We start from the raw sequence: 57,671 nt of genomic DNA, 5'->3' as shown, positions 1-57,671 counted from the left end.
AACAATAATGCGCTAACAGGTTGTCATTGTGATGCTAAAGGTAAAACCTGGAGTATCTTCTATGCAATTAACTGGCAGGATAAAATTCACTTAATTACCCACCTGTCGGGGTTAACTGGCTCATTTGAGGCATTCAGGAAGTTCGCCGTTTTCTCTAAAGTAGATATTGAAAACAATAGCGCCGAATACGGATTAATAGGCGGAAGTGGTGATATTTTTGCCTCCCATATTGAACAGTTTTTTGGTGAAATTCCCTCTCAACATTTGGCCACAGTCGCCAATCATGAAGCGGTCGTTATTTGCATTGAAGGTAACGAAAAACGTTGGCTGGTGATGATTAATAAAGACGCTGAAAAGCGTTTTATCAACCAGTCCCCTGATGAGCACTCCCATTGGCAGGTTCTGGATATTCAGAACGGAATCGCACATATAGAAGCAGCCAACTGTAATGAATTTGTACCACAAATGCTAAATATGCAGGCTTTAGGTGCAATAAGCTTCACCAAAGGCTGTTACATGGGTCAGGAAGTGGTAGCGCGTACCAAATATTTAGGCAAAAACAAACGGGCAGCCTTCATCCTGCATTCTCAGCAAAACATTGAGCTTGAAGCAGGTGAAACACTGGAGCTGTCCATCGAGGAAAACTGGCGTCGTGGTGGAACTGTGTTAAGCTGTGCCACGTTAGAAAATCAAACATGGCTGTTGGCAGTATTAGCCAACGACACACAAACCGGGGCGGTATTACGCAGTAAGGCACATCCCGAGTATCAGTTTACCGTACTTCCCCTTCCATACAGCCTTGAACTTTAAAAGGAAAATAATGAAAATTTCAAACAACAGCGTCGTTACCATGCATTTTACCGTTAGCTCTGCCGATGGTGTGCAAATTGACTCATCCCGCAATGGCGAACCTATGCAATATATTCACGGCACCGGCTATTTAATTCAGGGGCTGGAAGATGCCATGATTGGTAAACAAGCAGGTGACGCAATGCAATTGGATGTTGAACCGGAAAAAGCCTATGGCGAACGTCATGACCAACTGGTTCAGGCTGTGCCTAAAAACATGTTTGAAGGAATGGAAGTCGAGGTTGGAATGCAATTTCGCGCTGGCACCGATGAAGGTGAGCAGTCTGTGACCGTCATTGATGTAACAGAAGACGAAGTGGTGGTGGATGGCAACCATCCTTTGGCGGGTATCCCGCTATCCTTTGATGTCGAAATTCTGGAAGTACGTGAAGCCACTGCAGATGAGCTGGCTCACGGCCATGTTCATTCAGCAGGTGGTTGTGGACATCAGCACTAAACTGGTTTAATCAAACATAAAAAAGGCCCTTAACCGGGCTTTTTTTATGCCTTTTGTATTTGCTCCACTTAAACCTTATTTTTTGTAAAAAACACTTTACCTAAACTTAACTTAAGGTTTTATGCTTCTGCCATCAGTTAATACAAGGAGCATAAAAATGACCAATCACACAAAACCCTCATCCATCATGCGTAAATGGAAAACACTTTTTAATTCAACCATGCAATATAAGTAGGAGCATTATATGTATCTGGAGCACGTTAATTTAGTAGTAAGCAATATTGACGACATGTTGAGCTTTTACCGCGCTGCGTTTCCACACTGGAAGATTCGCGATCAGGGTAAAGGCGACTGGTACGGTAAACCACGAACCTGGCTGCACTTTGGTGACGACTATCACTACATCGCATTAAGTGATCACGGTGAAGGACAAAACAGAGAACTTGAAGGTCACAGCGTCGGCTTTGCTCACTTTGCCTATGTAACCCAAAATCTGGATGCGGTAATAAAACGGTTAAATGACGCAGGATTTGAAATTGCAAAGCCCGGTGGCACAAATCCCTATCGTCGCAATATCTATTTTATCGATCCTGCTGGCTTTGAAGTTGAATTTGTTGAGTATCTCAGTGATGTTCCACTGGAGCGCAACTCAACTTATGACTAAGACGAACGTAAACCAGATGCAAAAACACCGGCATAAGCCGGTGTTTTATTAAACTTCCTGCGTTTGCGCCTGAGGTCGCATGTGTGGGAACAAAATCACATCTTTAATGGTTGGGCTATCGGTAAATAACATCACCAATCGGTCGATACCGATACCTTCACCTGCAGTTGGCGGTAAGCCATATTCCAACGCACGAATGTAGTCATCATCATAGTGCATGGCTTCTTCGTCACCGGCATCTTTTTCTTCAACCTGTTTACGGAAACGGGCCGCCTGATCTTCGGCATCATTTAACTCCGAGAAACCGTTGGCCAGCTCACGACCACCCACAAAGAATTCAAAACGGTCGGTAATGAATGGATTTTCATCATTACGGCGTGCCAGTGGTGATACTTCCCACGGATAAGCGGTAATAAAAGTCGGTTGATCCAGTTTTTCTTCCGCAGTGGCTTCAAAGATTTCACACAGATACTTACCTGGTCCCCAGATACCATCGACTTCCGGCTCTTTAATATGCAACTCTTTCGCCATCGCTTTTAATTCATCCAGATGATTTTCCGGGTCGTTAATCGCAGCTTCATTTGCACCTTTCCAGTATTTCAGAATGGCTTCGCTCATGGTTAAGCGGGTGAAAGGCTGGCCAAAGTCGTAGTGCTTTTCTTCGGTGACGTTGCCTTCGGCATCTTTAACGGTATTTTTAATCACTGTGCTGCCCATTACATCCAGTGCCAGCGTGCGCAGCATATCTTCGGTTAAATCCATCAAATCTTCGTAATTGGCATAAGCCTGATAGAACTCAATCATAGTGAATTCAGGGTTGTGACGGGTGGATAAACCTTCGTTGCGGAAGTTACGGTTAATCTCGAATACACGCTCAAAACCACCAACAACCAGACGCTTCAGGTACAGCTCCGGTGCGATACGTAAATACATATCGATATCCAGCGCATTGTGGTGCGTCACAAACGGTGCCGCAGTGGCGCCGCCTGGGATCACCTGCAACATGGGTGTTTCCACTTCCATAAAGTTGCGGTTGCTCAGGTATTGACGAATACCTTCAACAATTTTGCTGCGAATACGGAAGGTTTCGCGGGTTTGCTGATTAATGATCAAATCAACATAGCGCTGGCGATATTTGGTTTCCTGATCCGATAAACCATGGAACTTTTCTGGTAATGGACGCAGTGATTTGGTCAGTAGTTTAAACTCGGCCATATTCACGTAAAGATCGCCTTTACCCGATTTATGCAACTCACCGGTAACACCGATAATGTCACCAATATCCAGGCTGCCGTACAACTCTTTAATTTGCTTTTGTGCATCTTTAGACGCGTAAGACTGAATGCGACCCGACATGTCCTGTAAAACTAAAAATGGACCACGTTTTGCCAATATACGGCCAGCAACGCTCACCACTTTCGCCATGCTTTCCAGTTCGTCTTTTTCACGCTCACCAAAGGCTTTTTGCAAGTCAGCAGCATAATGTTCACGCTCAAAATCATTTGGGTGACCATTGGCTTTGCAGTCTTTTCTGATGTGCTCAAGTTTGGCGCGACGCTCGGCAATTAATTTATTTTCGTCTTGTTGAATTTCGCTCATGGCTAATAGTTCCGATTACAGTCCAGACTTAAGGCTGGCTTCAATAAACTTGTCTAACCCACCGTCCAATACGGCCTGGGTATTACGGGTTTCCACTCCGGTGCGCAGATCTTTTATCCGGGAATCATCCAGTACATAAGAACGGATTTGACTGCCCCAACCAATTTCAGATTTAGAATCCTCCATTGCTTGTTTTTCTTCGTTCTGCTTTTGGATTTCCAGCTCATACAGTTTAGCTTTGAGCTGTTTCATTGCCTGATCTTTATTTTTATGTTGTGACCTGTCATTTTGGCATTGAACGACCACACCAGACGGAACGTGTGTAATACGTACCGCAGAGTCGGTCCGGTTTACGTGCTGACCACCCGCGCCCGAGGCACGGTAGGTATCAATACGTAAATCTGCAGGGTTAATATCAATATCAATGTCATCATCTACTTCTGGATATACAAACGCAGAGGCAAATGAGGTGTGGCGACGATTGCCAGAATCGAATGGTGACTTACGTACTAAGCGATGTACTCCGGTTTCGGTACGTAACCAGCCAAAGGCATATTCGCCACCAAAGCGAATAGTGGCACTTTTAATGCCGGCAACATCACCGTCTGACACTTCAATCAGTTCGGTTTTAAAGCCATGTTCTTCCCCCCAGCGCAGATACATGCGCAGCAACATGCTGGCCCAGTCTTGCGCTTCGGTACCACCAGAGCCTGACTGAATATCCAGATAACAATCGCTGGCATCATGTGGGCCGGCAAACATGCGGCGGAATTCTAAATCTTCCAGTTGTTTGATTAATTCAGCCATTTCACTGTTGGCTTCATCAAAGGTTTCCTGATCTTCCACTTCAACCGCAAGTTCTAATAACCCTTCAACATCATCTACCCCTTTATCCAGGTTAATGATGGTTTCCACTACCGCTTCCAGCGCTACTTTTTCTTTGCCCAAAGCCTGAGCCCTCTCGGGTTCGTTCCAGACATCAGGACTTTCGAGTTCACGGTTAACTTCTTCTAATCGTTCCTGCTTCAGATCGAAGTCAAAGATACCCCCGAAGAACCTGGGTTCTGTGTTTCACATCTTTTATAGCGTTTTGTAGTGGGTTGATTTCAAACATAAAAATTTATGGACATTGATAAAATGAAAAGAGGCGGATTTTAGCTGATTTCGCAGCAAATTCATACTGTCAGGCAAGTAAAAGCAAAAGCATATTTACGCAACAAAGTGACCAGGGCTAAAACGACTATTTTCAACTCTGGTTTAGATTTTTATACCGAATAATCATGCAATTAAGGCTTCTGGTATTACCAATATCAAAAATCTGTACATATCAATAAATTATAAAGCCAGTTAAAAGATAGAAAATCCATTTACATCCGTTGAGATTAAAGGATTTTTTAGAACATTGCCCACCTTTATACATTTGCCTGACCAATATAGGTATAATATTAAATACCCATATATAATTTTGTATCACTATAAAAAGCTATACCCATGTATAGTGCGCGTCCACTGGTTGACCTGTCGCAAATATGTACAGAGACATCAGGAAGGCTGGATTATCTTCATCATGGACAAAGGAAAAAGAGATGTACTTCTTTATTGCTCGGCAGCCCATATTCGATAGCAATATGAGTGTAGTGGCATATGAATTATTATTCAGGAATAGTGAAAAAAACATCTTTCCAGCGATAGATCCCAACATCGCTACCAGTCGTATGATCGATGGTATTACCTCAGTTGATGACTGGAACAGTATCCTTCAACACAAAACCGCCTATATTAACTTTACCGCAGAAGCCGTTATCCAGGAGCTTCCGCTTACGCTGCCGCGCAAAAAAATCGTGGTAGAGTTATTAGAAAGTGCAGAGCCCACCCCCGAACTCTTAAAAGCCGTCATTAAATTGCATAATCAAGGCTATAAGGTCGCGCTTGATGATTACGAACATAACCCGGCATGGGAGCCATTTTTACCTTATATACACAGTGTAAAAATCGAAACCCCATTAATCGCACCGCAAAAGCTATTACAAATTTGTAATCGTCTGCAGCACTTTTCCCATTTGATATTACTGGCAGAAAAAATAGAAACCCAGCAAGATTATTTACAAGCTAAAAGCTTAGGATTTGAACATTTTCAGGGATATTTTTTCTGCAAGCCAGAAATGTTTAAATCACGTTTTCTCGGACACTCTCATGCGGCACTACTCAAAGTGATAAAGGAAATTAATCAGGATGAAATCAGCGCAGATAAGGTAGTACAAGCCTGCGAAGGCGATTTGAGATTATCTGTCAAACTTTTACGTTATGTAAATTCTGCGCTGTTTACCCGCACTGTTCCGATTAACTCGATAAAACATGCTGTGAGTTTTTTGGGTAAACGTGAACTACAACGCTTTGTTTATTTAACACTGACTACCTACGCAACATCTGAACGATTATTCGAGGTCATTAAAATATCACTTACCCGTGCACGTTTCTCCGAACTATGGGCCCAGCAAGCTTATAGAGCGGAGTTAAGTGATAAAGCGTTTTTGGGCGGCATGTTATCGGTTGTTGATGCCGTTTTAGGCACTGATATGGAAACCATTATTGAAAGTATAAGCTTGTCTGAGCCACTCAAAAACATTTTACTCAAACGTGATGGTCCCATCGGTTTATGTCTGGTTTTACTGGAAAAAATTGAGCGAGCCGAGTGGCAGCAAGTCGATACACTGTTACCCCAATTAAATATTGGCGCTGAATTAACATCCAAATTATATAATGAAGCAAGTCTGTGGGCTGAAGCGCGCTTAATGATTCTACAAGATAAAGAGGTTGTATAAGTCTTGATCGGGTCTGATTAACTAACCAAAACGCCACTCATTGAGTGGCGTTTTGGTATCTAAATAAGGCCTATGCAGCGGTTACATTTGCTCCATGGTTTCAATACCTAACAAATCCAAACCGGTTTTTAATGTACGGCCGGTCAGGGCTGCCAGGGTTAAACGGCTGTTTTTCACCGACTCATCAATGCCCTCTTTTAAAATTGGGCACGCTTCATAGAAGCTCATAAACAGACTGGCTACATCGTACAAGTAACTACATAACACATGTGGTGTAGCGTCTGCGGTAAGTTGCTTTATTGCCTCAGATAGCTGCAACAACTTAACTGCCAACTGATGCTCCTGAGCTTCCTGTAATGCAATCGGTTCTGCAATCTGACTACCGTCAATTTGAGCTTTACGGAATATGCTTTGCACCCGGGTATATGCATATTGCAGATATGGCGCGGTATTACCCTCAAAACTCAGCATCGTATCCCAGTTGAACATATAATCGGTGGTACGGTTTTTACTTAAATCAGCATATTTCACTGCACCAATACCCACTTTACGCGCAATTTCAGCACGTTGGGCGTCGGATAAATCCGATTCACGTTTTGCCAATAAAACGGTTGAACGCTCAACAGCCTCATCCAGCAACTCAACCAGTTTTACGGTGCCACCGCTACGGGTTTTAAATGGTTTTCCATCACTACCTAACATCATGCCAAACGGGCAGTGTTCATAAGTTTGTCCAGCACCGATAAAGCCGGCTTTACGACCAACAATTTCAGTCTGTTTGAAATGCAGTGCCTGACGCGCATCGGTTAATATCAGAGTACGATCTGCATTGAGTTTCGTGGAACGATAACGCATTGCAGCCAGGTCGGTTGTGGCATACAAATAACCCCCACCGGTTTTTTGCACTATATATACCGCTGGATTACCTTCTTTATCCGCCAGCTCTTCCAGGAAAACGACCTGAGCGCCCTGATCTTCAACCGCAATGCCCTGCTCTTTTAATTCATGCACAACATTGGCTAAATCGTCGTTATAGGCACTTTCGCCCATAATATCGTCACGCGTAAGCGACACATTTAGTTTTTGATAAACCTCTTCACTATGAGTGATAGAAACATCAATGAACTGCTGCCATAACGCCATGCAATTTGCATCACCACCTTGTAGTTTAACCACATAATCACGGGCACGGTCGGCAAATCCCTGTTCTTCATCAAAACGCACTTTGGCTTCGCGGTAAAACACCTCCAGATCAGATAATGCCGTTTCTGCAACCTGATCAGACTCAAGCTTGTCACTCAAATGAGCCAGTAACATTCCAAACTGTGTTCCCCAGTCTCCCATGTGATTCTGACGAATCACTTTGTGCCCCATAAACTCCAGTGTTTTGACCACAGCATCGCCGATAATAGTGGTACGCAGGTGACCTACGTGCATTTCTTTAGCCAGATTCGGTGAAGAGTAATCAACAACAACGGTTTGTTGTTTTTCGGTTTCTATGCCCAAACGGCTGGAATCAGCAGCGTGCTGCAATTGCGACGCTAGCCAGTTGTCATCCAGATGCACATTAATAAAACCTGGACCCGCAATTTCAAGTTTGCTGGCGATACCATCCAGTTGCACTGCTTCAACAATTTTTTCAGCAATATCCCGTGGTTTTTGTTGCAGTTGCTTAGATAGCGCCATGGCACCATTAAACTGATATTCACCAAATTCAGGGCGTGTACTGCGGCTCACAGGAACCGGGGAATCTTTTGGGGCACCAATCGCCACTATTGCTTGCTGAAATTTTTGCTGTAACAGTTGATATATATTCATATTCTCGTTTCGTTAGATTATGTGAGTCAGTCGCAGGATTAATGTTCGCGTGTGGTTCTAAACACAATATCAGGATAACGCTCCTGCGCGAGGGAAAGATTCACCATGGTTGGGGCGATATAAGTCAGATTATCCCCTCCATCCAATGCTAAATTCTGATCGGCTTTACGGCGGAATTCATCAAGTTTACGTTCATTGTCACAATCCACCCAGCGAGCAGTGGCCACGTTAACATGCTCATACAAGGCATCCACATTGTATTCAGCCTTTAAACGTGCAACCACCACGTCAAACTGCAGCACACCCACCGCCCCAACAATCAGGTCGTTGTTAATAAGTGGACGAAATACCTGAACGGCACCTTCTTCCGACAACTGGATAAGGCCTTTTTGCAACTGTTTCTGTTTCAACGGGTCTTTTAAGCGAATTCGTTTAAACAATTCAGGCGCAAAGTTAGGAATACCGCTAAAGCGGAACTTTTCGCCTTCGGTAAACGTATCACCAATTTGTATCGATCCATGATTATGCAGACCAATAATGTCTCCTGCATACGCTGTATCCAGCACTTCACGATCGCCGGCTAAAAAGGTTAACGCGTCGGAAATACGTACGTCTTTTCCAATGCGCGGCTGGTGTAATTTCATGCCTTTTTCGTATTTACCGGACACAATACGGCAAAAAGCGATACGGTCACGGTGTTTTGGATCCATATTGGCCTGAATTTTAAAGACAAAACCACTGAACTTTTCTTCGCTGGCTTCCACTTTACGTTCAGAGGTTTCCCGTCCCTGTGGCGCGGGCGCCCAACTCACAAGGCCATCCAGCATATGATCGACACCAAAGTTTCCTAATGCAGTACCAAAGAACACCGGGGTTAGAGAGCCATCAATAAAAGCCTCGTGGTCAAACTCATTGGATGCGCCTAACACCAATTCAAGTTCATCACGTAATTGCGCCGCTAAGTCGGAACCCACTTTTTCATCCAGCTCAGGATTATCCAAACCTTTAATAACACGCAATTCCTGAATGGTATGACCCTGACCGGTCTGATACAAAATCGTTTCATCACGATGAATATGGTAAACCCCTTTAAACTCTTTCCCACAACCAATTGGCCATGTGATAGGAGCACACAGAATATCCAGTTCCGTTTCTACTTCATCAAGCAATTCCATTGGGTCGCGAATATCACGGTCCAGTTTATTCATAAAGGTGATAATAGGCGTATCGCGTAATCGCGTAACTTCCATCAACTTACGGGTTCTGTCCTCAACCCCTTTAGCCGCATCAATAACCATTAAACAGGAATCGACCGCGGTAAGTGTACGGTAGGTATCTTCCGAAAAATCTTCGTGGCCTGGGGTATCCAGTAAATTAACTAAACTACCGGCATAGGGAAACTGCATCACAGATGTTGTTACCGAGATCCCCCGTTCTTTTTCCATTTCCATCCAGTCTGATTTAGCATGTTGACCGGACTTTTTACCTTTCACCGTCCCGGCTTTTTGTAATGCGTTGCCAAACAACAACACTTTTTCTGTAATGGTGGTTTTACCCGCATCCGGGTGTGAGATAATGGCGAAGGTACGGCGTTTGGCCACTTCAGTTGTTACGGCAGATTTGGACATCTATATAGAATCTTCTGTGCGATAAATACATTGCCACCCGGATAACTATGTATCAGTAGCAAAAATATGAGTTAAAAGGTTATAGGCGCTTATTTTGGCTGAAATTGCCATTTTTAACAATCTGAATGCCCTTTATAAGCTAAATTTATCTGTAATTAACATCAAAACTCCCTTCGCAAAGCCAGATGCAATAGCTCGATTTGTTTTAACTACCAAACGACACGTTTATTAATGTTTTCGTTAACTTTTACGTAAAATTACTGCCCTTCAAGGAAGGCAACTGAAGAGCATCCAGAACGATTAGAGTGTGTATTTCCTACTTAATCAAAACTGATAAATATATTTAAAATCAATACGTTAACTTGAAGCCAGTCATCTCCTTAATAAAAAGAATCGTATAAAATCTCTGCTATACGAAACAATATGTTTTAAAAAAATTGAGCTATATTAATTGTCTGACTACTAAGTAATTTACCCTGTTTTAGTAACAGTAAAATATGCAAAAGTCAGAAGATCAGTGCCAGACTGAATTAAAAGCAGCAGTAGTTAATTCATCAAACCAGTGTTGAATGGATGTGACTAGTACCACGTTAGCACAAGGATTCTATAACCCATGCGATCTCAGCAATTTGTAAACGCTGTTAAAGCACTTTTTTACGGTAATACACATAATTCACTTTTAGTGTGGTGTCTGCCAATCCTTGTTTTGCTCACAGGTTTAATCTTTGGCAAAGGAATAGAAACACAATATACCCAACAAAATAATGAGGAGATTTATCAAAAGCTTCAGGAAAAAGTGGTTGAAATCAGTCAGCAGGTAAAAGAAAAAGTCACGCTTTATCAATATGGTTTGCGTGGATTTCGCGGGGCATTAGTCAGTAATGAAAATTACTTCGACTATCAGGAAATGTTGCGGTACACGCGCAGTCGTGACTATCACAAAGAATTCCCGGGTTCGCGGGGATTTGGATTTATCCGTCGCATTCAGCCCGAGCAGCGCGAAGCATTTGAGCAACAAATGCGTGAAGACAGAGGCAAGCCATTCAAAATCACTCAGCTTAATCAGCATGACGATGAATTATTCGTTATTCAGTATATTGAGCCAGAAAGTAATAACAAAGAAGCCATTGGACTGGATATTGGTTCGGAGAGTAATCGCCGTCAGACTGCAATTGATGCAGCCATCAATAATGAACTTAGACTGACAGGCCCAATTACATTAGTGCAGGCGAAAAAACTAAGTCATCACGGATTTTTGTTATTAATGCCAGTTTATGAGGATAGCGTCCCCCCCAATCCGACACAACGACTGCGGCATACAATTGGCTGGACCTATACTCCACTGTTAATAGGAGAAATACTGGATAATATTGCCAGTATATCAAACGACACTGCTATCCAGATAACCGATATGGATGAACAGCATCCCGTCGCATTTTTTTCCCAAACAAGTCAGTCAAAAGTAAACAATAACTATAAGGCGGAATATCAGTTAGATGTATATGGCCGCAAATGGCTGATTGAAATCACAGCCAGTGATCAATTTATTCAATCATTGCCGCTACAAAACCCACACATCTGGTTCCGGCTAATACTGTTTTTCAGTGCCTTGCTCGCCATTATTGTATGGGTTGTGCAACAAAACTTAATGCGCCGCGCACTGGTACAAAAACAACAGGCTGAACTTGCTGCAATTGTCACCAATGCAAACGAAGCGATAATAGGTAAAGACAATAAAGGAATAATTACCAGCTGGAATCCAGCAGCAGAACAAATGTTTCATTATTCTGAATCGGAAGCACTTGGCACTCCGGTAACACAGCTCATTATTCCTCAACACAAATTAGCCGAGGAACAGCGAATTATCGCTACCATGCAAAGTGGGGACAAAATACGTTCGCTGGATACTGTACGTAAAACACGGGATGGAATTGAAATACCGGTATCCATCAATGTAACCCCAATACTGGATGAACATGGCAAAGTAACTGGTTCAGCCGTCACCATGGTAGATATTTCACATATCAAAAAGGCAGAACAAGCTTTACTCAACGCTAACGAACATTTAGAACAGCAAATAAAATTGCGTACAGCAGAAATTGCTAAAGTATCAGCCTTGCAACAATCTATTTTAGAAAGCTCAGGATACGGCATTATCGCCACTGACTTACACGGTATCGTCACCCTGTTTAACCCCGCAGCAGAAAAAATACTTGGATACAGTGCCAGAGAAGCCGTGGGAAATTTAACCCTGACTGATTTTCACGATATTGAGGAATTACAGCAATTTGCATTAAAACTGGAAGCTCAGCTTGGACGCAAAATTAATCATGACATAGAGGTACTGTTCGCACTAGCAAGCGATAGCGCCAGTAAAAACACCGAATGGTCTTACGTACGAAAAGATCTCACAACATGTCAGATAAACCTGAGTATCAGACCATTACGTAATGAGCATGAGGTTACAAATGGCTATTTGGCGATCCTGTTTGATATGACAGAACACAAAAAACTCGAATTCGAGCTGGATTTAGCCAAACTCTCAACAGAACATACGTCAGATATAGGGTTATGGCTCAATAGTGAAGGGAAAATAATTAAAGCCAACCGCGCAGCTTGCATTCAGCTTGAACAGACTCAAAAAGCCCTGATAGACACGCCCATTTCACAACTATGTTCATACTTTGCAAAAGAAGAATGGCCGGAATATCTGCAACAACTGCGCAACAATCAGCGTTTAAACGTTAATACAGACTTCATCCCCTTCAATAGCGACAACATTCCGGTATCACTGACCTCAACACTGGTTTATTTATCTGGCGAAGATTTTATTTATATTTCTGCGCGCAATATTGCGGAACAGTTACAACGTCAGCAGGAACTGGCAACAGCTAAAGATCAAGCCGATGCAGCGAATCAGGCAAAGTCTGCGTTTCTGGCTAATATGAGTCATGAAATACGTACGCCGATGAACGCGATACTCGGCTTGGTTCAGTTGCTCAAGCAGACCGAGCTCAATGAACGTCAGGACGATTATCTGTCGAAAGTACAAACAGCCGCAAAATCGATGCTTGGTTTACTCAATGACATACTGGATTTTTCTAAAATTGAAGCAGGAAAAATAGAACTGGAGCAACAACATTTTGAGCTACACCAGTTTATGCAGGATATCAGCATTATTCTTTCCGCCAACCTGCAAAATAAAGATATTGAAGTTATTTATGATTTACCCACTCAAAGTCCGCTTAATGTTATCGGTGACCCTCTTCGATTAAAACAAGTAATACTGAATCTGGCAGGCAACGCCATTAAATTTACAGAGCAAGGTGACGTTGTTGTTGGCATAAAAATAGAACAACAGACTGATAAAGAGATGACACTGATGTTTAGTGTCAAAGACACCGGCATAGGCATGACCAAAGAGCAAATAAGTCAGATATTCACCAGCTTTAATCAGGCGGAGACATCTACTAGTCGCCGCTACGGTGGCAGCGGACTTGGTTTATCTATTAGTAAACGTTTGGTGGAATTGATGAATAGCAGGATTGAAGTAACAAGCAAAGTCGGTCAGGGGAGTCATTTCTGGTTTTCCCTCACCTTGCCCAAAGATATCAACGCGATTGAACCTCACGATAACAAAGTGAGCAATGACGATTTAAGAGTATTAATTGTTGATGATAACGAACAGGCCAGAATCATATTAACGGACATTATTGAAAGTTTAGGCTGGAAAGTAGATGCAGCCAGCTCAGGTTTCGAAGGCCTTAGATTGATTCGCGAAGCCAAAAGAGCCAATACTGACTACCAACTGATCTTCCTTGACTGGAAAATGCCCGGGCTTGACGGTTGGCAAACCGCGGAACAAATTCGTGAGATTCAAACTGAAGATAACATTCCGATGGTGGTGATGATATCCGCCTACAGCCGTGAATTACTGGCACAAAAACATCAGTCAGCGGAGAAGTTATTTAATGGATTTTTAGAAAAGCCGGTAACAAAAAATATGATCCTCAATATTATTAATGATGCGCTGGCAGCTAACAATATTATGCAGACAAAATCCAACCTACACACAGACAATATGGATAAAAAACTTGCGGGGTTACGGTTATTGCTGGTGGAGGATAATCCAACCAATCAGCTGGTAGCCTCAGAGTTACTCACGCTGCAAGGGGCAACGGTGGTCATTGCCGATGGCGGAACCTATGCGCTTAAAGAACTGGAAAACTGCGTATTGCCATTTGACTTAATTCTGATGGACATTCAAATGCCTGATCTTGATGGATATCAGACGACAGAACGCATTCGAAAAATGCCGTCATTAAAACAAATTCCGATAGTTGCAATGACAGCAAATGCCATGCAAAGTGACAAAGACGCCTGTTTTGCCGCAGGCATGAATGACCACTTAGGCAAACCGTTTGAAATTGAAGAATTGGTTGACATTATTTTGAAAAACCTTCCCAAAGGCGCAATTCAACAAAAACAACCTGCAGTGACGGACACCCGTTTTCAGCTTTCCCATGAGCTGGAGCGTGTATGTGAACTTAACCACATAGATATTACCACTGCACTAAACCGGCTGGGACATTCACACAAGCTGTATAAACGCATCATAGTCTCACTGGCAGATGATCTTGATACCTATCAGCGACAACTAAAACGTGAAGAACTGGCGTCGGATCGTGAACTTATTGTGCGAATATTCCATACCCTTAAGGGAACAGCTGAAACCGCCGGTTTTACAGAACTGGCAGAATTTGCCAAAGAGCTGGATAACCAACTTAAACAAAAACAACCTATACAGGAACTGGATATCAGCCGTTTTTATACTTTAGCAGCCTTAAGTAAAAAACAAATTGAACAAATCAGCGCATTGTTAGAACCAGATCAACTTCTACCAGAAAAAAACAATGATAATAACGCGTCATTAACTGCAGAGGTTAACCAGTTACTGAGATTGTTGGAAGAATCCAATATGCGCGCTCTGGATTTATTTTCATCACTACGTCCGCAACTAACCAATATAGACAGTGCGATTACGCAAGTTGTTGACAATGCTCTAAATAAGCTGGATTTTATAACTGCAGGTGAACAAATTAAAATCCTCAAGGAACAACTGTCATGAGCGCAAGCTTAATTGCTAAGAAATTAAAACAAAATTATGCAGCTTCGCTGGTGCAAGCCAAAATATTGGTCGTGGACGATCAACCCATTAATATCCAGTTGATTAATCAAACCTTGTCTCAGGACTATAATGTATACATGGCAACCTCAGGTAAACAAGCCATAGATTTTTGTCTTAATAATCAGCCGGATTTGGTTTTAATGGACGTGGTTATGCCAGAGATGGATGGTTTGGAAACCTGCCGTCAAATGAAAGAGATGGAAGAACTGGCGACCATTCCGGTGATATTTGTGACCGGCCTGACAGAACAGGATGAAGAAGATGAATGTTGGGAAGCCGGCGGCATAGACTTTCTAACCAAACCCGTTAATCCTGTTACTCTGCGTAATAGAGTTAAAGCGCAGTTAACCCTTAAATTTCAAACTGACTGGTTAAGAGATCTCGCCTATTTTGACGGTCTGACAGGCGTTTATAATCGTCGTTATTTTGATGATTATTATTTACGTCAAATCAATCACTCCAAGCGTTGCAATCAACCGTTATCGTTAATGATGATAGATATCGACTTCTTCAAACAATACAATGATAACTATGGTCATTTATCTGGTGACGATTGTCTGGTGATGATAGCAGACTGTCTGCAATCAGTATTTCAGCGCCCTAGTGACATCATTGCACGGTTCGGCGGCGAAGAATTTGTTGCCGTTTTACCTGATACAGAGGTTGAAGGCGTTAAATTACTGGCCCAGAAAACCATAGAGAAAGTTCAGTCGCTGAATATCGAACATAACCATTCCCCCTTTGGCATCATTACCATTAGTATTGGCATTGCGCATAAAAGCGGTAATGATCTGGATGATTCTCCGTTAACGCTTAAAGCGGATCAACAGTTATACAAGGCGAAAGCTAACGGTAGAAATACCTTTATGGGTCCGGGTTAAGCCCCTCTGCTTTGCTATTTTACAAGGATGTGAAATGAAAAAATCAAGTCTTTTGTTAATTACTTTCAGCGCTTTCGTTGCCCATGCTCAGGACAGGGTGCTGTACAGTAGCCAATTAAATGAAAAAGCAGTCAGCGCCAGCCTGTCACAGGATGCTTATTATCAAGGTGCGTTTATCAGTTCATCAAAACCTGTAACCTTTTACCCCAGCGGACAATTAGCCAGCGGCCTGTTAAAAGAAAACTTCAGTCAAAATGGCTTCCAGTTTAAACAGGCAACCGCCATATCTTTTTTTGAAAATGGACAAGTTAAAGCGGGTACACTGGCTAAAGAGCTCAATAAAAATCATCTTAAATATATGCAGGACAGTTACGTGCTGTTCTGGAGCAACGGCCAAATCAGAAATGCAACATTGCTGGCGAACAGTCGTCCGGGAAACCACAATTTGGTTCTACCTGTGGATATGGAAGTTCAGTTTAATGCTGACGGTCAGCTCAGTTCTGCATCACCTTTTAAGAATATCAATTATTCGCTATTTAATTACCTGCTCAAAGGTCAGAGCCAGTTTGTCTATGACAATGCATCAAACCAGTATTTTTTATATAAAGGGATATTGGCAGAAGCGCGTATTATTGCCTCAATCATAACCGAGAATGAAAAAGCACTGGCGATCATCGCGCCAAGAAACAGCAGTTTTAGTTTGTATCAGCCATCCAGCGTTTATATTGGTGCTCAACAGCCCTACGACAGCTATTTTATGGGTGATTCATTTAGGTTAAATGGCCGGAACTATGGCCGAAACAGCTTATTGTACGTACGTCATATGTTGCTCAAAAAAATTCAACCTGGTGAAGATATAAGCTTGCCAGGTAAACAGTTAAAAGCGGGCGATATAGTTAGCCTGGATCCTCATGGTAATCCATTACCTTAATCTCCTGAACTCAGGAACTGGTGTTTTTAACCTGCTGCCACGCGGCTTCCATTTCATGCAAAGAGCTGTTTTGCAGCGACTTACCCTGAGAGCCGAGCAAGTGCTCTACCGCACGAAAACGCTGCTCAAATTTACGATTAGCGATACGTAGCGCAGCTTGTGGGTCCACCTTAAGATGCCGCGCCAGATTCACCACGGCAAATAACAAATCGCCGACTTCTTCTTCAATCAATTGCTGATTAACCTGCTTGGCATTCACTTCCTGCAGGACTTCGTCAATTTCTTCATGGATTTTGTCTACGACAGGTTCAAGTTCAGGCCAGTCAAAACCAACTTTGGCACAACGTTTTTGAATTTTATCAGCTTTAAGTAACGGCTCCATGCCAGCGGGGATATTCGCCAGAATGCTGGTACCTTCAGCTAAACCTTTTGCGGCACGTTCGGCTTGTTTAATTGCATCCCACTGATTAGCCAAATCAGCTTCTTCAACGTTTTGTTCAGCAAATACATGGGGATGACGGCGAACCAGTTTATCGGCAATGCTTTGTGCCACTTGTTCAAAATCAAAGGCCTGTTGCTCTTTACCCAGCTGAGCATAAAACACTACCTGGAACAACAAATCGCCTAATTCATCACGGATATCATCCAGATTGCCATCGTCAATGGCGTCAGCCAGTTCATAAGCTTCTTCAATGGTGTAAGGCACTACGCTGGCAAAATCTTGTTTAATATCCCACGGGCAGCCCGTTTGTGGATCGCGTAAACGGGCCATAATATCCAACAGGCGATTAATCTGTGACGACATTAGTTTTCAATCCGGCGCACTGCCTGCACGGCATTAATTTTATCCAGACGCGCCATCATTTTGGCCAGCGAATTAAGGTCTTTCACCTCAAGTTTAAGCTGAATACGTGCGCTGTTATCTTTGGGGTTACTCAAACTATTCACCCCTAACAAACCGACTTTTTCGTTGGCCAGCACTGTGGTGATATCACGCAATAAACCGTCTCTGTCATTGCAAATCACTTCGATATTGGTTTCAAACTGGCCGGTATGTTCAGAGGCCCAGTTAACCTCGATATAACGTTCAGGATGTTCATCCAGTAAATGATGCAACTGATCACAATCTTCCTTATGCACACTCACTCCGCGTCCCATGGTCACATAACCCTGAATAGGATCGCCCGGAAGTGGATGACAGCAACCGGCTAACTGGGTCATTAAGTTACCCACGCCTTCCACTTCCACACTGTCCTTAGCCACACGAGATGATGAACGTTTCTTCAAACGCGGATCTATTGTGGCAGGCGGTGCAAAACGCTGCGCCAGATAATTTACCACCTGATTAATTCTTACATCGCCTGCACCTACCGCAACGTATAAATCATCCAGATGATTGAAATTGAATTTTTCACAGGCATCCCCCACCTGCTTGGTATCCACATTGGCTTTATGCAGTTCACGCTCTAAGGCTTCTTTACCAGCCTGCAGGTTTTTATCTCGGTCCTGCTTTTTAAACCAGGTCTGTATTTTGGCGCGGGCCCGCGAAGAATGAATATATCCCAAACTGGGGTTCATCCAGTCGCGGCTGGGGTTACTGCGTTTGCCGGTTAAGATTTCAACCTGATCACCGGTTTGCAGCTGATAAGTAAATGGCACAATGCGTCCAAAGACTTTGGCACCAATACAGCGGTGCCCCACATTGCTGTGAATGTAATAGGCAAAATCCAACGGGGTTGAACCCATGGGCAAGTCAATTACATCACCGCTTGGGGTAAACACATAGACCCTGTCTTCAAATACCTGGCTGCGCAGCTCTTCAACAATATCGCCGGATTCAGCCATTTCTTCCTGCCACGCCAGAATTTTACGTAACCAGCTGATTTTTTCATCGTAACTGGAACGGCTGCCTGTACTGCCTTCTTTGTATTTCCAGTGCGCGGCAACGCCTAATTCCGATTCCTGATGCATCGCCTGAGTGCGAATCTGAATTTCAATGGTTTTGCCCTGCGGGCCATTAATGACCGTATGAATAGACTGATAGCCATTGGGTTTGGGCGTAGCAATATAATCATCAAACTCACGCGGAATGTGTTTAAACTGCGCGTGTACGATACCCAGCGCGCCATAACAATCCTGTAAGCGATCGGCAATAATACGCACCGCGCGGATGTCAAACAGTTGTTCAAAACCCAGATGTTTTTTCTGCATCTTTTTCCAGATACTGAAAATATGTTTAGGCCGGCCATACACCTCGGCTTTTATATTTTCTGCATCCAAGCTGGCCTGCAAATTGGAAACAAAATCTTCAATATACTGCTCGCGATCGGTACGCTTTTCGTGCAGCAATCCGGCAATTTGTTTGTAGGTCACCGGATGCAGATAACGAAAAGATAAATCTTCCAGCTCCCATTTTAACTGACCGATGCCCAACCGATTAGCCAAAGGGGCGTAGATGCTGGCACATTCTTTGGCCACCAATACACGTGTTTCTTCGTCGGCATCTTTAACCTGACGCAACTGGCAAATGCGTTCAGCCAGTTTAAGAACCACAGCGCGCACATCCTGCACCATAGACAACAACATGCGTCTGACATTATCGATTTGCGCTTCGCTGCTTTTGGCTTTTTTATTGTTATTCAGGCCACGGATGGCATCCATCTGGCGTGCACCGCTAATAAGCTCGCCAATAGCCGGTGAAAACCTCTCATTGATGGTTTCAATTTGCCAATGTTGTTGTTCACATACCGGCAGCAGCATCGCAGCCTGCAAGGTTTCATCGTCCATATGCAGTTCATGTAAAATCTCCACCATTTCCATCGACACGACTGGCACATCGCCAAGCTTTTGCGCGGTACCACTTAAAAGCTGTTTACAAGCTTGTGCAAGCGTTAACTGATTTAGCCAGTCCTGAAATGAGTCAGATTGTTGTTCGTGAACTTTACGAATAGAAACCATTTTGCTGTGTGTTTAACCTCTTATAAATAACGCCATTAATTCGGTGTGCACCGTATGAGGAAACATATCAAGCAGGGAAATTTTGTCCAGCTGATATCCACCTTGTTTTAATTGTGTGATATCACGCGCAAAGGTTGCAGGATTACAACTCACATACACTATGCGCTGTGGATTGAGTTTGATTAAAGACGGCACCACATCACTGGCACCGGCACGCGCGGGATCGAGCAACACTTTACTAAAATCTGCGTGTGGTAATTTTTTAAGCCAGTCAACTTCAAATAAATCGGCCTGCACAAACCGGCAATTTTCGATCTGATTATGTGCAGCATTTTGCGCCGCGCGTTGCACCATGTTATCCACGCCTTCAACACCGATTACCGCTTTGGCGTGTTTAGCCAGTGGCAAACTGAAGTTGCCTAAACCACAAAATAAATCGAGCACGCTGTCATCAGGTTTTATATCTAGCCAATCACTAGCCTGATTAACCATAGCGCGATTCACTTCGCGATTAACCTGCACAAAATCGTCTGGCTGCACCACTAGTTCAGTACCGTCGTTTAATACGTAACTGGCGGGTTTCAATTCACCGGTTATAGATTCAAACTGTCCTTTTTGGCGTTCGATGAGCAATTCACAGTGGTTATTTTGGGCAAAGTCAGTAAGTAATGACTTATCTTTTACGTTTAAATCAGCGGTAATGCGCAGGCAAACCTGCAGCTGATTATCCGCATCAAACAGACTGATATGACCAAGTGACTTTTTATTGTTAAAGCGCAACATACAGGCTTTTAACGCTGGCAACAGCGTTTGCAAAGCTGGCGTTAACACCTGACATTCGCTGATATCAATAATGCGCTTGCTGTTTTCGGCGCGAAAACCCAGTTCAAATTTGCCATGTTGCGAATCTATGGCTAAGCGCGCTTTACGTCGATAACCGGTCGAGGATGAGCTTAAAGGCGCTTGCCAGTTCAGGCCATCAAAACCACTTTGACGTTTCACCAGTTCATCAACCGCAGTTTGCTTTAGCGTAAGCAACTGCTCACTATCTGCATGTTGGTTCTGACAACCTCCACACTCTTTAAAATGTGGGCAAAAGGGTTTAACCCGCGCCTCACTGGCCTTAACCACTTTAACGGTTTTACCGCGCCACAGATGTTTTTTCTGCTCATGGATCAGTACATCACATTGTTCGCCCGGCAACGCTTGTTCCACAAACACCACAGGTGAGTGTGAACGACACACCCCGACCCCATGATGATCAACGGTATCTATGCTTAAACTGCGTTTTAACGGGGTATTTTTTTTAGGACTTTTTTTCGGTGCCTTGAATATTTGAACCATTAAATTTCCAAAATTACCGTAGCGACGGCGTACGCCTGTTCATCTGAAATAGAAATATGTGACCGTGTGACACCTTGCTGCTCGCACCATTGCTGCATTTTGCCGTAAAACGCCAGATAAGGCTGACCTGATTCAAGGTTATGCACTTCCACATCGGTAAAACTCACACCGTTACCTATACCTAGTCCGGCCGCTTTTACTGCGGCTTCTTTGGCAGCAAAACGCTTTGCCAGAAAACGTGCCGGAAAATTATGCGAACTAAAACGCGCAAATTCGTTTTCGGTCAAAATGCGTTTTGCCAGACGGTTGGTTCTGGCAAGTTGTTGTTCTATGCGGGCGATTTCAACAATATCGGTGCCCATGCCGGCAATGGCCATTAAGCTCGTGCCTCTTGCATCAAGGCACGCATGTCCGCTACGGCTTTAGCCAGACCGTCAAAGGCTGCACGGGCAATAATCGCATGACCAATATTTAATTCGATGATCTGCTCAATCGCCGCAATCGGTTTAACGTTGTGATAATTCAAACCATGACCTGCATTCACTTTCAGGCCAATTGATACGGCATAGGTTACCGCCTCTTTAATGCGCTGCAATTCAGCATCTCGCTGTTTTTCATTTTCGGCTTCAGCATATGCGCCGGTGTGAATTTCAATAAACTCGGCACCACACTGGCGCGCAGCATGAATTTGCTGATTATCCGGATCAATAAACAACGATACGATAGTGCCGTTATCCGCCAGGGCTTTACAGGCATGAGTAATGGCTTCGATATTACCTACTACATTTAAGCCACCTTCAGTGGTTAGCTCTTCGCGTTTTTCCGGCACCAAACAACAAAACGCGGGTTTGGTTTTAAGGGCAATTTTCAGCATTTCATCGGTGACGGCCATTTCCAGATTCATGCGGGTTTGAATGGTCTGACTTAACAAATTCACATCACGATCAGTAATATGGCGTCTGTCTTCGCGCAAATGTACAGTAATGCCGTCAGCACCGGCACGTTCCGCAATTTCTGCAGCGTGCACTGGATCTGGAAAGCTGGTTCCACGCGCGTTACGCAAGGTCGCGATATGATCGATGTTTACACCCAGTAAAATGTCTTGTTTCAACTGTTTTCCCTCATAAATAATTCGCGGCTTTTTAACGGCTTACTGCCTAAAAGCGGTTGTAATGCCATACGGCATAATAATTTAGCGGCGCTCATGCTGGATGCCGTCCAGTCAAAACCGGCCACGGCCAGTAAATCAGCCCCAATAAACACATGTTTAAGCTGCTGGGTGGCATAAACCGGCACAAATCCCTGTTCGGCAATCCATTGATAGGTTCCATCGGGCGCAATGGCGTTTTGTGTGGCATCAGCACTAAAGTCAAAGCCGTAACCCAAATCCTGTAATAAATTAAGCTCAAATTCACGCAGTACCGGCTCTAAATCATTACCAGCTGCCAGTTGCAGTAAACTTTGCTGATAATGCTCAAACAACTCATCACAAGGGTAGTCACTTAATAACAGGCGATTAAGCAATTCATTTAAATAAAGGCCGCAATACAGACTTTTACCTTGCAGATTAATACTGCGCCCCACAGACTCACATGCGGCCAGATTCTTCAGTTGGTGCTTGCCGTAAAATTGCAGCTCCACCGGCTGAAAAGGCTGTAGCAAACTCTTCAGTCCGCTTTTAGCGCTGCGCACGCCTTTAGCCACAAAACTGACTTTGCCCTGCCCGACACAAAACGCATCCACCAGATAACTGGTTTCGCGGTATTCACGTTTATGCAAAATAAACGCGCGGCTGGGTGAATCTGAATTCAATGACACTGTCTGTTAATTTGAGCGTAAATAATGCTGCCTAGTATATCGTAAGTTACTGCTGCAAAAATTAAAAAATCTGGCAGGACTGGCGCTAAACTTTCGACAATTTCACTTCAGCGCATTACCATGGCGCCCCATTTGAGCGCTCGGTTACAATTAATCATCATCAGGCGCGATATCCGGAGATAACCATGACCCAACAAATCGTCCTTGCCAGTGGAAATCAGGGCAAGGTCAATGAATTATGCGCGATGCTGGCACCACTTAATTTAGAGGTCTTGCCACAAAGTCACTTCAATGTTGAAGAGGTACCCGAAACCGGCACTACCTTTGTGGAAAACGCGATTATCAAAGCTCGTCATGCTGCCAAAATAACTGGCTTGCCCGCCATTGCCGATGACTCTGGATTAGTCGTGAGCGCATTAAATGGCGCGCCGGGTATTTATTCAGCGCGTTATGCCGGAAGCGATGCCAATGACGGCAGTAATATTGATAAGCTGTTAAGCAATATGCACAACATCGAAAATCGCGATGCCTATTTTATTTGTGTGCTGGTGTATATGCGCCACGCGGATGACCCAACGCCGATTATTTGTGAAGGACGCTGGCACGGCACTATTACCCACGAGCGCCATGGTGATGGCGGTTTTGGTTATGACCCGGTTTTTTGGGTGAGTGAGCTTAACTGCAGCTCTGCGGAACTTAGCAAAGCCGACAAAAATGCGATTAGCCATCGCGGACTGGCATTAAAACAATTGCTGACCAGCCTGACACAGGAAAAATAAGGTGAGCGAAATGCAATTGCCGCCCTTATCACTTTACATCCACATTCCCTGGTGTGTACAAAAATGTCCCTACTGTGATTTTAATTCCCATGGACAAAAAAGTGACTTGCCTGAGACGGAATATATTGCGCATTTACTCGATGACTTAGCCGAAGAGGCAAAATTAGTTGGTCAACGCGAGGTGATCAGCATCTTTTTTGGCGGTGGTACACCCAGCTTGTTTTCCGCCGAGAGTATAGCTCACATTCTGACAGGGGTGGCCGAGCGGGTTAATTTGCACCAAGACGCAGAAATCACCTTAGAGGCCAATCCAGGCACGGTTGAAACCGGCAAATTTAATGGCTTTCAACAAGCGGGCGTTAATCGTATTTCGATTGGTGTACAAAGTTTTCAGCAGGACAAACTCAAAGCGCTGGGACGTATTCATGATGCACAGCAAGCGCAGCGCGCAGCAGGTTTTGCCAAAGCCGCTAACTTGCGTAGTTTTAATCTGGATTTAATGCACGGCCTGCCGGATCAATCACTTGATAACGCACTGTTTGATCTCAAAACCGCAATTGCCCAGCAACCACCGCATTTGTCCTGGTATCAGTTAACCATTGAACCTAATACCTTGTTTGCGTCTAAACCACCGGTATTACCCGAAGACGATGTATTGTGGGAGATTCAGCAACAAGGGCACGAATTACTTAATGCGGCAGGTTATCAGCAATACGAAATATCCGGTTACAGCCAGTCCGGGCATCAGTGCCAGCACAATTTAAACTACTGGCGTTATGGCGATTACATCGGCATTGGCTGCGGTGCCCATGGCAAAATCACTTATGCCGATGGACGCATTGAACGACGGGTAAAAGTCAAACATCCCAAAGGTTATATGGATTTAGCCAAGCCTTATTTATCTGAAAACACGTTAGTTGCCGATGAAGACAAACCCTTTGAATTTATGATGAACCGCTTGCGTCTGGTTGAGCCCTGTCCACTCGAGCACTATGAGCTGTTTACTGGCCTTGAACTAGCAGACTATGGCCTGGCTAAAAACCTTCAGCAGGCAGCAGATAAAGGCTTAATTGAACTTACACCACAAATTGTTCAGGTTACCCAACTAGGGCGTCGCTATCTTAATAGTTTACTGGAAATGCTGGTTTAATCCTGAGTTGAATATGGTGAGCTAAATAGCATTGAACATGCAAAAAGCTCACTTTATATTGAGCTAACTTTCGCAAATTCAGGAAGAAGATATGCCAGATAAATCCAGCACCGTACAGCAATATATCGCCAGCAAACCAGCGCTTGCTCAACAACGGCTTAACGAGTTAAGAGCCTGTTTACTGGCAGCCAATCCTAATGCGGTTGATGAATTAAAATGGGGAAAACCGGCTTTAGTGGATGATGGGATTTTGTATGTGTATGCCGCCTTCACTAAACATATCAGCCTGCATCCTACCCCATCGGTTATCGATGCGTTTAAGGATCAATTACAGGCCTATACGCTATCGGGCAATACCGTTCAATTTCCATTGAATACGGCCATTCCAGAGCAATTAGTCACTGAAATGGCCGGATTACGTATGATACAAAAAACCGAACAAGGCATTGGCTGGAAATAGAATTAGCTGACTATTGAAGCTGGTCTTGCCAGCCCCGGCAATTCGCCATCTAAACCAGCGGCCTGTTGCATAAAGGGTTGTTTTAACATCGGCAAGTGATAGGTTAAACGCATACCGACACCACGCAATGTTTTGAGGATTGGGTCGGCATTGCCAAACAAACCTTTAAACCCCTGCATCGCCGCAATCATTTTTGCCGCTTCGGTTTTACGCCAGCGCTCATAACCCCGTAATAAACTTAACTGGCCAATATCTTTGCCTGTCTGGTGCGCATTCGCGACCACCTCGGCTAGCGCTGCCGCGTCCATAAAACCTAAATTTGCGCCCTGACCGGCGAGCGGATGAATGGTATGTGCCGCATCACCAATTAAGGTTAAACGCTCCTTACTCCAGCGCCTGACATAACGCATGGTGAGCGGGAAGCTCACGCGCTCACTTTGCACTTCACACAAGCCCGCTTGCATATCAAAACTGGCCGACAGTTCTTGATTAAATTCGTTATCAGACAACGATAATAAACGCTGCGCATGTTCGCTGGTTTGTGACCACACAATCGAACATAAATCAGATTTCCAAAGTGGCAACAATGCCAAAGGACCACGAGGGCTGAAAACTTGTCGTGCGTTATTATTGTGCGGCAACTGGGTTTTGATAGTCGCGACTATCGCCTGATGACCATAATCTTTGAAGGTTAATGGCAAATTAGCCTGCTGACGTAGCCAGGAGTTTGCACCATCAGCCCCCACAATCAGCTTACAGGTTAAGTTGTCACCGTTCTCGAGGCTGACATAAACCTCATGTTCACTGCTGTCGAACTGGCGAATTTTTTGCGATGAGATGATCTCAATATGGCTATGCTGTTCAGCCTGTTGCCACAAGGCATGCCGCAACACATCATTCTCGACAATAGTGCCCAAATGGGGGTGTTTTAACTGATGATGGGCAAACTCAATCCTGGCAAAACTGTCTTGCTCCCATACCTGCATGCTTTGATACGCCTGACTGCGGTAATTAATCACTTGCTGCCAGATACCCAGATTTTCAAATACACGTTGACTGGCCAGATTAATCGCACTGACTCTTAGGGATGGCGTGTCGCTCTCAACAAAATGATTTTCACCCGCATCAATCAAAACAATCTTAAGTGGATTTTCATCACACAATTTCACCAGACTTAATGCCAGTGTGAGTCCGGTCATGCCTGCACCAACAATGGCGACATCAAAACGTTGCATGGATTATTGTCTCTTCATACTGATTGAGGGGGATAGAAATCCCATCGCCTGATCAGCCAGCGCTGATTTGAGCGAAGGAAATGCATTTAGTAATGACAAGCCGATATTGCGTGACATCACCAACGGAAAATCATGATTCGAGAATATTCGAACTAATGAATCGGTGAGGCCAATCACCCGCTGATGATCGGGTTTACGCGCCTGATGATAACGATGTAACAACGAAAATTCGCCACAATCCTGCTTATTTGAACAGGCTTGCGCCAGTAAATAAGCCAGCACTTCGACATCGCGCAATCCTAAGTTAAAACCTTGGCCGGCGATAGGATGCAAGGTATGACTGGCATTGCCAATTAATACCGCACGATGCAAAGGCTGTTCACAAGCACGGGTTAATGACAAAGGATAAGCGTAACGCTGGCTGACGGCTTTAAATAAACCTAAATCGTAACCAAAGGCCTGTTGTAACTCAGTTAAAAATTGCGCATCCGGCATGTCCAGCATGGCTTGCTGCTGATCTCTGGCCACCGTCCATACCAAAGAGCAGGTATTGCCCGCTCTCGGTAACAACGCCAGTGGACCTTTTTGCGTAAAACGCTCATACGCAATGTGTCGATGAGGCTGGCTCATTTCCACATTGGCAATAATTGCTGATTGGTGATAATCGTCGCTTTGGTAATCCGCTTTTAACAAAGATGCGGTAGTGGATTTAGCGCCATCGGCCACCACCAGCAATCCAGCGCTAATCGCTGCACCTGATTGCAGACTAATCTCAACCTTGTCTGCATATTGGGTTAAGGATTCGATGCTATCCGGGCAAAACCAGTGTAATTGTTGTGGCGACTGCTGCTGCAATAGCTGATGTAATTGCTCACCTAGCGGATGTAAATCCACCACAAACCCAAGTGCATCCAGTTGTTGTTCTTTAGCATCTAACCAGCACTGGCCAGCAAAGCCCTTATCGGTAACTTTAATTTTTTGAATTGCCGTGCCTAAATCTGCAATATCGAGCCCCAGGCCCGTTAGCACTTCCTGCGTATGTTTAGCCAAAGCGATAGAACGCGCATCAAAACCGGGATGCAGTTGATCAGCCTGATAGATTTTTGCTTCGACAATGGCAACACTGAGCTCAGTTTGCTGACAAAGAGCCAGCGCCAGCGTTAAACCAACGGTGCCACCACCGGCAATCACCACATCAAATTCAGATGTCATGCCAGCTGCTCTCCCCAGCGTTTTTCCATTAAGGTTTCAATATCAACAATGCTCTTGGGTGCGGCCTGGGTAAGATTAATATGCCCCTCATCGGTCACCAACAAATTGTCTTCGATACGAATACCGATACCACGCCATTTGGCATCAACTTCCGCGGTTTGACTGATATAAATGCCAGGCTCTATGGTTAGCACCATGCCGGGCTTTAACGGGCGATTATCACCATTCACTTTATAACTGCCAACATCATGCACATCCAGGCCAAGCCAGTGACCAATGCCGTGCATAAAAAAGTCACGATAACTTTGCTGCTCAATATTGTCTTGCAGCTCACCAGATAAAATACCTAAATCGAGCAACCCCTGAGTAATAATCTTAACCGCGGCTTCACTGGCATTAACCATAGTGCTATCAGGTTTTACCTGCTCAAAAGCCGCTTGCTGGGCACTCAGTACCAGTTGATACAGTTCCTTTTGTTCGGGTGTAAACCGACCATTTACCGGAAAGGTTCGCGTGATATCGGCGGCATAACCCTGATATTCAGCACCGGCATCAATTAATACCAAATCACCGTTTTTAAGCTCGCTGTCGTTGTTGGTGTAATGCAAAATGCAGGCGTTACCACCACTACCAACAATGGTGCTATAGGCTGGATACCTGGCACCGTGACTGGCAAATTCATGCAAAATATCCGCTTCCAACTGATACTCCATTTTGCCCGCCTGACTGGATTGCATCGCGCGTTGATGCGCTAACACCGAAATATCCGCCGCTTTTTGCATGAGGGCGATTTCATGCTGATCTTTAATCAGGCGCATGTCATCTAACATCGGGCGCCAGTCCTCAATTTGCGTTGGTGCCGACATGCCCTGACGTGCCGCTTGTTGCAACATATCCAGACAGGAAAAAATCAGTTCGTCAGCTTCGTTATCCACGCCGCGCACATAATACAAACGTGATTTTTGATTGAGTAATTCAGATAGCTGTTCTTCGAACTGTTCCAGCGCATCAGCGGCTTCAATGCCGAGTTGGATCTCCGCCTGCTCCGGCCCCAAGCGAATGCCTTGCCAGATTTCTGCCTGTGGGTCTTTATCACGGCAATACAAAATATGCTGTTCGTGCTCATCGCTATTGGATAACACCAGCCAGGCATCTGGCTCGTTAAAGCCAGTCAGATAATAAAAATAACTATCCTGCCGAAAAGGGTATTCAGTATCGCGGCTACGCGTCACTTCGCGTGCAGCCGGAATAATCATCACACTGTTTGCAGCCAGCTGCCCGATAACGCGCTGACGACGTTCAAAAAATACAGACTTATCCATCTAAGTTCCGAATTAATGAATGGTTTTTGGGGTGGCCTGTTCCTGATCTGCGCTTTGACCCAGTTCGTTAAAACACAACATGGCTGAGATGCGCACATATTCCATCACTTCACTTAACGCCTGTTCAGATTCTTCGTCTTCCGACATTTCATCGTCCATGCGGCTGATTTCAGAAAAATCTTCCAGCGCTTCTTTTACATCAGCTGAGCATTTGGTTAAGTCAGCCTGATGCAGACCAAATCCCAGCATAAAGCCCTGGATCCAGTTAATTAATGCACGACCACGCTCGTTAATGGGTGCAGCGTCGTCAGGTAAAATCAAAGATAATGCAAATTCAGCTTCTACTAATTGCTGACAATTTTGTTGTTGGATATCACTGATCACGTTCACAATCTCATTCGAAAGTGCAGCTCCCTGATTGGTAAAATCGGCCAAAGAGGCTTTCCAGTCCTGGCTTTCCAATGGCATTCCACCTGCCAGCATACCCACTAAAATACCCTGCACTTCGGCGGCATCGGTGCTTATGTTATTACGTTGCAACAACGCGGTTAACGATTCAAAAATTTCACTAGCAGTTTTCAATTAAATATCCTGAGGACGCTATCACAAGCCGTTGTAATTTATATTGTTTAACAAATACACGACAAGCATTCAGCAAAGTTCAAAAATTTGGCTTATCCTATCATTTTGGCTAATTAACAGCTAATTGAAATACGCAATAACAGTTTGTCCTTTTGCCTTAGGTCAAGAACTGTTAGCATGCGCGCTATGGTCTCCTGGGATGTTTGCTAGTTCAGTCATGTCCCTGCCGATGCTTTTTACCAAGGAAGTTGATTCGGTTGTTTTTGTGCAAGCTCGACTCGTATCGAGAAGCCTGCGGCAACGATGATACCTCCGCCCTGAACTTTTCGGTTCACGGGCAAACCTGGACGGCGGCATTTTGGGAGCCTACCCTCATTCTGATTTTTACGCACAGGATGCACCAGCTCAGATGAATCAAACTCCGGCACAACTTCGTCAGCATTTTCGCCAACAGCGCAGGCAGCTCTCTGCTGATGAACAAACCATCGCCAGTGTTAGTCTGCTCAAGCAAATTCAAACGCATCAATTAATAGATAACGATGCAATGGTGGCCTTATATCTGGCAAACGATGGCGAGATTGATCCAATCAACGTCATTCACTATTGCTGGCAACACAACATCCGCGTGTGTTTGCCGGTATTACATCCAGTTTGCCAGGGGCACTTGTCGTTCCAGAGCTATACGCCAGATACAAGCATGGCGAATAATCGTTTTGGCATTGCAGAGCCCACCTGGGATTGCCGTGATGTCGTGCCACTATCGGACATAGATTACATATTTACCCCACTGGTCGCGTTTGATAAATCAGGCAATCGTTTAGGCATGGGAGGCGGCTTTTATGACCGCACCCTTGCACCATTAAAATCCAGGCAATTTAAAACAAAATTGTATGGTTTAGCCCATGAATGCCAGCAGAGTGAGCAGCTTGCTACCCAACCATGGGATGTTCCTCTGCACGCCATCATTACCCCCAGTCAGTTGATCCGCGCCTAAGTAAAATTGTGTGATGGTTGCGCTTTAGCCACACCCGGTTTTGGGCTACTCTATGCGCCACATATACTGGCTAACCGGACACTCATATGACACAGGACGAACTCAAACGTCAGGTAGCGCAAGCCGCTATCGAATATATTGAAGATGACAGCATAATTGGCGTCGGCACAGGCTCAACGGTCAATCACTTTATCGAAGCGCTTGAAGCTGTGAAACACAAAATTAAAGGTGCTGTTTCCAGCTCAGAGGCGTCCACCGAAAAACTCAAAGCCATGGGCATTGAAGTTATGGATTTAAACTTTGTGGGTGACTTTGATGTTTATGTGGATGGTGCCGATGAAATTACTCAGCATAAACACATGATAAAAGGTGGTGGCGCCGCCCTTACCCGCGAAAAAATCGTCGCGGCAGTGGCCAGAAAATTCATCTGTATTATCGATGACTCCAAACAAGTTGATGTATTAGGTGAATTCCCTTTACCGGTTGAAGTGATCCCCATGGCCCGTTCTTATGTGGCACGTGAAATCGTTAAACTCGGAGGCGATCCCGTATGGCGTGAAGGTGTAATAACCGATAACGGCAACGTCATTTTGGACGTATATAATCTGCAAATCATCGATCCCCCGACACTGGAAAAAACACTGAACAATATTGTTGGAGTGGTGACCAATGGTATTTTTGCCAATCGCGGAGCGGATGTGGTGTTGGTAGGATCACAAAATGGTGTACAAACCCTCAAATAAAACTTTGTCGGGTACTTTTCAAGCGAATTATAGTTTGGTATTTTAGACGTCTAGATGTCTTTTACCCTTAATCACGGAAACCAAAACCAATGAGCAATGTGTCACTGCCAAAAGATAAAATTAAGATCCTGTTACTTGAAGGTTTACACCAAAGCTCGCTGGAGACTTTAAAATCGAATGGCTACACCAACATTGAATACTTAAAGACATCTTTACCTGAAGATGAGCTGATTGAAAAAATTCAGGATGTGCATTTTATCGGTATTCGCTCACGCACTCATTTATCAGAGGCGGTGATCAATGCGGCACAAAAACTGGTGGCGATTGGCTGCTTCTGCATAGGAACCAATCAGGTAGATTTAGCCGCAGCACAAACACGTGGTATTCCGGTATTTAATGCGCCATTTTCCAACACCCGTTCGGTTGCTGAACTGGTGTTGGGCGAAATCCTGTTATTACTGCGTGGCATTCCTGAAAAAAATGCCAAAGCTCACAGAGGTGAGTGGGATAAAAGTGCCAATGGCTCGTATGAAGCACGTGGCAAAACCCTGGGCATTATCGGTTATGGTCATATTGGAACGCAGCTGAGTATTCTGGCTGAACATATGGGCATGCGGGTGCAGTTCTACGATATTGAAGACAAACTGGTACTGGGTAATTCCACACAGGTTAAAAGCCTGAATGAATTACTCAAAACATCAGATGTGGTGTCTTTACATGTTCCGGAAACCCCTCAAACCAAGAATATGATTGGTGCAGCTGAACTGGATACCATGAAACAGGGAGCGATTTTAATTAATGCTTCCCGTGGTACCGTAGTGGATATTGATGCTCTGGCCGAAGCACTGCGTGAAAAGAAAATCAGCGGCGCCGCTATTGATGTATTCCCGGTTGAGCCCAAATCCAACAATGAGGAATTTGAGTCCGTATTGCGTGAATTCGATAACGTTATTTTAAGTCCTCATGTAGGTGGCAGCACACAGGAAGCACAACAAAATATCGGCATTGAAGTAGCAGGGAAACTGGCGAAATACAGCGACAATGGCTCAACTCTGTCGGCGGTTAACTTCCCGGAAGTATCACTACCAAGTCATGGTGGCAGCACACGTTTATTACATATTCACAAAAATATTCCGGGTGTTTTGAATCAAATCAACCGCTCTTTTGCAGATAAAGAAATCAACATTGCAGCTCAGTATCTGAATACCAATGAAAACATTGGTTACGTGGTGATTGATATTGAAAGTGATGACGGTGATGAGGCGCTGGCGCAGTTAAATCATATAGATGGCACCATTAAAACCCGTATTCTGCTTTAACAGACCAACTAAATTTCGTCCTGTAAAAAAGCCGGTTTACATGCCGGTTTTTTTATGTGGAAAGTTTAACCTGCCCTTGCAAGCGAATTTCAGCTTCAAGTAACTCAGTAAAATCAGTAGCAGGCATAGCCTTACCAAAATAATCCCCCTGACCAATCTGACAGCCCATTTTGGCCAGCGTAGTGGCAATCTCAATGTTTTCAATGCCTTCCGCTACAGACACCCGGTTCAGATCGTCACACAAACTAAGAATGGCGCGAATAATTGCCTGATCGCCTTTATCGCTGACCAAATGAGTGACAAATGCCTTATCTGCTTTGATGCGATCCACATCCAGTTTTTTCACATAGGCCAGACTGGACAGACCGGTACCAAAATCATCAATCGATATCTGTACACCGAGCGCGGATAACCGATGGAACAACTTACGTGTACGTTCGATATCGCTCACCACCGCATTCTCGGTTAATTCCAGCTCCAGTGCACTGGCGGGCAACTGGTATTTACGTAATTTTTCCTCAATAAAATTTAGTAACTGCGGATCGTTTAAATTGTAAGGTGACACGTTAACTGACACTGGAAATTCAAATCCCATTTGTCGCCAACGGGCATTCTGCTCCAGCGCATGCTCAATAATATAACGGGTAAAATCATTGACTAACCCACTGCATTCCACCACATCAATAAATTTATCTGGAAACAATAACCCCAGTTCAGGGTGTTGCCAGCGAACAAGCACTTCGCAACCCACAATGGCATTGGTTTTTAAACACACCTGAGGTTGGTAATACAATACCATTTGTTCCAGAAACAGCGCCTTGCGCAATCCTGCAGTCAGTTTTAGACGCTCGACCGTGCCGGCATCCTGTGCCGGATCAAAATGCGCCAGACCAAGACGATTGCGTTTAGCACTATACATGGCAATATCGGCACGGCTTATCAGCGCTTCAGATGAAGTACCATGCAGTGGAAAAGTAGAAATACCAATACTTAAACTAACTTCCAGATAAATACCATCGATATTAACCGGTTGCTGTACCTGATTAATCAGGTGTCTGGCCAGTAACTCGGCTTTTTCAGCACCTTTAACCGGTAACCAGATAGCAAACTCATCACCGCCAAAACGTGCCAGCATGTCATCGTTATCTAATAAGGTGGCAAATTCCTTACTCAGACGTTTCAGTAACACATCACCACAGGCATGCCCTAATGCATCATTCACTTCTTTAAAGCGATTAATATCAATGAGCAATAACGACGCCTGATGTTGCTGAATATGGTTGGCATCACGAGAAATCTGATGCGCAATATATTCGTTAATCTGAGACAAAAGATAATCGCGGTTATAACAGCCAGTCAGGGTATCATGAGAGGTTCTGTATTCCAGCGCAGAACTAAAAGCGCTGTGCTGCCGCGAAATCAGCATGGCGATCGCCAGCGCACCAATAATGGCCAGACAACTGGTAAATATAACCGTAAACCAGATATCAGCCGCCGCACTGTTTAAACGAAGAGCCAGCTCTGTATTCTGTTTGACTAACAGTACACTTAATCCTGAGGAAGGCTCAGACGCCAGTGCCCAAACAAAGCGGTTTTCCCCACTGTTTAACCAGCCACTGTTATTATCAGAAGTCTGTTTTAACTCATCCAGAGAACTGGATTCGAGGCTGATGGGAGCACCGTGCTGGCGTTGATATATGATGTCACCATTTAGCGATACCCGAAGCTGGTAATCCCGTTGCAACAGATTATCCGGCAACGTCAGTTGGTGGGGCTGGATACGCTCATGAGAAAAAGCATACTGCACTTGTTGCAGTATCATCTGACTTTGCTCGGCGGTGGCACGTTGCGCTACCTCCTGACTCACATCTGAGGTCAGTCGGTAGGCGACATAGCTAAACAGGGTCGCAATCAATACCGCGACCACAGAGCAAATCACCAGTAACTGGAAACGAATCCTTCTACTTGATAGCGCAATCGACTTACGTCGGTACATGACTCCATCCATGTTTTGGTTATTGTAGTGCCGTCTGAATACATCCTTACGGCAGTTTAACTGTGCTCCAGCTCACCATAATCCAGTTCAATTTGCCGACGAATTTCATCCATCACCTGCATATTAGCAAGGGTATCGGTGATCGGCATAACGTTTGAGTATGTTTCGTTATTTTTAATACAGCGTTGCACTTCCTGTATCTGATATTCAAAACCATTAACGGCATGAGGCAAGTCCATACATATCGTTTTATCGTCATTTGTCAGGGTAACTTTATGCCCCGCCCAAAACATTTGCTGTAATTCAATGGTGCCCTTACTGCCTTGTAACAACAGATAATTACTCGAGTGCGCTTCCATGGCTGTCGTAAACTGTGCCATAACACCATTGGTATAACGCATATTGGTCATCAGAATATTATCAACACCCGTATGCCCTATTTTCGCCATAGCACCTATATTGACCGGATTGGCTTTAGCAAACCACTGGCTGAGGTTAACTGAATAAATGCCCAGATCGAGCAAGGCGCCACCCGCCAGCGCTTTATTAAAGGTACGATGCTCGTCCCCTTTATCAAAAGCAAAACAAATGCTTGAATCAATCGCACGAAGCTCGCCAATTTCACCTTGTATCAACCAGTCCATGGCCTGCTGACAAGACGGTAAAAAGCGGCTCCATACCGCTTCCATTACAAATAAATTTTTTTGTGCAGCCAGGTCGGCAATTTTTTGTGCTTGTGCTGCGTTCATGCAAATCGGCTTTTCAATTAACAAATGTTTACCGGCATGCAGGCACATCATGGCTTGTTCAAAGTGGAAATTATGTGGCGTCGCAATATAGATAACATCAATGCCACCATCTTCAACCAGCGCGGAATATTGCGTGTAATATCGCTCAGCTGCAAATTGCGCGGCAAACTCACTGGCCCTTTGTTCGTTACGACTGGCTACGGCAATTAGCTTTCCGTCAGTGCCTTGTGTTAACGCAGTTGCAAAACGATGGGCAATTCTGCCCGGGCCGAGTATTCCCCAATTTAAAGACACTCCAACTCCTTAATTTTATTATTCGTCGTCGTAAGCCGGTCCAACATAATTATCAAAGCGTGAAAACTGCCCCTGGAAGGTAAGGCGCACAGTACCAATAGGACCGTTACGTTGCTTTCCGATAATAATTTCTGCGATACCTTTTAATTCGCTGTTTTCGTGATACACCTCATCACGATAAATAAACATAATTAAGTCGGCATCCTGCTCGATAGAACCAGACTCACGCAAATCTGAGTTAACCGGACGTTTGTCTGCGCGCTGCTCCAGGCTCCGGTTTAGCTGCGAAAGTGCTACCACAGGAACTTGTAACTCTTTGGCCAGGGCTTTTAACGAACGGGATATTTCAGCAATTTCCAATGTACGGTTATCACTTAAAGCCGGCACCTGCATTAACTGCAGATAATCGACCATAATCATTGCAATTCCCCCCCGCTCCCGTGCCAGTTTTCTGGCCCGGGTTCTCACTTCCATGGGGGTTAAACCGGATGAATCATCCACATACAGATTATCTTTTTCCTTGAGCATGCTCATGGTATTGGAAATACGCGCCCAGTCTTCATCGTCAAGCTGCGCGGTACGAATACGGGTTTGATCCACCCGGCTCAATGACGCCAGCATCCTCATCATAATTTGTTCAGATGGCATCTCTAAACTGAATACCAGAACAGGTTTATCTTCACCCATCATGGCATTTTCACACAAGTTCATGGCGAAAGTGGTTTTACCCATTGATGGACGAGCCGCGACAATAATTAAGTCAGACGGCTGTAATCCACTGGTTTTCTTGTCTAAATCGTTATACCCCGTGGAAACCCCGGTGACTTCCTTTTGGTTTTTAACCAGCTCTTCAAGTTTATTGATGGTTTTTTCCAGTACCGTAGTGACACCTTGCGGACCATCATTTGCTCCGGTACGCTTTTCAGCAATTTCAAAAACTTTACTTTCAGCTAAATCGAGAATTTCGTTGGCTGTGCGCCCTTGAGGATTAAAACTGGTATCAGCAATGTGATTCGCCACACCAATCAATTCGCGGCTAATGGCCCGTTCTTTAATAATTTTGGCGTAGGCTTCAACGTTGGCTGCACTGGGGGTATTTTTTGCCAGTTCCCCCAAATATGCCAGGCCACCCGCCTCTTCCAGCTCCTCATTATTTTCCAGATGCTGGGAAACGGTGATCACGTCAATCGGCTGGCTTTCGGTCAGCAATACCAAAATCGCCCGATAGATAATTTTGTGAGAGCGGTTGTAGAAATCTTCCTCGATAACAATCTCAGCAACCTTATCCCATGAATCAGGTGCGATCATCATACTACCCAGTACAGATTGTTCAGCCTCAATCGAGTGAGGCGGAACTTTGAGTTTCTCTACTTTTTCATCTTTATACTGGTTGGATACTACTTTCACTGGGATCTCGTTCTAACAATGCATTAGTCACATTATGCGGCAAAGCCCCACGCTAAATAAAGCCTTATCAAAAAAAATGACTCCCAGATTGATCCTAAGTTAGCGCGGTTACGTAGACTCAATACGTTTACTGCCGGAGAAAGTAATGAAATACATCGCTGCTATCAGCCTGCTTTTGCTGACATCCTGCTCAGCTTCGTTACAGGATTATCGTAATACAACACCTGATTTTGACATCAAACGTTACTTTAGTGGCTCTTTAACAGCATGGGGTTTAGTGCAGGATTATAGTGGCAAACAGGTGCGGCGTTTTTGTGTCGAGATCAATGGTCATTGGAATAACAATCAAGGCACATTAGAAGAACAGTTTTATTATCATGATGGTGAACAACAACAGCGTATATGGCAACTTACAGTGAGCCCTGATGATCAGGTAAGTGGCACAGCCAGTGACGTTATCGGTGTCGCCAAAGGAAGCAGCAATGGAAATGCCTTTAACTGGCACTACCAATTGCAGGTTCCGCTCAATGACAGTACCTATACTTTTAACATGGATGACTGGATGTTCCAGCTGGATAAAAACCGGTTGTTTAATCGCACTTATATGAAAAAACTGGGAATGACGGTTGCGGAAATTTCGATTTTTTTTGATAAAACCACTTCAAATCAGGGCTGTAATCCAACATAACAAAAACCCGCCGAGGCGGGTTTTTGCTTTTAGGGAAAATGTTATTTTATCTGGAGCTTAGTTTTACCCGGCCATGTACCGTGGATATTTCAACCCGGCCATTACCATTACCGGTAGAAAAGGTTAACCAGCGGCCCGGACCATATTTGTTTTTCTGCATTTTGTCGCTGGTGATTTCATTATGAATATTACCGCCAGCGTGCCCCTGCACTTCAAAACGCGCGGCCACATCTTTTTGGAAATTCAGATTAATAGAGCCCCCCACCGATGACGCTTCCACTTCACCACCGGGTAATAATTCCATACTGGCATCCACCCGGCCGTTAACGGTGCTGACGGTGAACTGGCTCACTTTACCCAAATTGGCTTCGATTTCACCATTAACCGTTCCCACCTCGACATCCTCACCGTCAGACGTTACAAAAATATCACCGTTAACCGCGTTATATTCTTCACGTTTAGCGCCTTTGCTGTTGGAGTTAATACGGCCATTAACAGTTTCCAGCTTAATTTCTCTGGCACGGATATTATCTGCATCAATTTTACCATTCACTGTGGTCAGCTTTACTTTGCCGGCTAATTGTGTGGCTTTAATGTCACCATTAACCGTTTCCACTTCTGTGCGGCTGCTTAGCTCACTCACTTCAACATCAGCATTAAAGGTCGTAAAAGACAATTTACTGTTTTTAGGCACAAAAACTTCAACATCATCTTTACTGTCCCGGTCTGGTGAACTGCCATGGGGGAAACGCAGTTTAAAAATTATCTGACTGCCATCACGCTCAAAGATCAAATCACGCGCTTTGTCATCAATTTCTCCACTGATCTTAACCTGAGGGTTATCCCAGCCGACTAATTTAACCTGACCTGTCAGATTTTCGATTTGTACATAACCATCGGGGTCGGCATCCAGACTCTTATCAATTTGCTGACCTGCCAACGCCACCGCACTGCATAAACTTGCCAGAGTAAATACGATTAACTTTTTCATTTTCAACTCCTTCCCCTTAGGTTAGATACGTTGCCAGCCAGGGGCATGAACTTTTTCGACTAAATCAATTTGTTGCTGATAAACCTGTTGCAGCATTTTCAGTAACGCCGGGTTATTCGGATCTTTCGCCAGCGCTTGTTTGATTGCATCGGCTGCGCGGTCTAATTCATCTAATTGCTGCTGCCAGTCATTGGTTAAAGCAGGGGCATCAGCATAAGTAACCAGTAACCCCTGCATTTGTTGCTGATGCTGCTGGGTTAGCGTTTGAACCAATTGCGGTGAATTATCGGCGACGATATCCGATTTCAAACCTAACCAGCCAACCAGACCGACAACCATGACACTGGCAGCGATTGCCAGATAGGGCTTTTTTTTAGTGGTATGCTGTTCAGACAACGCCACTTCAATACCGGTCCACAAATCACGTTGTGGCTGCATATTTTTGTCCAGCTGGTCTATTTTATTTCTGAGATCTTGCTCAAACTGTTGATTACTCATAGCCCATCCACTCTTTTAATAACTGTTTTGCACGATGATATTGTGCCTTACTCGACCCCACCGCCATGTTGGTCATTGATGCAATTTCCTCGTGCCGGTAACCTTCGATGGCATGCAATACAAAAACAATTCGTGCACGTTCCGGCAATCGCTTTACGTACTCATCTAAATCAACGTCTCCCGCACTACCCTCGGCTTCGGTGTTAATTGCATCTGTGTCTTCAATATGAAACATGCGTTGCAGCCAGCCACGTTGTTTACGTAAATAACTAATAGCGATGTTAGCCGTGACGCTGTGTAACCAGGTGGAGAACTTGCTATCCCCCCGATAATTTTCCAGTTTTTTCCATAACTGAATAAAGACCTCCTGACTGGCGTCTTCGGCTAAAGGTCCATCTCCCATCAGACGGAAACACAAGCTGTAAACCATGCCAATATATTTCTGGTACAGAGTCTGAAAAGCTTGTTTGTCACCGCCGCGCGCTGCATTAATCAGGCGCGTTTCCTGATCAAATTTGGCTTCAGCTTCAATAACATTGGTTGCTAAGGTCAAAATTTTTCATCACATTGCTAAGACTTGAAACATAAGTCGCAGGGTAAAACACAAAGGTTTAAATCGAAAATAAAAATAATTAAAAATATTTTTAACTCAGATATTTAGCAGGCAACGATATAGTTTAAGAAAGGAAATAAAAGCAAGCAGAGCAGGATTGCTCTGCTTATTGATTGAACTTAATTATTTAATATTAGTTGTAATATCGATATTACCACGAGTGGCATTGGAATAAGGGCACACCTGATGCGCATCTTCTACCAATTTATTAGCAATGTCGGTTTCAATCCCAGGCAAATCAACCAGCAAATCAGCGCTAATTGCAAAGCCAGGTCCCTTGTCATTTTTACCAATCCCAATTTTGGCGGTAACAGCTAAATCACCTGGTAACGTGACTTTTTGCTGACCTGCTACAAACTTAAGCGCACCAATAAAACACGCAGAGTACCCTGCTGCAAATAATTGTTCCGGGTTAGTGCCTTCACCACCCGCACCACCTAACTCTTTAGGTGTACTTAACGAAACATCAAAACGATTATCGTCTGAAATAGAGCGCCCATCACGGCCGCCAGTTGAGGTTACAGTTGCAGAATATAATGCTTGCATGGATCAGCTCCTTAATATGATTAAGTTATCGCAAAATTAGTTACTGCGATAACATTTAAATTAAAAATAAAGCCCGCTTAACAGGCTAAATTTATATTATCGCGATAACTATTATCACGCAAGCATTATTTACTAATCTGATTTTTTAAACTTACCAATTTGTTTTTAAGCTCTGTCAATTCAGCGACATCAGTACCACAGGCTTCAAATACACATTGATTTACCATCAACGCCTGCTGCTTTAGTGCTTCACCCTTCGACGTGAGCTCGATACTCAGAGTACGATCATTCTCCACCCCTCTCTTACGCTGTACTAACCCATCAGCCTCCATGCGTTTAATTACAGGTGTAAGTGAACCGGACTTTTGTCCCAGTTGATTGGCAATATCTTTAAGACTACGGGCATCCTGCTCCCACAATATCAGTAAGATAGTGTACTGAGGATAGGTTAGCCCAAGCTTTTCCAAATGAGGTTTGTATAGTTGCGTCATCGCCAGAGAGGCTGAATAAAGCGCAAAACACAGTTGATTGTCCAATAATAATCGCTGATCAGCATTCATAAATTAACCACTCAAATAATTATCACGATAATATTTTGCGCATATGATGCTTTCGCGTCAATCGGATAAATAATATTCCACAGTGGAAACAACCCTGACTTTTTTGATATGAGGATTATTTTTATCACGCGCGCTGATACTAAACTGTCCTTGTGATGCTCTTTTAATTTTACCCAGTTTACTGTTGGAATCACTGGCAAACTTTTGTGCCACTTCACGCGCCTGACGGGTGGCTTCTTCCACCATCGCAGGTTTAATATCATTAAGGCCGGTAAACAGATATTCGGTTTGCCCCATATACCCACCGCCGGTAAACACTATTCCGGCTTTACCTAATTCCGATAATTGATTCATCACTGCACGCACTTTATCAATCCCGGCGGAATACACTGTGACAGATTGCATCGCGGTATAGCGATAAGCAACTCCATTGTTATTGCCATAAGCCTGTGCTGATTTATCGGTAATGGCGGGGGCTGAATAACTAATATCATTTGCCGCCACCCCGTGCTTTTGCAAAAAATCACCAATCTGTTGAGACTGACTTTCAATACTGGCGTAAAGAGAAGACAAATCATTGTCGGCGACGGTGAACTGAATCGGCCAGATTACAATGTTAGCGGCCACCTCGCGTTCAGATAACCCTTTTACAGTTACCGTTCGCTCCAGCTGTTTTATATCCATTAACGCCTGCCCAACAGTTAACCCTAATGCTGCAAAGGCAATGACGGCAAAAATACCTAAAATACCCGCGCTTGATCTTGTCATCGAATATCCAAATTTAATTTTGATAGTGAATGTGGAAACTATTGTGCCACAAACAAACTGAACCGTAGATAACTTGCACTTAGTCAGCTTAACGATAATATAAAACCATCTTTACCTCGTAGCTTTCTGTATGAATTCATTACCCGAACCCTTGCACCAGCTTATTGGTGATGAAGAAGACGCGCGTGCATGCAAGGATATTGAAAAAAAGCAATGCGACAATCAGCCGCGTAATTATTTACTGATTTTACTTGCTCAGTTATTCACTAAACTCGCGGACAGTTTTGCCAGTGCCAAGGTGGTATTACCCTTTGCCATGAACGCAGCTGGCGTTCCAGTATTTTTATCTGGCTTGCTGGTGCCCATTCGCGAGTCCGGCTCTCTTTTACCTCAGTTATTTATTGGTGGCTGGGTAAGACGCTTCCCTCTTCGAAAAACTTTTTTCAGTTCAGGATGCATATTACAAGCCCTGAGTATTAGTGGCATCGCTTTAAGCCTGTCGCTGCTTTCCGGCATGATTGCCGGAGTGTGTAGCCTACTTCTACTTATGCTGTTCAGTTTAGCGCGCGGCTTATGTTCAGTTGCATCCAAGGATGTGCTGGGTAAGACCATCAGCAAAGGAAAGCGAGGCAATCTTACCGGCACCAGTGCCAGCCTGGCAGGACTGGTTAGTATTGTATTTGCCATTACCCTGATGTATTCAAATGACTGGTTAACTAATAGCAGTGTTTTATTACTCACTGCGGCGATTTGCTGGTTAACGGGTGCTGTTATCTACCAACTGATTCTTGAAAATAAGGGCGATACCACAGGCGGTAAAAATGGCTTTAAATTAGCCATTGATAATTTGTCCTTACTGAAACAACACCCTCAGTTACGTCAGTTTGTACTGGTGCGCAGCTTATTAATGAGCTCCGCCTTAAGCTCGCCTTATTTTATATTAAGCAATGGTAGTGACGATTTTTACCAATTAGGCCTGTATATGTTACTGGCAGGCATTGCCAGTTTTGTCAGTGGGCGTTTGTGGGGTAATCTGGCTGATAAATCGTCCCGTATGTTGTTATTGATCACAGCCCTTTGCACCTGTGTTATTTGCGCCGCTGGCGCAACAATTAGCTATATTTCACCTGGCTGGCAATCCGGTATATTTGCCATTTTATTTTTATTAATGTCGATTACCCATCAGGGAGTACGTGTTGCCCGTAAAACCTACGTGGTGGATATGGCAGAGGGGAATCAACGCACCGATTTTGTGTCGTTAAGCAACAGTATTATTGGCGTAGTATTACTGGTTTTTGGTGCACTAACAGCAATGGTGGCACAATTTTCACAAACAGGATTATTTATTTTGTTTGCACTGAGTGCATTGCTGGCGCTTTACCAAGGTAGAAAACTACCCGATGTATCCAGAGCGTGCTGATCTTTGCGGTATATTTTTGACTAAATCCATTAAGCCTGCAAATCTGCGTCACGATTAAAAAGCGTTAAGTGAGAACAAAACTCGTACAGCAAAGATCAGCATGCTCGAATCACAGGCATAAAAAAACCTCCCGTTGGGAGGTTTTTTAAATCAGAAATTCTGATTAAGCTTCAGCAATAACAACAACGTTAATTGTTGCTACAACGTCAGAATGTAACTGAATATCCAAAGCGTGAGTACCTGTTTCACGGATAGTACCGTTAGGCATTTTCACTTCAGCTTTAGTCACTTCAACGCCAGCCGCAGTAATGGCATCAGCCACGTCACGCGTACCAACAGAACCGAACAATTTACCTTCGTCACCAGCAGGTGCAGCGATAGTTACTTCAGCCAGTTCAGTAATTTTAGCAGCACGAGCTTCAGCAGCAGCCAGAACGTCAGCTAATTTAGCTTCCAGTTCAGCGCGACGCTGTTCGAATTTTTCAACGTTGTCTTTGGTTGCAGGAACTGCTTTACCCTGAGGGAAAAGAAAGTTACGTGCATAACCAGCTTTAACAGCTACCTGGTCACCCAGTCCGCCTAAATTGGCGACTTTGTCTAGTAGAATGATATCCATCTTGCTACCTCTTCTCTATTCGCCAATCTTATTTGTGTGAATCAGTGTACGGAAGCAACGCTAAGAAACGAGCACGTTTGATAGCAGTTGACAACTGACGCTGATATTTAGCACGGGTGCCAGTAATACGGCTAGGTACAATTTTACCACTTTCAGTGATGTAGTTTTTTAGTACAGCAGTATCTTTGTAATCGATCTCTTGCACATCTTCAGCAGTGAAGCGGCAGAATTTACGACGTCTGAAAAAACGAGACATTATGATTCTCCTCTGGATTATTCGTCGTCGGCAGAAGCTTGCGCTTCTTCCACTACAGGCTTTTCTTCACGCTTTTCACGACGTTCTTCACGTGCGCTTTCTTTCGCCATTGGAGATGGCTCAGTTACCGCAGCTTTAGTGCGCATAACCAGGTTACGCAGGATTACATCGTTAAAACGGAAGGCAGTTTCCAGCTCTTCAACAGCTTCAGCAGTAGATTCAGCGTTGATTAGCACGTAGTGCGCCTTGTGAATTTTGTCGATTGGGTAAGCCAGTTGACGGCGGCCCCAGTCTTCTAAACGGTGAATTTGACCACCATCTTTTTTGAGGATATCGGTATAACGCTCGATCATACCCGGAACTTGTTCACTCTGATCTGGGTGAACCATGAACACGATTTCGTAATGACGCATCGTTGCTCCTTACGGTTGTAGCCTCGTACAGCTCAGCCAGGCACTGTTTGAGACAAGGAACTAAAATTAGGTTAGGGCTGATTTAAGGGCGCGAAGTGTATATAAAATTAACAACAGTTACAAGCAATAACTCAGATTAATCTAAAACCATCAAGGCCACGCCAACCAGCGCCAACAGCGTCCAACCATAAACCGCCGTGGCTACATTTTCACCGCGCAATCGTGCCCACATCAAAGACATCAAAACACTGGTAGCAAACAGAGTTTGTACAATCGCCGCTTTGGTATGACTAAAGGCCAGCATTTGCAGCGATAACGCCAGTGCCGTGCCAATAAAACTGGCCGCAATAAACAAGGACCACATTTGTAGAGGTTTGTCCGATACGGGTTTAATGCGGGTTCGGGTAACAATAATAAGCAACACAACAATAACTAAACCACCTAACAAACGCAGCACACTACCGGTGATGGCATCTAATCCGGTGCTAACTAAAATATCGCGACTGATCACCGCTCCCAGTGCCTGACAAAGCGCGGCCAACGCAGCATAGCGATACGCATTTAACTCCAGTATATGAATTGCCTGACGTTTCTGAATTTTGATCACCATATCGACAGATGTGATAACAATCGCAATCCCCAGCCATTGCTGCCATGCCAGCCACTCATTGATCCACACTAATGCTAATAACGCAGTGAACACAGGCGCCAGGGTTTCCAGTACCAATAGCGACTGGCTGTCACCTATTTTTTGCAAGGATTTAAAAAAGAAGGTATCACCAATGCCGATGCCAATTGCACCGCTTAACAGCAGCCACAATAAGGCTGAGAATTGCAAATGCAGCTCAGATAAACCGGCAATTGCAAATGGTAGCAGCATCCCCACAGCGGCCAGCCCTTTGGCCAAATTGAGTGATAAAGCAGAGAAGCTACTGCCCAGTTGCGCAAACAACCTCGCAGCAATCGTCCAGCATAATGCCGTTGCCAACGCTGCTAATTCGCCTGTCATCATAAGTTACTGCTTTCCCAGTCTGAGCTAAAAACGCAGCATTATAAACAACAAAAAAGGCGTGTCTAAACAGAACACACCCTTTTTCACGATTAATTTTAACCAGTGCTAATGGCTAGATTGAAACGCAACAATCACGGGGGTTTTAGCGGCACGCCAGGCTGGGAACACGCCACTGAAAAAGCCAATAATTAGCGCCAGAATCGCCCCTTGCGTAATAAGCTCAGTGGTCAGATTGAAGCTAAATACTACCTGAGTGAAACTGCCGCCTAACGTAGATGCATTCATACCATCAAAAAACAGATACGCGGCAATTACGCCAAATAAACCGCCCAGTGCCGCTAACACCATTGCTTCGGCCAGCGTACCAATAAACGCCGACATATGACTAAATCCGATGGCACGTAATGTAGCGATTTCTTTGGCTCGGTCTGATACCGAGGTATACATGGTATTAAGTGCGCCCGCCAGTGCTCCCAGCGCCATGATAGTGCTGATGATACGCCCGAAAATCGCAATGTAACTTAAGCTTTTGCCTTGTTCGGAAAAATAATCGGCTTCGGTTTGTACATCCTGATTCAAACGAGGATCATTTTTAACGTAATCCTTAATCGCCTGAATATCAGCGTTAGGTTCAAGTTGCGCACGCATCGATTGATAACTGCTGCCGCGGTTATACAGGTTTTGAACTACCTTGGCATCGGCCCAGATCTCACTTTCAAACACATTACCACCGGTGCTAAATACCCCCACGACCTTCCAACTATTGCGACCCGAACGAATTTCCGAGCCTAAATCAAAGCCAGAAAACTGCCTCAATACACCGGCTCCCACTATCACTTCATTAGTGCCTGGGGTGAACATACGGCCTTGCTCCAGAGCAAAGTTCTTACGCATATTAACGCCGCGTAAATCCAGACCACGTAAAGGCAAATTCGCTTTGGTGCCTGAACTGCGCTTTTTACCATCAACAATCACATATAACTCAGCTGAGACAATTGGCCCTTGTTCGTCTTTAGCAATACCCGGCGCATTTTCCAGCAAGTTAACCTGATCACGCCCAAGCACACTGTTTAGCTCAGCGGCCGACCCGCCACGGATAATAAACGCAACATCGTTGGCACCGGCACTTTGCATGGTCGATTCAAAACCTTTAGCCATGGCTAAAAAAGCCAGCAAAATCGCCACCACAACCGCACTGGCTAATACCATCGCCAGCGACATCCATAACCGACGGGGTAAACTGCGAATGTTCATACTGATGACCGCAGCACTTTGTGAAAATACAGAACTCATGTTCTTCTCCAATTAAATGCGGTTAAACGCGGTAATAATGTTTAGACGTAAAGCGCTGACCGCCGGAATAATGCCGGTTATCAGGCCAAACAGCAGCATATAGGCCAACCCTTGCAGCCACACCGACTGACCTAAAATTAAATTAGGCAAAAAGCTGGCAAGCTCTGCCGATGCACCTTTAACTATGATAGTCGCAGCCAACATCCCCAGTACTCCACCGAGGAAAGACAATAAACAAGATTCAGCCAACACCATGTTAAATATGCGTTTTGATGAAAAACCTAATGTCTTCAGTACCGCAATCTCACCGGTACGTTCACGAATAGCCAGCACCATGGTATTACCCACCACCACCAGAATGATGAAAAAGGCCATAAACACCACAGCAAAAATAATCAGGCCGATATTGCCAATTTGTTCGATAAAGGCTTTGTTAAAGGCCTTTTCGGTTTTGGTTTCGGTTTCCGCAGCTGAGTTGGCAAAACGCTCATCAACCACTTTTGCTACCTGCTCATTTAACGCTGAATCAGTGGTCGTAAAGATCATCCAGCCTACGTAATCACCACCCCATGCCTGAGTTTCCATAAAGTATTTGTGATGAAACACCATATAGTTGGTATCCGTTTGTTTATCCTGACCTTTAAAAATGCCGTCGATATCAAACTCCCAGGTATGACCTCCACTTTTTTGTGAAAAAATATTGGATGACACCGGTATGCGGTCACCCACTTTCCAGTTTTTAGCCTGCGCCATACGTTCACCAACCAGAATGCCGGTACGATGTTTCTGCCAGCGCTCTTTCACACCGGGTTCCAATATCAGCTCGCTATACACGTCAAAATAACTGTCGGGGTCGACCGCCATGGTAATCACCTGATTAGCAGGCTCCTGATAATAACCGCCAAACCAGTTGGCATAGGTCACGTCTTTCACCCCTTCAACAGACTTAACCTTGCTTACATAAGCAATCGGCAATGGTTGAGTGAAATTGATTTTGTTGGTCACCACCAAACGGTTATCTGCCGACATTTCGACACCGGAGTTAAGCGCGTTATTAAGCGCCATGACTGAGCCAAAAATCAGAAACGCGATAAAAATGGCAAAACTGGTGAGTACCAGCCGCATTTTTTTGCGGGTCAGATTTTTTACGATTAAGTAAAAATCATTCATGACTCATGCCTCCTCTGGCACAAACTGGCCTTTATCCAGATGCACTGTATGAGTGGCATATTTAGCTGCCGATGGGTCGTGCGTGACCATAACGATGGTTTTGCCAAATTCACGATTAAGTAGCTGTAGCATTTCGAGAATTTCATCGGCGGTTTTGCGATCCAGGTCACCGGTTGGTTCGTCACACAACAATAATTTAGGGTCGGAGACAATCGCCCGTGCTATCGCCACACGTTGTTGCTGACCACCGGACATTTCACTGGGCATATGTTTGGCACGATCTGCCAGACCAACCAGTTCAAGCGCGGTTGCAACTCTTTTATCGCGCTCGCTGCCACTTAAATTGGTCAGTAATAAGGGTAATTCCACATTACGCGCAGCGTTTAACATAGGCATCAGGTTATAAAACTGGAAAATAAAACCGATATTGTTGGCGCGCCATTTGGCCAGTTGGCCTTCGTTTAGTGAATCGATACGTGCATCATCAAACCATACTTCACCACCGGTTGGTTGATCTACTCCACCAAGTAAATTAAGCAAGGTCGTTTTGCCCGAGCCCGACGGCCCCATAATGGCTAAAAATTCACCTTGTTTAATATTCATGTTCAGCTCTTCAAAAATACTGATGCTTTCTTTTCCCTTATTAAAGCTTTTCTCAACCTGTTTTAATTCAAAAATATTGTTGTCGTTCATCTTGGTTTCCTTGCGCGTTATTCTTTTAAAAATGCAACTTTGACGCCCATATCCGGCAGGATACGGCTGTCTTTTTGGTCAATTCCAATTCGGACTCTGACGGTAGCTTTGGCACGATCGGCGGTGGGGATTATGGCAATCACTGTGGCCGGAATTTTCCAGTCGGGATAAGCTTCAAGCGTGGCCTCGACTTTCTGTCCCGGCTGTACCCGTCCGATAAAGGATTCATTTACATCCACCTCAATTTCCAGAGAATCCATATCCACGATGGTGCAAATACCGGTACGGGTAAATCCACCACCGGCTGAAGTCGGTGCCACAATTTCACCCGGCTGCGCGTTTTTACCTATCACCACCCCAGCAAACGGCGCACGAATGGTGTGGTCATCAAAACGCTCCTGCTGGCGCTGTACTTCAATTCGCGCCACTTTAATGTCAGCTTCGAGGCCTTTTAAGGATGCGCTTTGATTTTTTACGTCTGTCGTAGAACGCGTAATATCGGCTTCGCTGGAATAGCCGTTTTCGGTCACCCGTTGCAGATTTAACTTTGCTTCGGCTAAATTCGCCTCGGCCGATTCTTTACGGGCAGTCAGCACATCAATTTGCGCACGGGCAAAATCCAGATTAGAACGCGCAATGGCATCATCCAGTGTGGCCAGAATTTGCCCCTGCTCCACTGTCATACCTTCTTCCACGCGTACATCAGTAATCAGTCCCATAATTTCTGCTGAGACTGTCGCCATGCGGCGCGCAGTGATATAACCCGACGCATTAAGCACCGCATCGTTTTCCAGCGATTTATTGCTGGTAACCGCCGCAGGCAACGCCGTTTTTGTAACTGGTTTTGCAGTCGCCGCAACGGGCTGATTTTCAGTATTGGTTTGTGGCATCAAAAACCAAACAATAGCAGCACCTAACAATGCACCAATTGCAATCAGCAGCATCAGCTTTGTAGCGGATGCCCCTCCGGATGGTGCAGGATTAACTGATTCACGTTCAATGGTAAGTTGTTTAAGTAAGTCACTTTTATTATTCACACTTCATTCCATTATGCGGGGATGCAGCGCATCCATGATTGTATTTATTTTGAACAATCATTACATAACGGTGGAAAATTGGAATAGGCCAAAAGTCACTATCAACGTTGGTGACTTTTAATTACAAAAGAATGATGTGGGGATGTGGATAGTGTATCGGGTTTGCTAATTCAATTTAGCACGTGGTGCAGATGGCTTACTGAATACCAAAAAATGCGATATTGCTGCGTCATTTGGCTTTCTAATGAATTGAAAGTTTGGGCGGCGCGTTGGCGCAATTTTGTACTTTGCGTCGCCTGAAGCTTTGGTATTTCACGTCCGTACAGGGACGCGAGAATATGAGTTATTGCTACGCAATTTGGCATTTGTTATAGATAGTTAGTTTGGGCGTCGCACCGGCGACAACGGCTTAGGGAATTGTGCTGCCGCAATTGCTTCACTGCTCTGCATCCTTTGATGCATCGTTTATTTCACACACCTTTGCGGGCGCGAGAATATCGATTATGGCTACGCAATTTGGCACTTGTCATAGATAGTTAGTTTGCGCGTCGCACCGGCGACGGCGGCTTAGGGAATTGTGCTGCCGCAATTCCCTAAGAACCCAACGGCACCCCACACTGTGTCTGTTCAATTTTAAATTCAGGCAAACTGCCAGCGTCGCAAATCCACATCCCTTCTGTCGCGACTGACTCAGCGACTTGCGTAATCTGACGATTTGTTGATTTCACACACCTTCGGTGCGCGAGCCTATTTGGACAGACCCAAATAGGCGAAAGGTCTTTCGCTCCCCCGACTTTATAACGCCAAAACCAAACTGTCTTTTATTCGAAACGGCCAAAGGCAGCAATCCATGCAAAGCATTGGCCTTGGCCGAACCTCCTGTTCGGCCATTCGAAAGCCCGCTTGGTTTTGTCTAAAAGTCAGAGTCGCACTAATTCAGGCTATGGCCTGACTAGGTAAAACCAAAACTTTAAAATTTATGTGCGACAGCAGCCAAACGGAGTTTGGCTAATTGCGACTCCAACTTGCCTTGTTCAGGTGTTACTTGTTCGAAAGCTAAAGCGCATGTTTAGTTTCAAAAACAATCTTTCCACTCAATTTATCTATGGCTTTGACAACACAGTCTTTGATACGAACAACCCCAATGACATTGCTAAAATTTGTGTCAAACACTTCAACAGAAAGCACTTTTTGTCCTTCAAAAAGTTCATCACAGACACATACATTTTCGCTAATTAACGTTAGTAGTGATTTGTCACTATGATGACTTCTCACCGCTAAAATTAGTCTTCTAGACTCGGTAAAAATCTTGGCAAAAAAATTAAGATTACCATCCTGTTTAATTTTGGTTGGTAGGCTAGTGACGGGATTATCCATAAAGGAGTATATATATTCACTGGCATTACATAGCATCATATCATTTAACTGCGAAATGACACTTGCGTGTGAGCATTCGAACCCTTTCATTTCGCCTTCGAAACTACTATGAGACACATATGCTAACCACGGAGTTAACGGCATAAAGTAAAACAGTGATTCAAGATGATCATCTATATATTTTGTTTGTGGTAATGGATGAAAAATTCTTGATATATCTTCTTGATTGAATAACTCCTTTATTACGGGCTTATCAGATGTAAGAAAAGGAATTTTAGTGCAGTTAAAAATTATACCGGACTTTCTATTAATTGGGTTTAGAGCATCAGACTTAGCTAAATGCAAAATCTGCTGTTTTGATATCTCTCCATAAATATTTCGGTTGCGATTCCCTCCTTCAAACATGTCTGCATACAATGCCACGCTGTCCCAAGATTTTTGGTGGGCTTTAAGGACTTTCTCAGTTCTTAAAAATTGAGTAACTACAAAAAGTGTGAATATCGAAAGAATCTCATTTGAAAACTCTCCATTAAGTAGTTTTGTAATCCCCTTACTGTAAAAGCTTTCTATTTTTGCAAGATGCTCTTCGACTAGTGGCTTATCAGGATCATCAGATTTTAAGTTATAAAATCTAGTTTTAGTAAAGATATTGTTGCTTAGCCCTTTCATTTTCCAAGCTCTATCAAGGGCAGAAGTGTTTACGTATACACCAGCTTCATATTTTTTGTTATTTACAGCGGAAGAGCTGTCTACGAAGTGCTTTAGGTAGCACCTCGGCACGATGTGCTGATCTCGTTTTTTTGCCATACTCTTTATCCATGAGAGTTAATGCTTGCAGGAAGAGTTACAAATTTAAATAACTATTTAGTAAATCCTGCCAGCCCTGAAAGCTCTTTTAGCTTTCATTCAAAGTTAGAAGATAATTTAACTTCCCTCCCAGGGAATGCGTTGATTTAACTGTTTTCCCCTTGTTTTGGTGCTTCAAAACAGGAGGCGTCCCCCTACTGCTTAAATGTGAGATTGAACTATCAATCTATCTACAACTTAAACTCTACATCCTTGCTCTTTTCTCTTTGCACCGCAATGCGCTGATTTTTGCCCATTAATATTTTGATTTGATTGATGGTTTCAGCGGCGAGGATGCGCCTTTGCTTAGGGCACCAGATTTTATGGTACATAGCTTTAATTAAACGGTTGGTATCGGGTGAGCGTTGAATAAGCTGTTCGGCTAATTGATTGGCAGCTTGCAAAGGATCGTCAGCAACCTGAGTAATCAAGCCTAGCTGCTGCGCTTGTTGAGCATTAAGAGTTTCGCTGGTACTGGCCAGTTTAATGGCATGATCTGCACCTACACATTCGCTTAACGCCAGTGTACCACCCATATCGGGAATTAAGCCCCAGCGTGATTCCATTATAGATAATGAACAATCCGGCGAGGCAATACGCACGTCCCCACCTAACGCGATTTGCATACCGCCCCCCCAGCATTTTCCATGTAGCGCCATAATCACCGGCACGTTTAACTGGCGCCAGCCCACACAAGCTTGCTGCGCCAAATTGGCGTTACCGGGCAGCCATTTCCACAGCAGTTTTACTGCACCCTTTTTATCGGTGAGCAGGGATTTTACATCCAGCCCGGAACAGAAGCTTTCACCATTACCCGACACTATTACCACGCGAATTGTCCGGTTGTTTTTAATTCGTTTAATTACCTTTGCCAGCTGCTCGAACATGGCTAAATCAAGTGCATTGTGTTTTTGAGGGCGATTTAGAGCAACATAAGCAATGCCGCTTTTTACATTCAGTTGGATAAGGTGTTGTTGATCAGACATCAAAAAGGCCGGTTGACTTTGGTTTTAAAAACCCTATCAGATCCGACCAGTATCAGCTATTAAAAGTTGTGACTGACAATTTTGTCACCCCCTTTTGGGTGTCTGCAAAAGGGCTTGGGCGACAGGGATATCGCACGAAAAAAACGATGGATGGCAAAGTTTTTACAACAACACCAAATCATCTCTATGCACCACTACATCCTGATTGTGATAACCCAGAATGGATTCAATATGGGTGCTTTTTTGCCCTTTGAGTTTGCGTATTTCTGCGGCGTTATACAGCGCCAGCCCAACAGCGACGGGTTTGTCGTGATATTCAATTTGCACAGCATAACCGGCTTCAAAGCGCCCTTCTACAGCCAATACACCGGCCGGTAATAAAGAAGCACCGCGTTCAACTAAGGCGTTGTAAGCACCACTATCGACCTTAATACTGCCTTTGGTTTTTAAACCGTTTTTAAGCCAGTTCTTTTTGGCTTTTTGGCGTGAACTGTGCGCATTAAATAAGGTGCCTGGATTAGCACCTTCGGCTAGTTGAGTAAATACATCGCTGTTACGCCCGTTAACTATCAGGGTTTGAATTCCCTGCTCGCAGGCTTTGCGTGCAGCACGCAACTTACTTTGCATACCACCAGTGCCAACCAGTGATTTACTATCTCCCGCCAGTACCATTATCTCATCAGAGATATGTTCAACTTGTTTTAGTAATTTGGCATTTTTATTGGCCTTGGGATCACTGTCGTACAAACCATCAACATCGGTACAGATGATTAAAGTGTCCGCATCGCTCACCAGGGTGACCAGTGCGGCCAGATTATCGTTATCTCCGAATTTAAGTTCATCGGTGACGACCGAATCATTCTCGTTAATGATGGGCAATACATCATTTTTAAGTAACTCGCGCAGGGTGTTTTTAGCATTAAGAAAACGCTGACGATCACCTAAATCATCATGGGTTAACAAAATTTGTGCACAGGGAAAATCAAACAAGCGTGCCCAGTTAGCCATCATACGGGTTTGCCCGACCGCTGCCATCGCCTGTTTTTCCGCAATGGATGTTTGGCCACTGGAAGCAATGCTATTCCGCCCTGCCGCAACACTGCCCGATGAGACCAGTACAATTTCCTTACCCTGCTTACGGCTTTGAATAATAAAACGCGCCAGTGCCAGTAAGTATTCTGTTTTGCAGCCGTTACCTTCTGGTGCAATTAATGCGCTTCCGACCTTAATAACAGCACGTTGCCAGTTTAGCTGTTGTTGACTCATATCTGTATTCCGACCATCACAACTTAATTTATTGATAATTCATCTGGCCTGAGCGGCAGGGTGTAGGTGTTTTTGTTGAAAGGGTGCGCAGGCCTCGCTTAAAATACGCTGCTAAGTGACTGCAAGGCAATACAAATATGCGGAATAATTTGATTGGGGTTATAGCCTTTTTGTTATATACCACCAACACACTCATTTGTGCTGTACCAATTATCTCTGGTTCGGTGTTAAAACTTATCCCTATTCGCTTATGGCAAAAGCTGATATCCAGTATTCTGGATAACTGCGCCACAACCTGGGTGACAATCAATACATGGATCCAGCGTATTACCTGTCGAACACGTTTGCAGGTGACGCAACACGGGACGTTAACCGATAAAGACTGGTATCTGGTAATCGCCAATCATCAGTCATGGGTGGATATTTTGGTGTTACAACGGGTATTTAACCGCAAAATTCCTTTTTTAAAGTTCTTCTTAAAACGAGAGTTAATCTGGGTTCCGGTACTTGGCCTTGCCTGGTGGGCGCTGGATTTCCCCTTTATGCAGCGCTACAGCAAAGCCTTTTTGAAAAAGTACCCACATTTAAAAGGTAAAGATCTGGAAACCACACGCAAAGCCTGTGAGAAATTCCGCTTTAAACCTGTAAGCATTATGAACTTTGTGGAAGGCACACGTTTTCAATCGGCCAAACATAAACTACAACAATCACCTTTTAATCATCTGCTAAAACCGCGTGCTGGTGGCATTGCCTTTGTATTATCCAGCATGGGTGATCAGTTACACAAGTTACTCGATGTGACCATTCATTACCCTGGTGGCGTGCCCAGCTTTTGGGACTTTATTTGTGGTAAGGTGAAGCAAATTAACGTAGATATCAAAGTACTGCCTATCAGCAGTCATTTACATGGCAACTATTTTGATAATGCACAGCACCGCGAAGCTTTTCAAAACTGGCTAAATCAGGTTTGGGTTGATAAGGATAAAAAGCTACTGGAGCTTTCGGCCAAAGCATAAGGACATTAAGCAGTTATGTTGAATTTTCTTCCGGTATTTATTCTGTTTCCACTCAATGTGTTGTTACAGATAGCCAACCTTGTTTGGTGGGGCAGCCTGATTATCGTCGTTGGCTTAATCAAACTGGTTATCCCGGTGCCGGTTATTCGTCGGGCTATTAGCACTTTTTTAAATATGTGCATGCACGGCTTTGGTGTATGTGCGGTATTTTTTATCAATCTCACCAACAAAATTGAGTGGGATGAAAAAACAGATGGCGACTTTTCACGTCAGGGCTGGTACCTGATGATGGCCAATCATATTAGCTGGATAGACATTATGTTGCTGGCGCGGTTTGCCGCCAGACGTATGCCCGCAACCAAGTTTTTTATCAAACAGGAGTTAATTTGGGTTCCTTTTGTCGGCTTGGGTGCATGGGCATTGGATATGCCTTTTATGAAACGTTACAGCCGTGATTTTGTTGCTAAATATCCACAACTAAAAGGCAAAGATATTGAAGCCACCCATCGGGCTTGTGAGAAGTTTAAGCTGATCCCAACCACTATCGTTAATTTTGTTGAAGGCACGCGTTTTACTGAGTTTAAACAACAAAAAACCCAAAGTCCTTTCACAAACTTGCTAACGCCCAAAGCAGGCGGTATCGCTTTTACGCTGGCCGCGATGGGCGAGCAATTTTCGAATATTGTTGATATCACCCTTGTTTTCCCTGATAACCCGCGCCATGTGATGTATGAAATGCTGTGTGGCCGCATCACTAAAATTGTTATCCGCGCCAAGGTATTGCCCGTGGATGAAAAGGTGATTGGCGACTATTTTAACGATTCGGTATTCCGCTATCGCTTTCAGGCATGGTTAAATCAGTTATGGTTGGATAAAGACCAACAAATCGAACAAATAAAACAACAACTTAGCGTCGGATAAGGAGTGATATGCAACCCATCAGGGAGTTAAGCCAGGGCATAGTTCAGTTATTGAGTTATCTGGGGTTTTCTACCGAAAGTGGCTCGGCGCACTACCTAAGTGCAGCCGTCATCTGTTTGTTAGTCATTGCCTGGCTGGGGTTTTATCTTACCTCATTCTTTTTACGCCATGTGATCTCCCACTGGGTATTGCGCACCCGTAACCACTGGGATGACGAACTACATAAACATGGCTTTTTTCGTCGCTTTTCTCACATCATTCCTGCGATTATAGTTTACTTGTGTGCTCCTTTGGTTATTGCCGAAAAGCATGTATTGCTTGGTGTTTTATCTAAAGTCTCCCTGATTTACTTTTTGCTGGCTGTCATTCTCGCAGTTAACGCCGTTCTGGATACGATTTCAGATGTTTACAACGCCTCTTATCTGGCGCGTAAAGCCCCCATCACAGGGTTTATTCAGGTGGTTAAACTATTGCTGGCTATCATTGCGCTGGTCTTGATTATCGCTAATGTACTGGATAAGTCCCCCATTATTCTGCTTTCGGGCTTAGGTGCAGTCACCGCGGTTTTATTGTTGGTATTCCGTGACGCGATTCTGGGTTTTGTTGCCGGCATTCAAATAGCAGCTAACCGCATGGTCACCAATGGTGACTGGATAGAAATGTCCAAATATGGCGCAGACGGTAATGTACTGGAAGTTGGGCTTACCACAGTAAAGGTGCAAAACTGGGACAATACTATTACCACTATCCCCACCTATGCACTTATTTCTGAGTCGTTCCGTAACTGGCGCGGCATGCAGGAATCGCCTGGCCGCCGTATCAAACGCTCTATCTATATTGATATTCACTCCATCCGTTTTTGCGATGCCAAAAGTCTGGAACGCTTTAAACAGGTACGCTACATCAGGCAGTATATTCAGGATAAATTGGAACAGGTATCCAGTTACAACAAAGACAACGATATAACCGAAGAGGACTTACTTAACAGTCGCCGCCTGACCAATATCGGTACCTTCCGCGCATATATGGTGCACTATTTGAAACAGCATCCGGAAATTAATCAGAATATGACACTGATGGTGCGCCAACTTGCACCCACTGAGTTGGGTGTTCCTCTGGAAATTTACTGTTTTAGTGCCAATAAAAACTGGGTGGAATATGAAGGGATACAATCAGATCTGTTCGATCATTTCCTCGCGATACTGCCGATATTTGAATTACGCGCTTATCAGCGTGTGGGAGACTACCGTCCGCCAGTACTTAGCAGTGAAAAACCAAAGGATGACGAATAAATCTATCTCTGGTTAAATTTCAGCAACAAAAAAGCCGCTTTAAAAGCGGCTTTTTTAGTTAGTTTTGTCCCGTCCTGAAATACGTTGACATAAAGAGGACTTCTTTATGACAACAGCAACTAATTCAAATCGTAAGCGTACTCAACGCGATTACACGATGGCTTTTAAATTAGGGGTCGTAGCACGTGTTGAAA

The 57,671-nt window shown here is 44.3% G+C and carries 53 protein-coding genes and 1 other RNA gene (1 of these 54 running past the window's edge); 20 read left to right on the top strand and 34 right to left on the bottom strand.

The genetic code is table 11. The annotated features are described in order from the left end of the window. The 3 genes from ygfZ to H8B19_RS13385 form a co-directional block, all read left to right on the top strand. A protein-coding gene (gene ygfZ, locus H8B19_RS13395) for a tRNA-modifying protein YgfZ (RefSeq protein WP_186507402.1) crosses the window boundary here: on the top strand, window positions 1-810 show its 3' portion. Its footprint begins 111 nt before the window's first position; 810 of the gene's 921 nt are visible here — the last part of the coding sequence; its start codon lies beyond the left edge, outside the window; the stop codon is at window positions 808-810. A gap of 10 nt (window positions 811-820) precedes the next feature. Continuing rightward, a complete protein-coding gene (locus tag H8B19_RS13390) occupies window positions 821-1,306 on the top strand; it encodes an FKBP-type peptidyl-prolyl cis-trans isomerase (protein WP_186507401.1) in 486 nt (161 codons plus the stop codon). 244 nt (window positions 1,307-1,550) lie between these two features. Beyond that, complete coding sequence (locus tag H8B19_RS13385; protein WP_186507400.1) at window positions 1,551-1,970, top strand: VOC family protein; 420 nt, start codon at window positions 1,551-1,553, stop codon at window positions 1,968-1,970. A 48-nt stretch (window positions 1,971-2,018) separates the two neighbouring features. Here the strand turns inward: H8B19_RS13385 and lysS are convergent, their stop codons facing one another. Together lysS and prfB are read right to left on the bottom strand one after the other, a co-directional pair. Next, complete coding sequence (gene lysS, locus H8B19_RS13380; RefSeq protein ID WP_186507399.1) at window positions 2,019-3,569, bottom strand: lysine--tRNA ligase; 1,551 nt, start codon at window positions 3,567-3,569, stop codon at window positions 2,019-2,021. Window positions 3,570-3,584: 15 nt separating this feature from the next. Beyond that, window positions 3,585-4,683 (bottom strand): peptide chain release factor 2 gene (gene prfB, locus H8B19_RS13375; RefSeq protein WP_186507398.1). Its coding sequence is split into 2 segments (ribosomal slippage): window positions 3,585-4,607 and window positions 4,609-4,683, totalling 1,098 coding nucleotides; the frame shifts between segments, so codons are not numbered across the junction. 472 nt (window positions 4,684-5,155) lie between these two features. On the opposite strand from prfB, the gene H8B19_RS13370 reads away from it, so the two are divergent. Continuing rightward, entirely contained in the window at window positions 5,156-6,391 is a 1,236-nt protein-coding gene (locus H8B19_RS13370) for an EAL and HDOD domain-containing protein (RefSeq protein WP_186507397.1), read from the top strand. An 81-nt stretch (window positions 6,392-6,472) separates the two neighbouring features. On the opposite strand, the gene argS is transcribed toward H8B19_RS13370, so the two are convergent. Both argS and prfC read right to left on the bottom strand, forming a co-directional pair. Beyond that, the gene (gene argS / locus H8B19_RS13365; protein ID WP_186507396.1) at window positions 6,473-8,209 is read right to left on the bottom strand and encodes an arginine--tRNA ligase; all 1,737 of its coding nucleotides are present in this window, start codon (window positions 8,207-8,209) and stop codon (window positions 6,473-6,475) included. A 38-nt stretch (window positions 8,210-8,247) separates the two neighbouring features. Then, the gene (prfC, locus tag H8B19_RS13360) at window positions 8,248-9,837 is read right to left on the bottom strand and encodes a peptide chain release factor 3 (protein WP_186507395.1); all 1,590 of its coding nucleotides are present in this window, start codon (window positions 9,835-9,837) and stop codon (window positions 8,248-8,250) included. Between the two features lie 613 nt (window positions 9,838-10,450). Between prfC and H8B19_RS13355 the strand changes: the two genes are divergently transcribed. The 3 genes from H8B19_RS13355 to H8B19_RS13345 are packed head-to-tail and all read left to right on the top strand — an operon-like array spanning window position 10,451 to window position 16,837. Continuing rightward, entirely contained in the window at window positions 10,451-14,965 is a 4,515-nt protein-coding gene (locus tag H8B19_RS13355) for a PAS domain-containing hybrid sensor histidine kinase/response regulator (RefSeq protein WP_186507394.1), read from the top strand. After that, a complete protein-coding gene (locus H8B19_RS13350) occupies window positions 14,962-15,906 on the top strand; it encodes a diguanylate cyclase (protein WP_186507393.1) in 945 nt (314 codons plus the stop codon). The genes H8B19_RS13355 and H8B19_RS13350 overlap by 4 nt, the downstream gene beginning before the upstream one ends. Before the next feature lie 34 nt (window positions 15,907-15,940). Then, window positions 15,941-16,837, top strand: a complete 897-nt coding sequence (locus tag H8B19_RS13345; protein WP_186507392.1) for a hypothetical protein — start codon at window positions 15,941-15,943, stop codon at window positions 16,835-16,837. A gap of 10 nt (window positions 16,838-16,847) precedes the next feature. Here the strand turns inward: H8B19_RS13345 and mazG are convergent, their stop codons facing one another. The 6 genes from mazG to recO are packed head-to-tail and all read right to left on the bottom strand — an operon-like array spanning window position 16,848 to window position 22,957. Further along, window positions 16,848-17,642: a nucleoside triphosphate pyrophosphohydrolase gene (mazG, locus tag H8B19_RS13340; RefSeq protein WP_186507391.1), complete on the bottom strand. Its 795-nt coding sequence runs from the start codon at window positions 17,640-17,642 to the stop codon at window positions 16,848-16,850. Next, window positions 17,642-19,795: a GTP diphosphokinase gene (gene relA / locus H8B19_RS13335; protein WP_186507390.1), complete on the bottom strand. Its 2,154-nt coding sequence runs from the start codon at window positions 19,793-19,795 to the stop codon at window positions 17,642-17,644. The genes mazG and relA overlap by 1 nt, the downstream gene beginning before the upstream one ends. A 12-nt stretch (window positions 19,796-19,807) precedes the next feature. Beyond that, complete coding sequence (gene rlmD / locus H8B19_RS13330) at window positions 19,808-21,139, bottom strand: 23S rRNA (uracil(1939)-C(5))-methyltransferase RlmD (RefSeq protein WP_186507389.1); 1,332 nt, start codon at window positions 21,137-21,139, stop codon at window positions 19,808-19,810. Then, window positions 21,139-21,516, bottom strand: a complete 378-nt coding sequence (gene acpS, locus H8B19_RS13325; protein WP_186507388.1) for a holo-ACP synthase — start codon at window positions 21,514-21,516, stop codon at window positions 21,139-21,141. Before acpS ends, rlmD begins: the two co-directional genes overlap by 1 nt. Beyond that, entirely contained in the window at window positions 21,516-22,250 is a 735-nt protein-coding gene (gene pdxJ / locus H8B19_RS13320) for a pyridoxine 5'-phosphate synthase (RefSeq protein ID WP_186507387.1), read from the bottom strand. The genes acpS and pdxJ overlap by 1 nt, the downstream gene beginning before the upstream one ends. Next, on the bottom strand, window positions 22,247-22,957 hold the full coding sequence (recO, locus tag H8B19_RS13315; RefSeq protein WP_338401528.1) for a DNA repair protein RecO: 711 nt from the start codon (window positions 22,955-22,957) through the stop codon (window positions 22,247-22,249). Before recO ends, pdxJ begins: the two co-directional genes overlap by 4 nt. A gap of 185 nt (window positions 22,958-23,142) precedes the next feature. Between recO and rdgB the strand changes: the two genes are divergently transcribed. The 3 genes from rdgB to H8B19_RS13300 all read left to right on the top strand — a co-directional run bounded on the left by rdgB (window position 23,143) and on the right by H8B19_RS13300 (window position 25,346). Next, window positions 23,143-23,736 carry an RdgB/HAM1 family non-canonical purine NTP pyrophosphatase gene (gene rdgB / locus H8B19_RS13310; protein ID WP_186507386.1) on the top strand — a complete coding sequence of 198 codons (594 nt, stop codon included), beginning with the start codon at window positions 23,143-23,145 and terminating at the stop codon, window positions 23,734-23,736. Between the two features lie 10 nt (window positions 23,737-23,746). Continuing rightward, entirely contained in the window at window positions 23,747-24,886 is a 1,140-nt protein-coding gene (gene hemW, locus H8B19_RS13305; RefSeq protein WP_186507451.1) for a radical SAM family heme chaperone HemW, read from the top strand. Window positions 24,887-24,977: 91 nt separating this feature from the next. Continuing rightward, entirely contained in the window at window positions 24,978-25,346 is a 369-nt protein-coding gene (locus H8B19_RS13300) for an iron chaperone (RefSeq protein ID WP_186507385.1), read from the top strand. 2 nt (window positions 25,347-25,348) lie between these two features. Here the strand turns inward: H8B19_RS13300 and H8B19_RS13295 are convergent, their stop codons facing one another. Genes H8B19_RS13295 through H8B19_RS13280 form a run of 4 tightly spaced genes read right to left on the bottom strand, consistent with a single transcriptional unit; the run spans window position 25,349 to window position 29,697 of the window. Continuing rightward, the gene (locus tag H8B19_RS13295; RefSeq protein WP_186507384.1) at window positions 25,349-26,581 is read right to left on the bottom strand and encodes an FAD-dependent monooxygenase; all 1,233 of its coding nucleotides are present in this window, start codon (window positions 26,579-26,581) and stop codon (window positions 25,349-25,351) included. Window positions 26,582-26,584: 3 nt separating this feature from the next. Next, the gene (ubiH, locus tag H8B19_RS13290; protein WP_186507383.1) at window positions 26,585-27,793 is read right to left on the bottom strand and encodes a 2-octaprenyl-6-methoxyphenyl hydroxylase; all 1,209 of its coding nucleotides are present in this window, start codon (window positions 27,791-27,793) and stop codon (window positions 26,585-26,587) included. Then, window positions 27,790-29,115 (bottom strand): Xaa-Pro aminopeptidase, encoded by a 1,326-nt coding sequence (gene pepP / locus H8B19_RS13285; RefSeq protein WP_186507382.1) that lies wholly within the window; start codon window positions 29,113-29,115, stop codon window positions 27,790-27,792. The genes ubiH and pepP overlap by 4 nt, the downstream gene beginning before the upstream one ends. 12 nt (window positions 29,116-29,127) lie before the next feature. After that, window positions 29,128-29,697: a UPF0149 family protein gene (locus H8B19_RS13280; RefSeq protein ID WP_186507381.1), complete on the bottom strand. Its 570-nt coding sequence runs from the start codon at window positions 29,695-29,697 to the stop codon at window positions 29,128-29,130. Window positions 29,698-29,885: 188 nt separating this feature from the next. Here H8B19_RS13280 and ssrS point away from each other — a divergent pair. From ssrS to serA, 4 genes are all read left to right on the top strand, one after another. Beyond that, window positions 29,886-30,066, top strand: a non-coding RNA gene (gene ssrS, locus H8B19_RS13275) — 6S RNA. A 40-nt stretch (window positions 30,067-30,106) separates the two neighbouring features. Next, a complete protein-coding gene (locus tag H8B19_RS13270) occupies window positions 30,107-30,691 on the top strand; it encodes a 5-formyltetrahydrofolate cyclo-ligase (protein WP_186507380.1) in 585 nt (194 codons plus the stop codon). Between the two features lie 86 nt (window positions 30,692-30,777). Next, on the top strand, window positions 30,778-31,434 hold the full coding sequence (gene rpiA, locus H8B19_RS13265) for a ribose-5-phosphate isomerase RpiA (protein WP_186507379.1): 657 nt from the start codon (window positions 30,778-30,780) through the stop codon (window positions 31,432-31,434). A gap of 89 nt (window positions 31,435-31,523) precedes the next feature. After that, a complete protein-coding gene (serA, locus tag H8B19_RS13260; protein ID WP_186507378.1) occupies window positions 31,524-32,753 on the top strand; it encodes a phosphoglycerate dehydrogenase in 1,230 nt (409 codons plus the stop codon). A gap of 52 nt (window positions 32,754-32,805) precedes the next feature. On the opposite strand, the gene H8B19_RS13255 is transcribed toward serA, so the two are convergent. Genes H8B19_RS13255 through dnaB form a run of 3 tightly spaced genes read right to left on the bottom strand, consistent with a single transcriptional unit; the run spans window position 32,806 to window position 37,199 of the window. Beyond that, a complete protein-coding gene (locus tag H8B19_RS13255) occupies window positions 32,806-34,749 on the bottom strand; it encodes a putative bifunctional diguanylate cyclase/phosphodiesterase (RefSeq protein WP_186507377.1) in 1,944 nt (647 codons plus the stop codon). 56 nt (window positions 34,750-34,805) lie between these two features. Then, a complete protein-coding gene (locus H8B19_RS19255; protein ID WP_186507376.1) occupies window positions 34,806-35,792 on the bottom strand; it encodes a Gfo/Idh/MocA family oxidoreductase in 987 nt (328 codons plus the stop codon). Between the two features lie 18 nt (window positions 35,793-35,810). Then, window positions 35,811-37,199 carry a replicative DNA helicase gene (gene dnaB / locus H8B19_RS13245; protein WP_186507375.1) on the bottom strand — a complete coding sequence of 463 codons (1,389 nt, stop codon included), beginning with the start codon at window positions 37,197-37,199 and terminating at the stop codon, window positions 35,811-35,813. A 145-nt stretch (window positions 37,200-37,344) separates the two neighbouring features. Between dnaB and H8B19_RS13240 the strand changes: the two genes are divergently transcribed. Continuing rightward, the gene (locus tag H8B19_RS13240) at window positions 37,345-37,887 is read left to right on the top strand and encodes a DUF3833 domain-containing protein (RefSeq protein WP_186507374.1); all 543 of its coding nucleotides are present in this window, start codon (window positions 37,345-37,347) and stop codon (window positions 37,885-37,887) included. A 46-nt stretch (window positions 37,888-37,933) separates the two neighbouring features. On the opposite strand, the gene H8B19_RS13235 is transcribed toward H8B19_RS13240, so the two are convergent. The 6 genes from H8B19_RS13235 to H8B19_RS13210 form a co-directional block, all read right to left on the bottom strand. Further along, window positions 37,934-38,878 carry a DUF4097 family beta strand repeat-containing protein gene (locus tag H8B19_RS13235; RefSeq protein WP_186507373.1) on the bottom strand — a complete coding sequence of 315 codons (945 nt, stop codon included), beginning with the start codon at window positions 38,876-38,878 and terminating at the stop codon, window positions 37,934-37,936. Window positions 38,879-38,899: 21 nt separating this feature from the next. After that, window positions 38,900-39,376, bottom strand: coding sequence for a hypothetical protein (locus H8B19_RS13230; RefSeq protein ID WP_186507372.1), 477 nt, complete (start codon window positions 39,374-39,376; stop codon window positions 38,900-38,902). After that, complete coding sequence (locus H8B19_RS13225) at window positions 39,369-39,929, bottom strand: RNA polymerase sigma factor (protein WP_186507371.1); 561 nt, start codon at window positions 39,927-39,929, stop codon at window positions 39,369-39,371. The genes H8B19_RS13230 and H8B19_RS13225 overlap by 8 nt, the downstream gene beginning before the upstream one ends. Window positions 39,930-40,112: 183 nt before the next feature. Next, the gene (locus H8B19_RS13220; RefSeq protein WP_186507370.1) at window positions 40,113-40,535 is read right to left on the bottom strand and encodes an organic hydroperoxide resistance protein; all 423 of its coding nucleotides are present in this window, start codon (window positions 40,533-40,535) and stop codon (window positions 40,113-40,115) included. Window positions 40,536-40,660: 125 nt separating this feature from the next. Further along, complete coding sequence (locus tag H8B19_RS13215) at window positions 40,661-41,095, bottom strand: MarR family winged helix-turn-helix transcriptional regulator (protein ID WP_186507369.1); 435 nt, start codon at window positions 41,093-41,095, stop codon at window positions 40,661-40,663. Between the two features lie 57 nt (window positions 41,096-41,152). Further along, on the bottom strand, window positions 41,153-41,863 hold the full coding sequence (locus H8B19_RS13210) for an SIMPL domain-containing protein (protein WP_186507368.1): 711 nt from the start codon (window positions 41,861-41,863) through the stop codon (window positions 41,153-41,155). Window positions 41,864-41,993: 130 nt separating this feature from the next. On the opposite strand from H8B19_RS13210, the gene H8B19_RS13205 reads away from it, so the two are divergent. Beyond that, entirely contained in the window at window positions 41,994-43,283 is a 1,290-nt protein-coding gene (locus H8B19_RS13205) for an MFS transporter (protein WP_186507367.1), read from the top strand. 163 nt (window positions 43,284-43,446) lie between these two features. Here the strand turns inward: H8B19_RS13205 and rplI are convergent, their stop codons facing one another. The 11 genes from rplI to proB all read right to left on the bottom strand — a co-directional run bounded on the left by rplI (window position 43,447) and on the right by proB (window position 54,248). Continuing rightward, entirely contained in the window at window positions 43,447-43,899 is a 453-nt protein-coding gene (gene rplI, locus H8B19_RS13200; protein WP_186507366.1) for a 50S ribosomal protein L9, read from the bottom strand. Between the two features lie 28 nt (window positions 43,900-43,927). Next, window positions 43,928-44,155 (bottom strand): 30S ribosomal protein S18, encoded by a 228-nt coding sequence (gene rpsR / locus H8B19_RS13195; protein WP_186507365.1) that lies wholly within the window; start codon window positions 44,153-44,155, stop codon window positions 43,928-43,930. A 17-nt stretch (window positions 44,156-44,172) separates the two neighbouring features. Further along, a complete protein-coding gene (gene rpsF / locus H8B19_RS13190; protein ID WP_186507364.1) occupies window positions 44,173-44,568 on the bottom strand; it encodes a 30S ribosomal protein S6 in 396 nt (131 codons plus the stop codon). Between the two features lie 136 nt (window positions 44,569-44,704). After that, entirely contained in the window at window positions 44,705-45,580 is an 876-nt protein-coding gene (locus H8B19_RS13185) for a DMT family transporter (RefSeq protein ID WP_186507363.1), read from the bottom strand. Window positions 45,581-45,685: 105 nt separating this feature from the next. After that, window positions 45,686-46,873, bottom strand: coding sequence for an ABC transporter permease (locus tag H8B19_RS13180; protein WP_186507362.1), 1,188 nt, complete (start codon window positions 46,871-46,873; stop codon window positions 45,686-45,688). Between the two features lie 12 nt (window positions 46,874-46,885). Beyond that, the gene (locus H8B19_RS13175) at window positions 46,886-48,043 is read right to left on the bottom strand and encodes an ABC transporter permease (protein ID WP_186507361.1); all 1,158 of its coding nucleotides are present in this window, start codon (window positions 48,041-48,043) and stop codon (window positions 46,886-46,888) included. Window positions 48,044-48,046: 3 nt separating this feature from the next. After that, window positions 48,047-48,736: an ABC transporter ATP-binding protein gene (locus H8B19_RS13170; protein ID WP_186507360.1), complete on the bottom strand. Its 690-nt coding sequence runs from the start codon at window positions 48,734-48,736 to the stop codon at window positions 48,047-48,049. Between the two features lie 17 nt (window positions 48,737-48,753). After that, entirely contained in the window at window positions 48,754-49,773 is a 1,020-nt protein-coding gene (locus tag H8B19_RS13165) for an efflux RND transporter periplasmic adaptor subunit (protein ID WP_186507359.1), read from the bottom strand. 1,056 nt (window positions 49,774-50,829) lie between these two features. Continuing rightward, the gene (locus H8B19_RS13160) at window positions 50,830-51,957 is read right to left on the bottom strand and encodes a DUF4238 domain-containing protein (protein WP_186507358.1); all 1,128 of its coding nucleotides are present in this window, start codon (window positions 51,955-51,957) and stop codon (window positions 50,830-50,832) included. Window positions 51,958-52,187: 230 nt separating this feature from the next. Continuing rightward, window positions 52,188-52,982: a crotonase/enoyl-CoA hydratase family protein gene (locus H8B19_RS13155; protein ID WP_186507357.1), complete on the bottom strand. Its 795-nt coding sequence runs from the start codon at window positions 52,980-52,982 to the stop codon at window positions 52,188-52,190. A 162-nt stretch (window positions 52,983-53,144) separates the two neighbouring features. Further along, entirely contained in the window at window positions 53,145-54,248 is a 1,104-nt protein-coding gene (proB, locus tag H8B19_RS13150) for a glutamate 5-kinase (protein WP_186507356.1), read from the bottom strand. Window positions 54,249-54,385: 137 nt separating this feature from the next. On the opposite strand from proB, the gene H8B19_RS13145 reads away from it, so the two are divergent. The 4 genes from H8B19_RS13145 to H8B19_RS13130 all read left to right on the top strand — a co-directional run. Continuing rightward, window positions 54,386-55,264, top strand: a complete 879-nt coding sequence (locus H8B19_RS13145) for an acyltransferase (RefSeq protein WP_186507355.1) — start codon at window positions 54,386-54,388, stop codon at window positions 55,262-55,264. A 15-nt stretch (window positions 55,265-55,279) separates the two neighbouring features. Then, a complete protein-coding gene (locus tag H8B19_RS13140; protein ID WP_186507354.1) occupies window positions 55,280-56,185 on the top strand; it encodes an acyltransferase in 906 nt (301 codons plus the stop codon). 8 nt (window positions 56,186-56,193) lie between these two features. Then, window positions 56,194-57,477 (top strand): mechanosensitive ion channel family protein, encoded by a 1,284-nt coding sequence (locus H8B19_RS13135; RefSeq protein WP_186507353.1) that lies wholly within the window; start codon window positions 56,194-56,196, stop codon window positions 57,475-57,477. A 106-nt stretch (window positions 57,478-57,583) separates the two neighbouring features. Next, a partial coding sequence (locus H8B19_RS13130; RefSeq protein WP_186507450.1) for a valyl-tRNA synthetase occupies window positions 57,584-57,671 on the top strand: 88 nt, incomplete at its 3' end.

It is taken from the genome of Neptunicella marina (assembly GCF_014270035.1).
GTDB classification, from domain to species: domain Bacteria; phylum Pseudomonadota; class Gammaproteobacteria; order Enterobacterales; family Alteromonadaceae; genus Neptunicella; species Neptunicella marina.
Note: the sequence above shows the minus strand (reverse complement) of the source record. Positions and strands in the feature narration are given on the sequence as shown.

Coding starts and splice junctions, on each gene's coding strand:
- H8B19_RS13235 (WP_186507373.1), bottom strand. CDS start 38,878: ATGAAAAAGTTAATCGTATTTACTCTGGCAAGTTTATGCAGTGCGGTG.
- rplI (WP_186507366.1), bottom strand. CDS start 43,899: ATGGATATCATTCTACTAGACAAAGTCGCCAATTTAGGCGGACTGGGT.
- H8B19_RS13210 (WP_186507368.1), bottom strand. CDS start 41,863: ATGACAAGATCAAGCGCGGGTATTTTAGGTATTTTTGCCGTCATTGCC.
- lysS (WP_186507399.1), bottom strand. CDS start 3,569: ATGAGCGAAATTCAACAAGACGAAAATAAATTAATTGCCGAGCGTCGC.
- H8B19_RS13355 (WP_186507394.1), top strand. CDS start 10,451: ATGCGATCTCAGCAATTTGTAAACGCTGTTAAAGCACTTTTTTACGGT.
- H8B19_RS13270 (WP_186507380.1), top strand. CDS start 30,107: ATGAATCAAACTCCGGCACAACTTCGTCAGCATTTTCGCCAACAGCGC.
- rpsF (WP_186507364.1), bottom strand. CDS start 44,568: ATGCGTCATTACGAAATCGTGTTCATGGTTCACCCAGATCAGAGTGAA.
- H8B19_RS13350 (WP_186507393.1), top strand. CDS start 14,962: ATGAGCGCAAGCTTAATTGCTAAGAAATTAAAACAAAATTATGCAGCT.
- H8B19_RS13175 (WP_186507361.1), bottom strand. CDS start 48,043: ATGAATGATTTTTACTTAATCGTAAAAAATCTGACCCGCAAAAAAATG.
- H8B19_RS13230 (WP_186507372.1), bottom strand. CDS start 39,376: ATGAGTAATCAACAGTTTGAGCAAGATCTCAGAAATAAAATAGACCAG.
- H8B19_RS13300 (WP_186507385.1), top strand. CDS start 24,978: ATGCCAGATAAATCCAGCACCGTACAGCAATATATCGCCAGCAAACCA.
- H8B19_RS13145 (WP_186507355.1), top strand. CDS start 54,386: ATGCGGAATAATTTGATTGGGGTTATAGCCTTTTTGTTATATACCACC.
- proB (WP_186507356.1), bottom strand. CDS start 54,248: ATGAGTCAACAACAGCTAAACTGGCAACGTGCTGTTATTAAGGTCGGA.
- H8B19_RS13385 (WP_186507400.1), top strand. CDS start 1,551: ATGTATCTGGAGCACGTTAATTTAGTAGTAAGCAATATTGACGACATG.
- rpsR (WP_186507365.1), bottom strand. CDS start 44,155: ATGTCTCGTTTTTTCAGACGTCGTAAATTCTGCCGCTTCACTGCTGAA.
- H8B19_RS13220 (WP_186507370.1), bottom strand. CDS start 40,535: ATGCAAGCATTATATTCTGCAACTGTAACCTCAACTGGCGGCCGTGAT.
- H8B19_RS13140 (WP_186507354.1), top strand. CDS start 55,280: ATGTTGAATTTTCTTCCGGTATTTATTCTGTTTCCACTCAATGTGTTG.
- H8B19_RS13160 (WP_186507358.1), bottom strand. CDS start 51,957: ATGGCAAAAAAACGAGATCAGCACATCGTGCCGAGGTGCTACCTAAAG.
- H8B19_RS13135 (WP_186507353.1), top strand. CDS start 56,194: ATGCAACCCATCAGGGAGTTAAGCCAGGGCATAGTTCAGTTATTGAGT.
- rdgB (WP_186507386.1), top strand. CDS start 23,143: ATGACCCAACAAATCGTCCTTGCCAGTGGAAATCAGGGCAAGGTCAAT.
- H8B19_RS13240 (WP_186507374.1), top strand. CDS start 37,345: ATGAAATACATCGCTGCTATCAGCCTGCTTTTGCTGACATCCTGCTCA.
- H8B19_RS13215 (WP_186507369.1), bottom strand. CDS start 41,095: ATGAATGCTGATCAGCGATTATTATTGGACAATCAACTGTGTTTTGCG.
- H8B19_RS13185 (WP_186507363.1), bottom strand. CDS start 45,580: ATGATGACAGGCGAATTAGCAGCGTTGGCAACGGCATTATGCTGGACG.
- rlmD (WP_186507389.1), bottom strand. CDS start 21,139: ATGGTTCAAATATTCAAGGCACCGAAAAAAAGTCCTAAAAAAAATACC.
- H8B19_RS13180 (WP_186507362.1), bottom strand. CDS start 46,873: ATGAGTTCTGTATTTTCACAAAGTGCTGCGGTCATCAGTATGAACATT.
- ubiH (WP_186507383.1), bottom strand. CDS start 27,793: ATGACATCTGAATTTGATGTGGTGATTGCCGGTGGTGGCACCGTTGGT.
- H8B19_RS13295 (WP_186507384.1), bottom strand. CDS start 26,581: ATGCAACGTTTTGATGTCGCCATTGTTGGTGCAGGCATGACCGGACTC.
- H8B19_RS13390 (WP_186507401.1), top strand. CDS start 821: ATGAAAATTTCAAACAACAGCGTCGTTACCATGCATTTTACCGTTAGC.
- H8B19_RS13155 (WP_186507357.1), bottom strand. CDS start 52,982: ATGTCTGATCAACAACACCTTATCCAACTGAATGTAAAAAGCGGCATT.
- prfC (WP_186507395.1), bottom strand. CDS start 9,837: ATGTCCAAATCTGCCGTAACAACTGAAGTGGCCAAACGCCGTACCTTC.
- H8B19_RS13345 (WP_186507392.1), top strand. CDS start 15,941: ATGAAAAAATCAAGTCTTTTGTTAATTACTTTCAGCGCTTTCGTTGCC.
- argS (WP_186507396.1), bottom strand. CDS start 8,209: ATGAATATATATCAACTGTTACAGCAAAAATTTCAGCAAGCAATAGTG.
- acpS (WP_186507388.1), bottom strand. CDS start 21,516: ATGGCCATTGCCGGCATGGGCACCGATATTGTTGAAATCGCCCGCATA.
- mazG (WP_186507391.1), bottom strand. CDS start 17,642: ATGTCGTCACAGATTAATCGCCTGTTGGATATTATGGCCCGTTTACGC.
- relA (WP_186507390.1), bottom strand. CDS start 19,795: ATGGTTTCTATTCGTAAAGTTCACGAACAACAATCTGACTCATTTCAG.
- H8B19_RS13255 (WP_186507377.1), bottom strand. CDS start 34,749: ATGTACCGACGTAAGTCGATTGCGCTATCAAGTAGAAGGATTCGTTTC.
- pepP (WP_186507382.1), bottom strand. CDS start 29,115: ATGGATAAGTCTGTATTTTTTGAACGTCGTCAGCGCGTTATCGGGCAG.
- H8B19_RS13205 (WP_186507367.1), top strand. CDS start 41,994: ATGAATTCATTACCCGAACCCTTGCACCAGCTTATTGGTGATGAAGAA.
- rpiA (WP_186507379.1), top strand. CDS start 30,778: ATGACACAGGACGAACTCAAACGTCAGGTAGCGCAAGCCGCTATCGAA.
- H8B19_RS13170 (WP_186507360.1), bottom strand. CDS start 48,736: ATGAACGACAACAATATTTTTGAATTAAAACAGGTTGAGAAAAGCTTT.
- hemW (WP_186507451.1), top strand. CDS start 23,747: ATGCAATTGCCGCCCTTATCACTTTACATCCACATTCCCTGGTGTGTA.
- serA (WP_186507378.1), top strand. CDS start 31,524: ATGAGCAATGTGTCACTGCCAAAAGATAAAATTAAGATCCTGTTACTT.
- H8B19_RS13370 (WP_186507397.1), top strand. CDS start 5,156: ATGTACTTCTTTATTGCTCGGCAGCCCATATTCGATAGCAATATGAGT.